A 43,020-nucleotide genomic window follows, 5' to 3' on the forward strand; every position below is an offset into this window, starting at 1 on the left:
CGGAGGTGATGGCGGAAGCCGAGAGATTGCTGGCGCTTAAATTACAAGGCGCTGCATAGGACCTTTTCAGAATTCGCTCTGGCGAGTCGAATAGCGTGGTTTTCGAGAACCGGAGCGGAGCGTATTTTAAAGTACGTGAGCACCGGAAGCGCAGAAAACCGCGCTAGTTGGCCGCCAGAGTAGAATTATCAAAAGGTCCTAGATGAACTGCACCTGGACGATCTCGTAGCCCCTGGCGCCGCCCGGTGCGTTGACCTCGATGGCGTCGCCGACTTCCTTGCCGATCAGGGCACGCGCGATCGGCGAGGAGATCGAGATGCGGCCGGACTTCACGTCCGCCTCCTGGTCGCCGACGATCTGGTAGGTCTTTTTCTCCTCGGTATCCTCGTCGACCAGCACCACGGTGGCGCCGAACTTGACCTTGTCGCCGCTGAGCTTGGTGACGTCGATCACCTCGGCCCGCGCGATCAGATCCTCGAGTTCGTTGACCCGGCCCTCATTGAGGCTCTGCGCCTCTTTTGCCGCGTGATATTCGGCATTTTCGGAGAGGTCGCCATGCGAGCGCGCTTCGGAGATCGCCTCGATGATACGCGGCCGCTCCTGTTGCTGGCGCCAGCGCAGTTCTTCCTTCAATGACGCGAACCCCTCGCCTGTCATCGGGACCTTGTTCATATGCCTGACCTTTCCTGCCGCCGCCCCCGCAATCGGGAGCGACCTTGTCGATGGTACAAAAAGAAAACGGTCCGGCAGCCTCGGGCTAACGGAACCGTCTCACCACAATTTCGCAAGATATAGCAATCTTCGCGGGTTTTTCACGTCCAAAAAGTCGGTTTTTGAAAAATCATCCACCAATTGCGCGGCTGACCCGACGTCAAGCGGGTTTCCAAGATCGCATCGTGTGTACCGTGATGCCAAATCCCGGTTGTGGCCAAACGTGCGCAGCACAGCAAAAAACCGGCTGCGATCGCTCACAGCCGGTTATGAGGAGCGTTCCGGAGGATCAGCTCCTCATGAAATGATCGATCTGCTCCGACAGCATGCCGTATTCGCGAGACCCCTTGCCCGTGCGCTTCTCGATTTCGCGGAGCTGTTCCTGGGCGCCGGCAAGATCGCCGATCTGCAGGTGCGCCTCGCCGAGATATTCGCGCACCAGCGTGTAATTCGGGTCGATGCGCAGCGCTTCCTCGTAATAGCCGAGGCCGACGGTGACACGGCCGGAATGGCGGTGCGAATAGCCAAGATAGTTGAGGATGCGCGGATCCTGCTTGTTGGCGGCGAGGCTGAGCACGGCGATCGCCTCGTCATAGCGTCCATCCATGGCCAGCGCGCGACCGGCATCATAGATGCTGTCGTCGTCCAGCATGCCTTGCTTCGGCGAGACACATTTCTTCTGCTTCTTGTCCCAAACCTCCCCCTTCTTGCACTGGCTCTGGCCGCCGCCGCCACCTCCCCCGCCTTCACCAGCCGAAAACGCCGGCGCCACAAACAGCGGTAGGGCGGCGATGGCCATGACCTGAATCAGCAGTCGTCTGCGCATTACACTCTCCTTTGAACCTGACAATGCAACACTAACGCCGGGCCGAAGCCGTTTCGTCCCCGGAAAATGCCATTCTATCTCAAAACCGCGATCTCTCCCAGGAAGGCCATCTTATCCCGGGAACAGAGGGCGTCGGAAATCATGGTTCACGATTAACGCCGACGCGCAAGAGAACGTGACGAGCGCTGCAAATCCGCTATCATCGGGCCGACCGAGCACGAAGCAGGGAGACGGCCGGTGCAGCAACGCGTTGAACGAGACTGGGAGCTTTCGATCGGTCCCGACACCGTGCGCCTGTTCATCCTGAAGGCGAAGGCGCTCAGCGCCGCCGTCAACGAAGACTATGCCGACGGCGCCGAGCACGAGGTAGAGCTCGACGGCAACGCGCACGACAACCACCATCACGACGGCCTTGCCGAGGAAAGCTCCGAAAATCTCACGGAGGAGGAACTGCGCGAACTGATCGACGACCTCAATGTCGACGAAGCGGCCGAACTGATTGCGTTGGCCTGGGTCGGTCGCGGCGACTATGACGCGACGGAATGGACGGACGCGCTGACCGCCGCCCGCGAGCGCGCCAACAAGCGCACGGCAAAGTACCTGCTCGGCATGCCGCTGCTGGCGGACTGGCTCGAGGAGGGCCTGGAAGCGATCGGCGCGTGACGGCGCGGTTACCGATTGTGATCGCCGGCCCGCCTCGCCCAAGGCAACTTCCCTGCATTCTGGCCGTTGCGAAGTAATGGCGGCGTTTGGCTTTTTCAGATTGGGTAGATTGCTGCTGGCCGTTACGGCTACGTCGCTGACGGGACCCGCTCTGGCCAAGGCGCCCGAACTGCCGCAAACTGCACCGGTTCCGCAGTTCAACCAGGAAGCCACGCCGCCGTCGCCAGCCGACATCCCGGTCCCCGAGCCGCGCCCGGCGGATGCCCCGGAGGCTGAGCCGCCCCAAAACGAGCAGCCGCAAAACGGGCAGCCCCAAAATGGCCAGCCCAAGACCCAGCAGCCGGAGCCGCCGGCGATTGCACCACAGCCTCCTGAAAAGCCGGCGCAGGCTGAGCCGCCGGCAAGCCCACCGGCCGCGCCACCAAACCCGGCCGAGGCAGACAAAAAGACGGAGCAAGAAATCCTTCCAGATCCTCGCTCGGCCGCCATTGCCGGGAAGGAAATGCCGGCCGAAGAATTGGCCTGCCGCAGGCGGCTGAAGTCGATGGGCGTCGATTTCGAGGAGCGCAAGCCCGAGCATGATACGGCGGTCGGTTGCTCGATCCCTTACCCGGTCGTGCTGAAAACGCTCGGCAAATCCATCGCCATCGGTCCCGAAACCGAGCTCAATTGCCAGATGGCGGAAGCGGCCGCCCGCTTTGCTGCTTCGGTCATCCAGCCTGCCGCAAAGGCCGAGTTCGGCACGGATATCAAATCGATCGGCCAGGCCTCCGCCTTCGTCTGCCGGCCGCGCCACGCCGGCGGCAAACTGTCGGAGCACGCCTTCGGCAACGCCCTCGACATCGCCAGCTTCACGCTTTCCGACGGGAAAGAGATCGATGTCGGTCCAACGCCGCCGCAGAAGCACGCGGAATTCCTGGATGCAGTGCGCAAGGCCGCCTGCGGGCCGTTCAAGACCGTGCTTGGCCCGGGCAGCGACGCCGATCATTCCCTGCATCTCCACTTCGACCTCGAACCGCGCCGCAATGGCGGCACGTTTTGCCAATGACGCCGGGCGCCGACAGTGGCGCCGCAATTTGGCCGCAGGCGTGAACGGCGCCGCTGATTTTTCCTTTACACTTCAGGTTTAGAGTCTGTGCCATCCAGGGACAGGGACCCTTCCGATGGCCGGGCTATTTGGCGCTGCGCTTGCCGCTGCGCGGCACACAGGACGCGCGCGCATGGCCGGCAGGCTTGCCGCCATGCTTGCCATTGCGGCGATCTCCGCCTGCAACACCGGCAGCGTATTGTCGCTGCAGCCGGCCGTCGATGTCGGCAGCCAGACCGCTGCCGTTCCGCCCAATTCCGACCCGCAAGATTCCGGCCCCCAAGATTCCGGCCCGGAATATTCCGGCATGCAGCGCCTCGTCCCGTCCAACCCCTATTTGACGGCCGCCTATCCGCGCTTGGACAACCCGATGTCGCCGGCCGAACAGATGCCGGCCGCAGAGATCGATTGCCGCAAGGAACTGAAGCGCCTCGGCGTCATCTACACCGACGTTGCGCCGATCCACGAAGGCCAGTGCGGCATCGACTATCCGGTCAAGGTCTCGGCCATCGGCAGCGTCGAGATGAAGCCGGCCGCGACGCTGACCTGCGACATGGCCGCCACCTTTGCCGGCTGGACCAGGAACGAACTCGTCCCGTCGGCCCGCTGGCGCTATTTTTCAGGCGTCAGGACCATCCACCAGGGCTCGAGCTATTCCTGCCGCAGGATTGCCGGCGAAGGTGTTTTGTCGGAACACGGCAAGGGCAATGCGCTCGACGTGATGAGCATCGAGCTCAACAATGGCGACGACATCGACGTCCGCAAGCCCGGCCTGTTCGCCTTCCGCACACGCGGCTTCCTCAACAATGTGCGCGCCGACGGCTGCCAGTACTTCACCACCGTGCTCGGCCCCGGCTACAATTACGATCACCGCAACCATTTCCATTTCGACATCAAGAACCGCAAGAACGGCTACCGCGCCTGCCGCTGACCGTTCCGGTTTTCAGATGAAATTGGAACAAGTATTTCGCGAGAGCGTCCGGATCAGCTGCGTTGCGTGCCGCCGGTGGAAGCCTTGATGTGCTGCGCGACCAGACCCTGGACGTGCCACAAGTTTCTGTCGCGGATTCCGCTTTCCTCGAGCATGCTGACGGTGCGGAACAGATACTGGGCGGACGAACCCCAATGTCCGGCTGCGCGCGCCAATGTCTGTGCCACCTGATCGAGCGGCAGCCGCCCGGCATAAGCCTTGCCGTCGGGCGCCGCGACGAATGCCAGGGCGCGTAGCGGACCATCGCTGGTCTCGACCCAGATCCAGCGCGGCACGTTGGTAGGCGGGTTGGCGTCGATCTCCCGTCGCATCAGCCGACCGAGTTGCCCGAAATGATCTTCTGCCGGAAGTCTGTAGACAACGCCTTTGCAGCTGCCGCCACGGTCCAAAGCCAGCATCAAGGCCGGAACATCACGGGTTCCCCGCCAGCGGGTCAGCTTCATGCAGAACGAGCGGTGCCACCCTGGCGCCGTGGCCGGGCGCTGCTCGACATAGTCGAATTCGGGATTCCAGATCAGCGAGCCGTAGGCAAAGACCCAGAGCATTTCGGGCCGGTATTTCAGCAGCAGTTGCTCGACAAGACCATCGAACTCCGCGTCGGTGTGCTCTGTCGTCCCGGGCTCGGGGCCGGGGTCGGGCTCGACACGTTCGACCAGCGCGACAAGGTCGGCGGTCAACGCCATGGCAGTGCCGCGCGCCGGTTTGCCCTTCATCACGCCCTCATTCGTGCTAGCCGGTTCTACGCCATTTCATGCTACGATAGACCGGCTGCGCGCCGCTTGCCAAGGATTTCGACGGCCTGACGGGCCTGCCAATTCGAGCGCCAATGCATGAGCCAACGAAGCCTTCGACGACGTGCAACGACCTGGCTGGTGGCATGCTGTGCCGCTTATCTTTCGCTCGCCTATTTCGCCGCGCCTGAGTTCTGGACGTTGCGGGACCGCAATTTTCGCAGCCGGCAATTCGAGATGGTGACGCACACGCCGCAAGGCATTCTGGGCGATCCGATCAATGTCGGCCTTGTCGGCACCAGGAAGGAGCTTGTCCATGCTTTTGCCGTCGCCGGCTGGGATACGGCAGACGCGATCACGCTGAAGACCGCGATCGAGATCGGCGAAAGCGTGCTGTTTAACCGCCCCTATCCCGATGCGCCGGTCAGCCGGCTGCTGTTCGAAGGCCGCGCCCAGGACCTCGCCTTCGAAAAACCGGTCGGCGCCAGCGCCGACCGGCGCCACCACGTCCGCTTCTGGCAGACCGATGCGACCGGCGACGACGGCCGGCCGCTTTGGCTGGGCTCGGCAAGCTTCGATCGCGGCGTTGGCCTCAGCCACGATACCGGCGCGATCACCCATCACATCGGCCCCGACATCGACGCCGAGCGCGACGAGTTGATGCGCGACCTCGCCGCTGCCGGCATACTGATCTCGACCAGCCAGATACCAGGCGTCGGCGCCACAAAGGCCGGGCGCAACGGCGAAGGCGATCCCTATTTCACGGACGGCAAGGCCATTGTCGGCGTGCTGCTGCAACTGCCGTAGGCGCCATCAGCCTTCCCGTCTGACAGCCATTTTCGTCGACGAGGTCAGGGCACGGCGATCACGATCTTGCCGAACGGTCCCGTCTCCAATCGCTCAAATGCCTGCGGCACCTCGTCGAAGCCAAACACCTTGTCGATCACCGGCTTGATCGCAAGCGTCTCGATCGCCTGGTTCATCCGCTCGAAAGCGCGGCGGTGGCCGATCGATATGCCCTGTACGACGATCCGGTTGCGCAGGAACGGAATGATCGGGAAACTAAGCTCCATGCTGCCGAGAAGGCCGATGAGCGACAGCCTGCCGTCGGCGCCCAGCGCATTGAGCGAGTGCCGCGCATTGTCGCCGCCGACCATTTCCAGCACATGCCTGACGCCGGCCCCGTTTGTCAGTTCGCGCGCCGCCTCGTCCCACGCCGGCTGGCTGCGATAGTTTATTCCTCGCCAGGCGCCGAGCGCCTTCGCCCGTTCGAGCTTCTCGTCGCTGCTCGAGGTGACGATGGCGCGCAGGCCGAAGGCGGTCGCGAACTGCAGCGCAAACAGCGACACGCCGCCGGTGCCCTGGATGAGAACGGTTTCGCCCGGGATCGGCTTGGCCGCCTCGACCAGCGCGAACCACGCCGTCAGCGCCGCGATCGGCAGCGTCGATGCCTCGACGTCGCTGAGCGACGGCGGCGCCGCCACGGCGGCATCCTCATGAAACAGCACATGCTCGGACAACGTGCCGGGCAGCGACGAACCCAACGTGTACTTGTGCAGTACGGGCGGGGCGTCGCCGTCCGGCCAGTCGGCGATCACTTGGCCGAGCACGCGCTGCCCGATGCCGAAGCGGCTGACTTTGCTGCCGGTAGCGACCACTTCGCCTACCGCATCCGACGTCGGCACGAACGGAAAGCTGAGGTCGGGTATCAGCACGCCATCGACGATCATCCTGTCCTTGTAATTCAGCGATACCGCTGTGACGCGCACCAGCAGGTCATGCGGCCCGGGTTCGGGCAGCTTTCCCTCAGCCGGCTTCAGCCTGGACAGGCCGAAACCGTTCATCTGCCAGGATTTGTTTTCGGTGCTCATTTGGTTCGCGCTCCGCGGTTGATGGCTGCGCGGACATTTACGGCGTTTCACTATGGAGAAAAGCGCTTCCATGTGGCATGTTTCGCAACAGATTAATGAGTGAAACTCTACAATAGGAGCGCTTCATTGGAATCGGCCAATCTGCAGGGCATCGTCGCATTCGTTCATACCGTGGAGGCCGGCAGCTTCACCGGCGCCGCTGTCCGGCTGCATGTCACGAAATCGGCGGTCGGCAAGTCGATCGCACAGCTGGAACAGCGATTGGGCGTTCGCCTGCTCAACCGTACCACCCGTAGCCTCAGCCCAACCAGCGAGGGCCTAAGCTACTATGAAGCCTGCGTCAGGGCGCTGGCCGAGATCGAAGCCGCCCAGTCACTGCTCGCTTCCCGCAAGCAGGTGCCTTCCGGGCGGCTGCGCGTCGACCTGCCTCTGGCTTTCGGCCGGCGATGCGTCGCCCCGGTGCTGTTCGACATTTCCAAAAAATTCCCGGATCTGACGATGGAAATCTCGTTCAACGACCGGCGCGTCGACCTGATCGAGGAAGGCATCGATCTAGCGGTGCGCATGGGCGATCTCGACGACAGCCTTTCGATCGCCGCGCGCCGCATCTATGCCCAGCGTTCGGGCATCGTCGCCGCCCCCGCCTATCTCGACGCCCATGGCAGGCCGCAATCGATCGAGGATCTCGCCAGGCACAGCCTCATCGGCTACGGCCGCGACGGCGCTGTCCATCCCTGGACCGTCAGGCATGCCGACGGCCCTCTCGAAAAATTCGCGCCCAAGGCGCGGCTGGTGCTCGGCCACGGCGAACCGATGCTCGATGCGGTACTGGCCGGCTGCGGCATCGTCTTTCTGCCGACATGGCTGACGGCCGACAGCATCAGGCGCGGTGAGCTCGAAATGGTTCTGTCGGACTGTCTTGTCGAAAATACCGTGGTGCATGCCATCTGGCCGGTAACACGCAACCTCGCGCCAAAGGTGCGCGTCGTCGTCGACACCCTGATCGAGCATTTTTCCGCGCCGCCCTGGGATGCCGCTTGATTGCTCCGCCGGCTAGTTGAAAAGACAAAGGGCCATTGCTTAAGGTTTGCGCTGCCAGGGCGGCGCCGACTTCGACAATTGATAACCTCCAAGACGAATTGGGCATTATCTTTTCTGCCTGAAGCGATTGCCCTGAAAAATCGCAACCGTCCTATTTTCGAAAACCGCGTGGCAATGCTATGGACCCGGCATGCTTTATGCTGAAATTGCCATCGTGGTCGTCCTCATCTGTGTGAACGGCCTTCTGTCGATGTCCGAGCTCGCCATCGTCTCGTCGCGGCCGGCGCGCCTCAAGGCGATGATCGACCGCAACGTCAAGGGCGCTGGCCGGGCTCTGGCGCTCGGCGCCAATCCGGGAAAATTCCTGTCCTCGGTGCAGATCGGCATCACTTTGGTCGGCGTCTTGTCCGGCGCCTTTTCCGGCGCCACGCTTGGCGAGCGGTTGGCCACCTTCCTGGCGTCGGCCGGTATCCGCGAAAGCCTCGCCGACCCGCTCGGCGTCGGCATCGTCGTCGCCCTAATCACCTATGGCTCGCTGATCATCGGCGAACTGGTGCCTAAGCAGATCGCCTTGCGCGACCCCGAACGGGTCGCCGTCAGGGTCGCTCCGGCAATGACCATCCTCGCCAGCTTCTCGGCGCCGCTGGTCTTCCTGCTCGACTTTTCCGGCCGTGCCCTCCTGTGGCTGCTTGGCCAGCGCGGCCAGAGCGAGGAGAAGGTCACCGACGAGGAGATCAAGATGCTGGTCGCCGAGGCCGAGCACCACGGCACCATCGAATCCGACGAACGCCGCATGATCGCGGGCGTCATGCGGCTCGGCGACCGTGCCGTGCGCGCGGTGATGACGCCGCGCACCGAGGTCGACTGGATCAATTTGCAAGCCGACGAGGCCGCCATCAGGAAGCTGCTGATGGATACCCAGCATTCGCGCCTGCCGGCCGGCGACGGCGGCGTCGACGCCATGATTGGTGTCGTCCAGACCCGCGACGTGCTGGCCGCGATGCTGGGCGGCCGCGCCCTGGACCCGCGCCGGCACGTGCGCACCGCCCCGATCGTGCATGACCAGGCCGACGCGCTGGATGTGCTTGCGACGCTGAAGGAATCCGACGTGCCCATGGCGCTGGTGCACGACGAATACGGCCATTTCGAAGGCATCGTCACCCCAGCCGACATACTGGAAGCGATCACCGGCGTCTTCCGCTCGGACCTCGATGCCGGCGACGAGGAAAACGCCGTCAAGCGCGAGGACGGCTCATGGCTGCTCGCCGGCTACATGCAGGCCGACGAGATGGCGGAGGTTCTCCGCATCGACCTGCCCGAGAACCGCGACTACGAAACCGTCGCCGGCTATGTGCTGTCGCATATGCACCATCTGCCGGCGACCGGCGAATGCGTCGACGCGCAAGGCTGGCGCTTCGAGGTCGTCGACCTCGACGGCCGCCGCATCGACAAGCTCATCGCCACCCGACTGCCCGGCGCCCACCGCGAGGTCGTGCGGTAACGATCGACGCGACTTATGGGCTATATGCTCGCGGCGCCACCGCTCGCACAATCAAAGTTGATTGGGAATACCGCCTATGGTCGACCACCTTTTCGCCGACCCATATCTCGCTGCCGTCTACGATGCCTGGCACCCGAGATCTGCGCGCGACGACTATGATTTCTACCTGCCCCGCATTCTAACAGCAGACGCGGTGCTTGATGTCGGATGTGGAACGGGCACCCTCCTTCACGAGGCACGCCTGGCCGGACATTCAGGGCGGCTCTGCGGCATCGACCCAGCACCCGGCGTGTTGAATCGCGCACGAACGCGCACGGATATCGAATGGGTCCTCGGCGATCTCCAATCGGCCGGCTGGACAGCCGAGTTTGATCTCATTGTGATGACGGGGCATGCATTCCAGGCCCTTGTCAGCGACGAAGACCTGCGGGATTTGATGGCGGCTGCGCGACAGGCCCTTGTGCCAGGCGGATGCTTCGCGTTCGAGACGCGGAACCCTTCTGTGCGGGCGTGGGAGCGCTGGACACCGAAAATGCGGTCGTCGTTGAGCTACCTGACGGGTCTCTGGTGCAGATCACAACAGAGGTGATCATGCCGTTCGATGGACAGACGGTGACATTCACCCACAGGTTCGGCGGAAAGCATCCGAGCCTTCCGCAAGTTAGTCGCAGCACCTTGCGATTCCTCGACACGGACGCCTTATCGAGCCTGCTGGGGAACGCGGGGCTACGGATCGAACAGCAATTCGGCGGCTTTGACGGCAGCCCACTTGGCCCTTCGAGCCCCGAGATCATCACGTTCGCGACGAGATGAAAAGGAGCATCCGCTCTCCAACCTGCAAGGAACGACAACTCGCGGACCCATTGCGGACGTGGAGCCGTATTTCGCGGCGACTGCCGCCGACCGTAGGTCAGAGCCAAGCTTGGCAATCGCAGGATTTAGCGATCAATCGATTGCCTCGATGCCTTGCGCCTTCAGCCGTTCGATATGGTCCTTCATCTCTTTCAGCCGCTCGGGGGAGTGGCCCTGCCACTCGGCGACCTCGCCCGTGATCCTGAGCGGCTCACGGGAGCGATAGGACTGCGTCGGATTGCCGGGAAATTTCTTGCCCGTAAGATTGGGGTCGTCCATGATCGGGCCGGTTGGCTCCACGATATAGACCCTTTCCCGTCCGTCACCAGCGGCCAGCTCTGCACCCCAGATGGCCGCATCCAGAGTGCCGGTCAGATAGACCCAGGCTGCCTGCTTTCTCGCGCCGTAATTGGAGCTGTAGCCGGCTTCTATCAGGTCTCCCGGTTTAAGGTCGACCCGGGTGCCGTGGTAGAATTGGCGTGCGTTGTCGGGGGCTGTCATCGGCTCGCTACCCATCCTCGCTGTCTCAGGCATCATGGTGCCGTGGTGCGCACTATTTCATGCACGTCACCAAATCAAGCATCTGGCCGTGCGGTTATCGGCTCCCGACACCCATTCCGGTTATGCCGCCCGATGCACGCTATCGGTCGGCTGCCGGTGCAGGTATTATCGGCGCCCTGTACGTTGCTAGGGTGGAAAAATGGATCTGCAAACCTTCAGGGATTCGATTGCGAAACCACAGCCGCCGGACGGTTTGAGCCCTGCCCTGCAGGCGCTGTGGTGGGATGCAAAGGGCGATTGGGCTAAGGCGCACGAGTGCGCGCAGCGGCGCGACGATACTGCGGGCATGCACGTGCATGCCTATCTCCACCGCAAGGAAGGCGACCAGTCGAATGCCGAATATTGGTATCGCCGCTGCAACGCCGCGCCATCGACCTTAAGTCTTGACGAGGAATGGGAAGAGTTGGCGCGTGCACTTTTAGGGCAAAGCTGACGCCTGCTCGGCCCCTCGCAAAATAGCCGGTCCTGCAACCACTTGCCGGGGCTTCAGCTGGCGCCCTGTGGCATGTCCCTGCCGTTCCATTCCGCAGTGCGCGCCCGCGCCTCTTCGGCGATCAGCTTGAACTCCCGCATCTTCGCAGCCTCGATGGCGAATGCGCTGCTTGGCAGGACGCCGGGGTCCTCCTGACTGTTCTGAAACTGAAAACGGGCCTCCAGCTCGGCCCATATTCGCTCGGGTGCCGTATCCTTGCTGGCAAGCAGTGCGACGACCAGCGCCAAAGTCTCGCGCTGGGCGTTCAGCCGCCCTTCGATCTCTTCATTCGGCAATTCGGACATGCGGGTCGCTTCCAGTTTCTGGCTCAACGGCAAAATCGCACCCTTGTTCCGGAATTCAGCGCCTGCGCGGTCGGGCTGAGCGGCAGATGCTCGCGATCGCTGTCGCGCTGATCTTTTCTCCTCCGTTCTATTGACTCCTCAATATATGACGTGTCATACGATGACATATCATCTAATGGAGAGGAAAAAATGAAAGTACATGCCATCCGGACCGGGTCGGTCCGCATCAAGACGGCCCAGATCGAAGGACGCGGCCATGGGCTTGCCAGCATCTTTGCCGACAGGAACTGGTCCGGCTGGTTGCCGACCTTCGCCTGGGCCATCGAGCATGACGAAGGCGTCATTGTTGTCGACACTGGACAGGCGGCGCATCTGCTGAACGGGCACGGACGCTCGCTGCATCCGTTCTTTCGCTGGGAAGTGCACTTTCGTATCGAGCCGGAAGAAGAGATCGGGCCGCAGCTGCGTGGCCTGGGCATCGGGCCGCGCGACGTCAAACGGGTGGTGCTCACGCATCTGCACATGGACCACGATGCGGGCTTGGTGCATTTTCCCCATAGCCAGATACTCGCCGCCCCCAGTGAGATCGACACGGCGTCGGGTTTCATGGGAATGCTCCGCGGCTACCTGCCGCAGCGCTGGCCCGACTGGTTCAACCCCATACGGCTCGAGCTCGACGATGGACCGTTCGGCCAATTTGCGGCGAGCAAGCGCTTGACCAAAGCGGGCGACGTCGTGGCGATCGCAACTCCTGGTCACACTGCCGGTCATCTTTCGGTGCTGGTGGAGGATGGCGACGCAACGCTCTTTCTCGCCGGCGACACGTCTTACAACCAGGCACTGATGCTTGCCGGCAAGGTGGACGGCGTGGGACCCGATACAAAAATTGCCGCCGCCACCCTGCGAGCCGTCCGGCACCTCGCCGAGCAGCAGCCGACGATCTATCTGCCGACCCATGATCCGGAGAGCGCCGTGCGGCTGGCGACGCGTCAGCTGGTGACCGCCCCGGTCGAACTGGGAGCGGCGGCATGAAACCAGAAGAGGAGCTCCGATTCCTCATTCTCGGCGCCCAGCGCGAAGGCAACAGGCTGCTTACCGACTTGCTCTCGCCGCTTGGCGTCACCCCTTCCCAGGCTGAAGTCATCAGCTGCCTGAAGGCCGGCGGACCAATGTCGCTCAATGCTGTTGGCAAGCTGCTGGTCTGCGAGACCGGCAGTCCCAGCCGGCTGGTAAGCACGCTGGTCGAGCGGGCGCTCGTCGTCAGGCGGGAAAACTCCGACGATCGCCGGCAGGTGGAGCTCGAACTGACACAGGAGGGGCACCGGCTCGCCGCCGAAATCCGGCAGGTCGAATCCCGGCTTTACGGATGGCTGGGCCAGCGGCTCACGCCGAACGAGGTCACAACCGCCGTCGGGCTGCTGCGAGTTCTGGTCGCCGGAACAGCCGCCGGCAACGCAATCGCCCGGCGCGATGGGCCATCATCCGATCTCCCGAAGGAATAAGTCACAAATGTTCGACATATCAATCGAGATCGACAGGCCTGCCCAGACCGTCTTCCGTCATATCGAGGATATTGAAGCGGCTCCGGCCTGGTACTCGGCTGTGCAGTCCGTAGCCAAGCTCACGGCCGGCCCGGTCGGGCGGGTCCTCGAAAACATCGTGGAGGTCACCGAGTTCGAAGTCGATGCACTGCTGACTTTGTCCAGCTTGAGCGGGCCGACGCCATTCACCTACCGCTTTCGGCTGGCGCCGACAGGCCACAGAACGCATCTCCACCTCGAGGGTTCGATTACCGGAAAAGGGCTTCCCGGGCCGATGGCGCTTCTCGCGCCGCTCGCGTCCAGCTTCTTCGAACGCGGCATGCGAATAAATCTTGAGAGCCTGAAGCGAATTGTCGAGACTGCTCGTCCAGCAGAGTGATCCCTGAAGTTCTGTTGCAACTCTGTGCCAGCGTCTGCACGCATCGCCATTTCGCTCCTCAAGCGACCTTGGGCAAGCCTTCCAAACAAAGCCATTTATGTTTCCTGTCAGGCCAGTGGAGCGTTGCCGGGGCCGGAAAATGCGGGTCCTCCAGACAGCCGACCGAGACCGACAGCGCATCCTTCAATCCTTCTGCCCGCATGAAAACGACCGATCCGCAAATGGTGCAGAATGTCTGCTCCAACCATTGTCCCGACGACCAGGTTCTGCGCCAGAATCTGGTCTCCCCTTTCTGTCCGACGAGGGCCGCGTCGGCGTAGATGGCCCGGTACGAAAACGCCGTCCCGGTGCATCGCTGACACTCCAGCCAACTGCACGCGATGCGCCTGCCGGCGGAGCTGCGTCGCGGTCACAGGAGCCGATGCAGGAGCGAGGCCGCTAGGGCAGCCGGCAATCATGAGCGAAACCCAGGCGCTGTTGGCAGCTGACCATCTCAAGCGGACGCTATGAAACCTTCTGATTTTTAAGCCGTTATCGCCGGATGCCCGAGGCTAGATTCAAGCCGAAATCGGTTGACGCCGCCCAATTGCGCGATGCCGAGAGGTCGCGCCACGAGAAACACTCGACTGTCGAAGCCGCGTCCGAGGTCGTCGGCGAGGCCGCGCCGCCGCCGGATTTCATCGAACCCGATCCGGAGCTGACACCCGAAGAGGCTGAGCAGGCGCGCAAGAGGTACCTGCTGAAGCGTTTCTGGATCAGCGCGCGCGGTTACTGGGGCAGCATTGGCGATAGGCTCGCTTGGCCATGCACGATCGGGCTGTTGGTCCTGATCGTCACCAATGTCGGCTTCCAGTATGGGATCAATGCCTGGAATCGCGCAATTTTCGACGCCATTGAGCAACGCAACGCCCATACCGTATATCGGCTGAGCGCCGTTTTCGTGCCGCTCGTGCTCGGAAGCACAAGCCTTGTGGTGGCACAAGTCTTCTTTCGTATGACGATACAGCGCCGCTGGCGCTCCTGGCTCACCACCGCAGTCATCGCGCGTTGGCTCGCAAGTGGCCGCTACTATCAGCTGAACCTCGTCGGCGGCGACCACAGCAATCCCGAAGCCCGCATCGCCGAGGATTTGCGGATTGCCACAGAATCGCCCGTCGATTTCATTGCCGGTGTCATCGTCGCATTTCTGTCGGCCTCGACCTTCATCGTGGTGCTGTGGACGATCGGCGGCGCCTTGACCCTGCCGATTGCAGGTTCGACCGTCACCATTCCCGGCTTCCTGGTCGTCACCGCGGTAATCTATGCCGCAATCACGTCCACCTCGATGGCGGTCATCGGCCGCCATTTCGTCCACCTCTCCGAGGAAAAAAACCAGGCGGAAGCTGAGTTCCGCTACACGCTGACGCGCGTGCGGGAAAACGGCGAGAGTATCGCATTGCTCGGCGGCGAGGAGGAGGAGCGCAGCGGCATGGACAAGACATTCGCCCATGTGCTCAGGCAGTGGGCGCTCCTTGCAGGCCAGCACATGCGCACAGCGCTGGTGTCGCAGGGGTCGAGCCTGTTTGCGCCGGTCGTGCCGGTTCTGCTTTGCGCTCCAAAGTTTCTCGAAGGCAGCATGACACTTGGACAGGTAATGCAGGCTGCCTCGGCCTTTGCCATCGTGCAGGGCGCGTTCGGATGGCTGGTCGACAACTACCCCCGTCTCGCTGATTGGAATGCCTGTGCACGGCGCATCGCCTCGCTGATGATGTCGCTCGACGGGCTCGAGCGGGCGGAACAGAGCAACACCCTTGGACGCATTAAGCGCGGCGAAACCGAAGGCGATGCGATGCTTGGGCTGAACAATCTCTCCGTGTCGCTCGACGACGGTACCGCCGTGGTCAAGGAAACCGAGGTCGTGATCAAACCAGCCGAGCGGGTGCTCGTTGCCGGCGAATCCGGCTCAGGCAAGAGCACGCTGGTGCGGGCCGTCGCAGGCCTGTGGCCGTGGGGTAGCGGCAGCGTCAACATCCACGCCGACAGACGGTTGTTCATGTTGCCGCAACGGCCTTACATCCCCACCGGGACGCTTCGCCGCGCAGTCGCCTATCCAGGCGCCGCCGACAACTGGACGCTGAAAAAGATCAAGGCGGCTCTCGACAAGGTGGGACTCGATTATCTCAACGCCAAGATCGAAGAGGACGCGCCATGGGACCAGACCTTGTCGGGTGGCGAAAAGCAGCGGCTCGCCTTCGCGCGTCTTCTGCTGCACAGCCCCGATATCATAGTGCTGGATGAAGCAACCTCAGCACTTGATGAGAAGAGCCAGGACAAGATGATGGAGATGATCATTCGCGAATTGCCGAAGGTCACCATCATCAGCGTAGCGCATCGCGCCGAGCTGGAAACCTTTCATAGCCGCAAGATCACGTTGGAGCGTCGCGAGGGCGGCGCAAAGCTTGTCAGCGATATCGATCTCGTCCCGCGCAAGGGCAGACGGAACTTGCTTGTGCGCCTCCTGAGGCACCGGGGCGCCCAACCGAAAGCCAGCACGCCCTTGAGCAAAGCGGCGCTGCCCCAAACAAAGCTGCCCCAGACAAAAAAGTGAAGGCCACCGGTCGGGACCCGGCGGACCATCGCCCGTTCGAGTCACTGCCCACATCTGGTCTTAAAAGTGCCAGCCGTGATACCTTGATGCCGTGCAGGTGTTGCTGTCGGAACGTCAGATGGCACGAGCGCATTCCATTTTCGTAGTGCAACGCCGAGGCTGGCTGTGCAAAAGCCCGGATTGACTTCAAGGCCCGGGTTGATTTCAAAAGCCCAGGTTGTTTCCAAAAGCCCAGGTTGATCAAAAGCCCAGGTTGATTCAAAAGCAAAGGGACCAGCAATGACAATCGCCAAGAACACGATCTGCCTTTGGTATGACAAGGACGCCGAGGCTGCGGCCCGCTTCTATGCCGAGACTTTCCCCGACAGCTTGGTGAAATCCGTCCACCGCGCTCCCAGCGACTACCCGTCCGGCAAGGCGGGCGACGTGCTGACGGTCGAGTTCACGGTCGCCGGCATCCCCTGCCTCGGCCTCAATGGCGGTCCCGCGTTCAAACACAACGAAGCCTTCTCCTTCCAGATCGCCACCGACGATCAGCAGGAGACCGACCGCTACTGGAACGCCATCGTCGGCAATGGCGGCCAGGAAAGTGCCTGCGGTTGGTGCAAGGACAAATGGGGCATCTCCTGGCAAATCACGCCGCGCGTTCTGACCGAGGCGATGGCTGCCGGCGGCGACGAAGCAAAGCGCGCATTCGAGGCGATGATGGAGATGAAGAAAATCGACGTTGCCGCGATCGAGGCAGCGCGGCGCGGCTGATAGTGCTGGGGTGACCCGAAGCAGAAGTCGGTGCATCACCCGGCTGAGGAGATCATTGACAAGATCAGAGCGGAGCGGCTGGGAATGCCGCCGTGCCCATCATGTCCAGGCAGGCGTGCGATGGTGTTGAACTGCGCCGAGTTTTACGACGCCGAGCTGCGACGGCACAACGAGGTCTTCAGGGCTGCCGTCAAGGCGGGAACGCGTGATCGCGTGCTCGATATCGGATGCGGCTCGGGACAATCTTCTCGCGATGCTGCCCGCGTCGCGGTGGAAGGCAGCGTGCTCGGGGTGGACGTATCGGCCGAGATGCTCGAGTTCGCCCGGAGGCGTAGCGCGGACGAGGGATTGCGAAACGTCGCCTTCGAGCGCGGCAATGCGCAATTGCTGGCGTTTCCGCCTGCCGGCTTCGATCTGTGCATCAGTCGCTTTGGCGTGATGTTCTTTGCCGATCCGGCGGCGGCGTTCGCCAATATCGGCCGGGCGATGCGACCAGGGGCACGTCTTGTGTGGATGGTATGGCAGGGCCAGGACCGCAACGAGTGGGCGACTGCCATTCAGCGGGCGATTGCGCCGGGGACCGCCATATCGGCAGCCGCCGCCACCCCGTTTTCGCTCGGTGACCCCGTCATCACCGCGGAGGTCTTGCGTGCGTCCGGTTTTGTTTCGGTCGACTTTGCCGAAGTGCATGAACCGGTTTTCTATGGCCTGGACGTCGACGCGGCTTATGACGCTTTGCTTGGCCTGCAACTGGTGAAGGATCCGCTGGCTAGCGCGGATGTGGATGTCGCTGCGGCGCTGCGGCGGTTGCGCGAACTGCTCGACGCGCGCTTGACCGCGGACGGCGTGCTTTTCGACTCGCGTGCCTGGATCATCACCGCAGTTCGGGCGAGCTGATAGTAGCGGTTTTTCGGACATTGATCTGTAGGCGAACTGTCCCCTCGGCTCGGCCTTCCCGTCACCCCATTTACGGCGTGACTTCCGAAAGCAGCCAATCCCGAAAAGCCTTGACTTTGCGCTGACGGATCGCCGCTGGCGGGTAGACGAGATAGAAGCTGGAGGGGGATTTCAGGGCGTGGCCGAAGGGCCGGACAAGTCGCCCGGCGGCAAGGTCGGCTGCAACGAGCATGGTCCGGCCCAGCACCACCCCTTCGCCTTGTGCTGCCGACTCCATGGCAAAGGTGGCAGAGTCGAAGGTAATCCCGCTCTGCGGGTCCACGCCCTCGACCCCGGCGCTTGCGAGCCAGGTCGCCCAGTCGATCGGAAAGCTGTCACGGATCAGCGTGTGATGTTTGAGATCCTGAGGCGTGCGGAGCGGATGTGCACCCTCAAGAAGCTTTGGGCTGCACACTGGAAACACCTCCTCGCCGGTCAAGAACTCTGACGTGAGCCCCGGATAATTTCCGCTGCCATAGCGGACCGCGACATCGATGCCGTCGCCGAGGAAATTGGTCAGCTTCCCGCTCGTCGAAACCCGCACATCGATGTCGCCATGCGCGCGGTGAAAGCGATAGAGGCGTGGCACCAGCCATCTCCCCGCGAAGCCATCGGAGGTACTGACGTTCAGTGTCGAGCTCGAATAGCGGGCCGTTGCTGCAGCGGTGGCGGCGGCCAACTGGTCGAGCACCTCGCGCACCGCCCGCGCATAGGGCTCGCCGACGGCGGTCAGGCTCACCGAACGCGTACCGCGCTCGAACAGCTGCACACCGAGCTGATCCTCAAGGTTCTTGATCGCCCGGCTGATGGCGCCGTGGGTGACATGAAGTTCCTCTGCCGCCTTGGAGAAACTCAACAGGCGCGCCGCGGCCTCGTAGCTCGGCAAGGTGGTGAGGGGAGGCAGCTTCCGGGGCATGATTCGATACCTGCATGTGTGAGCGTTGCTCACATACTGTCGCCGATAAGTCGTTTGTCGTCCAGACCGGAAGACGGCATGTTTGCTCACGTAATCAGTCATCCGCCGCCGCTGCAAGAGGCAAGTCTGATGTGACTGACACTCTCGCTGACGAAAGTCGCGGGGCAACCGCCCACATCCACGGAGAGCACCATGAGCGCCAAACGAGTTGAACCCATCGTCGACGTCCTGACCGGCATGGCCGGCCGCATCCTCGCCTCGAGCAGCCGGCGCCGGACCGAGCGGCTGATTGCACGCTTCTCGACCCGCCGGCTCGAAGACCTCGGGTTTGCCCGCGACTGGGACGGCTCGATCTATCGGCAGTCGGACCGCCGCTAGCCTGAACGAAAGTAACGGCGGACAGGTTCTTCGCGAAAGATCGCTGTCGCAAGGAATTAACGGAGAACGGACATGGCCACCATCCATCCATTCCTCTGGTTCAACACCGACGCCAAGGAGGCCCGCGATTTCTATCTCTCGGTCTTCAAGAACGGCAAAGTGCTCGAGACGATCGAATACACCGACTGGGTGTCCGGAACCAACAAGACGGTCCCGCATGCCACCTTCGATTTCGAGCTCGAGGGACTGCACCTTACAGCGCTCAACGCCGGGCCGCAGCCGCCCTTCAACGAGCGGCTCTCGCTCTACATCGAGACCAAGGACCAGGCCGAGACCGACTACTACTATGAGGCGCTCACCGCCGGCGGCGGCAGGGAACAACCCTGCGGCTGGCTCACTGACAAGTTCGGCGTCTATTGGCAGGTCATCCCGGAAATCCTGCCGCGGCTCAGTGCCGATCCGGATCGCGAAAAGGCCAACCGCGTCCGGCAGGCGATGTATGGGATGCGCAAGATCATCATCGCCGACCTCGAAGCCGCCTACGCCGGCAAGGCTTGACCCTCACCTACATCGCAAACGAATGGAGACCTCCCGTGACATCGCTCGTGGACAGGAAAGTCATCGTCGTCGGAGGCAGTTCCGGCATCGGTCTTGGCGTCGCGGAAGCTGCGCTCAACAGCGGAGCCAAGGTCGTGATCGTCGGGCGGTCGCACGAGAAACTGCAGGCCGCCGAACGGGCGCTCAATGCGGGTAATCGCGTGACAAGCTTGGTCGCCGACATGACCGACGAAGCGGGCGTCGCTCGCCTGTTCGACAAAGTCGGTGCGTTCGATCACCTCGTATCGACAGCCGGAACACTGCCGCCCGGCGACCCCATCGAGCGCGCCGACATGGAGGCGGTGCGGCGCTTCGTCGACAACAAGCTGATTGGCGCCGTCATGCTCGCCAAGCACGCGGTGCGCACCCTGAGGGCCGACGGCTCCATGACCTTCACGTCGGGTATCAACAAGGACAAGCCGCCGGTGCCGGGAGGCTCAGTCGTCGCGGCGATTGCCGGCTCATTCAGCTACTTCGCCCGCGCCCTGGCGCTCGAACTGGGCCCGACGCGCGTCAATGTCGTGTCGCCCGGATGGGTCGACACACCGATGTGGGACATCGTTGGAGAAGCCAAATCCGGCTTCTTTGCCGACATGGCTGCCCGGTTGCCATCGAGAAAAATTCCGACCGCTGCGGACGTCGCCGCCGCCTACCTCTACCTCATGGAAAGTGACTTCACGACCGGCGAGACAATCCGCATCGATGGCGGCCATAACCTGATCTAGCCGCCATTTGCACGGCGCCTGAATGGGTTGAGGCGGCATGACCGCTAGTCCGGCGCACTCCTGCCGAAGGTGGCGAGCGCCGGCGGCGTCATACCGGCGTAGCTCAATCGGGGTTTACATCGGCAGCCAGGCACCTAGTGTTAACGTTTCGCGCCGTGCACTTTGAGTGCGTGGATGATCGAGGACGGGACCGTGAGCTCTGGCCGGCCCCTCAAAACCTTCCAAAAGGATGACTACCATGACACAGGCCAAGAATGGCGACACCGTGCGCATCAATTACAATGGACGCCTGGCAGACGGCACCCAATTCGATTCTTCCGGCAGCGAACCGCTGCAATTCACGCTGGGTGAAGGACAAGTGATCCCCGGTCTTGAAACCCATGTCGAGGGCATGGAGGTGGGCGCGAAAAGCACCGTGACTGTTCCCGCCGAGGCCGCCTATGGCCCCCACCGCCCCGAAGCGGTGATGACCGTTGACCGCGCCCGCGTACCAGACAACATCAACGTCGATATCGGCACTCGATTGCAGGTCAGAACCCCAGAAGGGCGCCCCATGCCGGTAACAGTCGTCGGCGTGGACGACGCCAGCGTCAAGCTCGACGGCAATCATCCGTTGGCCGGGCGGGATCTGGTGTTCGACGTTGAACTGGTCGAGATCGTTCAGGCGGCGTAGGGCACGGTCAAGGCCGTGTTGGCTACGACCTGGGGTGACGCACTTGCGCCGGAGATTTCGGCGGTGCGTCACCTGTCGGAGGGAAAGACCGCGAGCAGCGCGGCGTTCGCGGTCGGTTACGAAAGCGTGTCACAATTCAACCGGGGGTACGGTCGTCTGTTCGGTCTCGCTTGACAGCGGACTTCTCGTGACCGCAAAATCTCGTGATGCGGGCGATTGGTTGGAATAGAATTGCGCGTGTCGGGGCAATCGTGCTGATGATCGGCACAAATGTTCCTGTGCCGGCACGTTCCGACTCGCTCCTTCTCACAAGCCCGTCCCAGCCAGCCAATGTCGGCGATGCGATGCTGGCGGCTGCCAATTATCATGATTCCGGCGACTATGATCGCGACCTTGCGGCAGTGGCGAAGCAGGCAGGCGATTGGGTCGTCAAGCGCGCAATGGAGGTGCCTCGCCCCGCGCTGGTGCTCGATATCGACGAGACGGCTTTGGCCAACTGGGAAGTGATCACACGTGACAACTTCGGCCGCCCGATCGGCGGCGCCTGCGACATCGCAATCGACGGTCCCTGTGGCTGGGCCGCCTGGGATCAGCTTGCGAAGGATCCGGCCATTGACCCGGTGCTGGAGGTCTTCCGGCAGGCGCGAACGGCGAAAGTCGCGGTGTTCTTCATCACCGGACGTCCGGAGGACCAGCGTCAGGCAACCGAACAGAACCTGCAGTCGGCGGGCTATGCCGGCTATGAGCACCTTTACATGGTCCAGCCTGGAGCCAAATATGGTTCCGCCGCAGATTTCAAGGCACTCATAAGAGCCGAAATCGAAAAGGCCGGCTACACGATAATTGCCAATGTCGGCGACCAGCCATCCGACTTGTTCGGGGGGCATGCCGAGAAGCTGTTCCTGTTGCCAAATCCGTTCTATCGGGTTCGCTGACGGCCGGAACGGCACAAGCCCGGATCCCCGGCTCCTTGCCGAGCACTACTAGGGTATCAAGACGACCTTGCCGGTCGCGCCGCGCTCCTCCAGCAGGCGATGCGCCTGACTGGCCTGGTCGAGCGGGAAGCGACCGCCGTTGGTCACTTTAAGCTCACCACTTGCCGCCAGATTGAAGAGCCCCGACAGGTCGTCACGGAGCACGTCTGGAGACAGCAGCGGCAGCAGTGCAAAACCCCTCAGCGACTGGTTGCGGCCGATCATCGCCTCCATCTCCGGGGCGCCGAGCGCGTATCTGCCAAGTGCGGCAAACGCCAGCTCTCCGCGAGGTGCCAGAGCCTCCAGCGCAACCGCCGTCAGCGGGCCGCCGACAATGTCGTAGACGATGTCGACGCCGGCGCCGCCTGTCGCTACCCGGATGCGCTCTGGCCAGTCCGTTTTGCTGTAGTCGACGGCAACGTCGGCCCCCAGCGACAAAGCAAGATCGAGCTTGGCCTTGCTGCCGGCAGCCGCGATGACATTGCTCGCCCCTGCCCGCTTCGCAAGCTGGACAAGCAACGAACCGACGCCGCCCGCGGCAGCGGCGACCAGCACCGATTTGCCGGCCGGCGGGCTTTGCCGCGACAGATGCAACGCCGTCAGTCCTTGCACCATCAATGCCGTCGAGGCTTCGAACGAGAGCGCATCCGGCAAGGGCACGGCCAGGCTTGCGTCAATCGTCACATAATCGGCATAGCCGCCTAACGGGCGGCTCGAGGCGAACAACGGCGCGGCGACGCGCGTGCCGAGCAAGGAAGCATCCACCCCATGCCCGAGCGCCTCCACGATCCCGGCGGCCTCGACGCCAAGGATCATCGGCAGTTGCGGCGTCACCGCGTAGCGATCTGCGCGCATCAGCACTTCGAAGAAATTCACCCCGGCCGCACGAACGCGGACCAGGACCTCGCCGGCTTGCGGCTCGGGCTTCGGCACCTCAACCATTTCGAGAACGTCAGGGTCGCCGAAACGGTTCAGTTGAATGGCTCTCATCACACGCACCGATCGTTATTGGCATCGGCCGCTGTTTGCCACTATCTGCCTGGCTTCGACCACACACCGATTTGTCCGCCGCTGACCGGGAGGTGACCATGGCCAAGCTGATCAAGAGACTGCCGATGCTGCCGGCCGAGCGCGCGCTGAAAGTGATTTCGGGCCGCTGGAAGGCGATCATCCTCTACCATCTCTTCGACGGGCCGCGGCGGCTGTCGGCGCTGCAAGGATTGATGCCCAATATCACGCAGAAAGTGCTGATCCAGCAGCTTCGCGACATGGAAGAGCACGGCCTCGTTCGCCGCGAGATCTTTGCCGAGATCCCCTCGCGCGTGGAATATTCGGCGACGCGGCTCGGCCTCAGCCTCGAGCCCATCCTGCTGGCACTTTGCCAGTGGGGTCAGCACCACGCCGACGAGTTGAATGAGATGGACCGCCTTGCCGATTGCATCATCAGGCCAAGGCAAGCGCAGGACGCGCATGCCGTCTGAAAAAAACGGGCGGCGCATGCGCCGCCCTGAATCCTTGGGAGAATTAATCCTTGGGAGGATTGTTCGAACCTGCGCTCAGGCCGCCTTGACTTCCTCGGCGACGGCATCGGCCTGACGCGCCGTCTTCAGTACCCTGGCCCACCATGCAATGTCGTTGACGAGCGCGGTTGCCGCCTGGTTGAGGTGCTCGAATTCATCGAGCTTCTTCTCACCTTGCTTGACCGCAAGGAACTCGGCCCAGGCGATGTGGACGGCGGACTTCACCGGCGCCATCTGCAACTCGATCGCATGCAGCCTCAGCTGCTCGACCGCACGCGCGCCACCAACGCTGCCATAGCCGACGAAGCCGGCCGCCTTCTTGTTCCACTCGTTGGCGGCGTAGTCGATGGCGTTCTTCAGCACGGCCGTCGGGCCATGATTGTATTCGGCGGCGGTGAAGATGAAGCCGTCGAATCCGGCGACCTTCTTTTGCCAGCGCTGCGCCACTTCGTTCTGCGACGGCGCCCAGGCGGAGGATGCGACCTCATCGAAGAACGGCAGCGGGAAATCGCGCAGGTCGACGACTTCGACATCGATGTCGGCATGCGACCTGGCGATCTTGGCAATCCATTGGGCCGGGACGTCGGCAAAGCGCGCGGCGCGGGTCGAACCAATGACGATGGCGATTTTGGGTTTTGACATAGAGGGGCTCTCCTTACAGGAATACTGGTATCGTTTAGATACCTGCGCTATATGAGTAACTGGCCGCTCAATGTGCAAGGAGGCACTTTTTTGTTACCAAGGCACCCGCACCGCACCGAGGACTGCCGCGCCATCTCGGAAATCCTGCAGCGCGTCGGCGACAAATGGACCGTGCTCGTCGTCGGCAAGCTCGGCGACGGGCCGCTGCGTTTCAACGAGCTGCGCAGCGCGGTCGGCGGCATTTCACAGAAGATGCTGACCACCACTTTGCGCGGGCTCGAGCGCGACGGCTTCGTCACGCGCACCGTGTTCCCGACCATCCCGCCGCGGGTCGACTACGAATTGACCGACCTTGGCTACGAGCTTCTGGTGCCGGTCGGTGCACTCGGCGAATGGGCGCGCAAGAACACCGAGCGTGTCAAGGTCGCGCGCGAAAAATTCGACGCCATGCACAGCTGAGCCCTTGCGCTGCAAGGGTTTGAACCTGACGGGGATCCTCCGGATGAGCCCTACTGCTGTAATTGCATCTTGCTCTTCGGCAGCTTCTCGATCCGGTTCCATTTCGGGTTGGGACTGACCACCTTGCCGCCAATCGTGCAGGTCGTGGTCGTCTCCTTCCGGCAATTGCTCACCGTCGTACCGCTGGTGTCGCATTTCGTCGCCGAGCAGATCTCGCACTTGGCCGCCTGCCCGTTGATGGTGCGGTTTTCCGACGTGCAGGTGGCGCCTGGATCGCCTTTTTTGACCTCGGCAAAAGCGCTTGCGGACGACAGGCAGAGCAAGGCTGCAAACGCACCGGCCAGGGCAGCGTTCAGCATGTGTTGACGCATTGTCTTTCCTCCCAAGATCCCGTCGCTCGCGCTGCAGGCGCGCATGCGGGAACCCGTTGGTCAAAGACCACGCCGCATCGCTGCCCGCATCCCCCGCGCGGGAGAGACGGCTGTTTAAATCCATCTTCTGGAATCAGGCCGGTCAGCCTTCCGCGGGAACCGCCTTCGGCTTGCCTTCGCCGTCCAGCGCCACCATGACGAAGTCGGCATGGGTGACCTTCTCCATCAGGTCGGAGAGATAGCGCTGCGCCCAGGCCTCGACCTTGAGCGTCATCGAGGTGCGGCCGACGCGTTCGACATGCGTGTAGATGCACAGCGTGTCGCCAATCTTCATCGGCTTGGCGAAGGACATTTCCTTCACCGCCGCCGTCACCACGCGGCCCTTGGCGCGCTCGGCGGCGCGGATGCCGCAGGCGAGATCCATCTGCGCCATCACCCAGCCGCCAAAAATATCGCCCGCCGCATTGGCGTCGGAAGGCATGGCCAGCGTCCGCAGAGTCAAATCGCCGATCGGCCGCCCGTCCGCGTAATGCACCATGCGGGAAATCCTTCGAGATCGATTGTCCCATCCCGTATCGGGGTGGCGACGATGCGTCAACGCACCGTCGGGAATGTCGCAGTTTGAAAATTCGGCTACGAGCTCAATGAGCCGTTGGGCGTACGTTGCCGTCGACCGCTCAGCGGGTGAAGCCGACCGCGGGAGGTGTCGGCGCTTTGTGGCGTCACCATGCATGGTCCCGCCGGATTCTCGCGACGCCGTACGCCAGGATGACTTTCGTTATCGTTTGAAAGGGTGAACGCTGGTTGTCGGGGAGCACCATCGGTGGTTACCCTGATGACGACGCGGGAGGACAGCTCACGCCCGGCAAGCGGGCGAAATGATGAGATTGGAGGAGACGATGCCAGGTGATGAAACCGCGATTAGGGAATTGCTGGACAGTCGATCGGCTGCCATGGGCGCCAAAGACATCGAGTGGCTTATGTCCCTTTACTCCGATGACATAGTCTATTTCGACCTCGTACCGCCGCTTCGGTATGTGGGATCGAACGCCCTTCGCGAGCGGTTCTTGGATTGGTTTCCTCGCTGGTCTGGTCCGATTGGCCAGCAGCTTGGCCAACTGGATGTCGCAGCCGGCGACGCGGTTGCCGCCGCATGGATGCTCATCCGAGCGCACGGCACCATGAAAACAGGCGCGAATGTCGACTACTGGGTGCGCGTGAGCAATGCGTTTCGTCGATCTGGAAACAGATGGACGATCACGCACGGCTCGATCGGCTATGGCAGCTCAAGCGCGTGGATGACAGGCCGGTCTGGTCCCTGTCCTGCCTCTACGTGCGAAAACAATACCGCCGGCGGGGCGTAACATCCCAGCTGATTGCACAGGCCCTGGAAGTCGCAAGGCGCGCAAACGCTCCTGCCCTCGAAGCCTATCCTTTCGACGCCGACGTATCGCCGAGCGCTTCCGGCAGCGGATATGCCTCCACCTTCGCGCGCGCCGGGTTCAGGGTCGTCGCCCGCAGGACGCCGGCCCGCCCGATCATGCGCTATGATTTCAGGCAGATTGCCGATCATCGCCTGTGATGCTCGGACAGGCTTGCCGACAAAGCACAGGCGAAGGCGTGACCAACGTCCTGAGCTCAGATGGCGGGGCTTGAATTCGAATTACGAATTACGGTGACAGTGCACTAATTGATCGCAACCCGTTGCGCAGAGTTCGCGCTCCAATTAGTGGCACTGTCACTGTAACGCACTGTAATGCTTAGGGCAGGACACTGAATGCAAACGAAGTGCCGGTCGCTTTTTTCACAGGCGATGCCGGAAGCTCCGTGATCGCGGCGGTCCGCGGCGTCTAGGCTGAGCGAAAATTCGGAGCCAGCCGCAGCCACCATGCAGACCTATGACTTCATCATCGTCGGTTCCGGTTCGGCCGGCTCGGTCCTGGCCGAAAGGTTGTCGGCTTCCGGCCGCTTCTCGGTGCTGGTGCTTGAGGCCGGCGGCAGCGACCTCCGCTTCTACGTCCAGATGCCGCTCGGCTATGGCAAGACCTTCTTCGACCCGGCGGTCAACTGGAACTACAAGGCCGAGCCTGACCCCGGCCTCGCCGGCAATGTCGACCACTGGCCGCGCGGCAAGCTGCTCGGCGGCTCGAGCTCAATCAACGCCATGGTCTGGATCAGGGGCGCGCGCGAGGATTTCGACGCCTGGCGGGATGCCGGCAACCCCGGCTGGGGCTTCGACGACCTGCTGCCCGCTTTCAAGGCGCTGGAGGACAACCAGGCCGGCGCCGACCAATGGCGCGGCGTCGGCGGGCCGCTACATGTCACCGACTGCTCGACCTCCGTCCATCCGCTCACCAAGCGCTATCTCGCCGCCGCCAGCCAGGCCGGCCTGCCGCTCAACCCGGATTTCAACGGCGCCACGCAGGAAGGCGTCGGCGTCTATCAGATCACCACCAGGAACGGCCGCCGCATGTCGGCGGCGCGCGCCTTCCTGCGCCCGGCGATGAAGCGCAAAAATGTCCGCGTCGAGATCAATGCGCTGGCGACAAAAATCCTGTTCGAAGGCAAGCGCGCCGTCGGTGTCGAGTATCTCCAAAATGGAGAGACGAAAACCGCCCGCTCCGGCCGCGAGATCATCCTGTCGGGCGGTTCGGTCAATTCGCCCCAATTGCTGCAGCTTTCAGGCATCGGCCCATCGGCGTTGCTTGGTGCGCTCGGCATTCCCGTCATTTGCGCCAACGAGAATGTCGGAGCAAACCTGCAGGACCATGTCGGCATCAACTACACCTTCAAGGGCAGGCTGCCGACGCTCAACCAGATCCTGCGCCCGTGGTGGGGCAAGCTGCTGGTCGGCATGCAATATATCCTGCTGCGCTCGGGCCCGTTGTCGCTGTCGATGAACAATGCCGGCGGCTTCTTCCGCACAGATCCGGCCGCGGCACGGCCCAACATGCAGCTCTATTTCCAGGCCTTCTCGACCGTCATTCCGAAGAGCGGCGAGCGACCGATCCTGACGCCAGATCCGTGGCCGGGTTTTTCCATCGGCCTGTCCAACTGCCGGCCGTCGAGCCGCGGCGAAATCATGATCCGCTCCGCCAATCCGCGCGATTACCCGAAGATCGTCGCCAACGCGTTTTCGACCGATGCGGACGTCGCCGAAATGCTGGCGGCGGTGAAATTCGTCAGGAAGATCGCCTCGATGCCGGCGATGGCCGAGATCATCGAGGAGGAGGTTTTGCCGGGTCCGTCGATCGCCTCCGATGCAGATCTCATTCAGGATTTCAGGGAGCGCTCGGGCACCGTCTATCACCCGGTCTCGACCTGCCGCATGGGGCCGGACCCGGCGCGCGCCGTCGTCGATCCGCGCCTGAAGGTGCATGGCCTGGAAGCCCTGCGCGTCATCGATGCCTCGATCTTTCCAGACAACATCACCGGCAACACCAACGCTGCCGCGATCATGACCGGATGGAAGGGCGCCGAACTGGTTCTGGAGGATCAAAAATGAAGATCACCGACGTCAAGACCTGGGTTGTCGGCAATCCGCCGCCCGGCATCGGCGGCAAGTATTTCATCTTCGTCAAGCTCACCACCGATGGCGGCGTCGTCGGCTATGGCGAGGCTTACAACGCCACCTTCTCGGCCCATGTCACCGCAAAAATGGTCGAGGATATGGCACAGCGCTATCTCGTCGGCCGCGATCCGCACGACGTCGAGACCTTCTTCCGCCGCGCCTATTCGTCCGGCTTCACCCAGCGCCCCGACGTGTCGGGCATGGGCTGTTTCTCGGCGCTCGAAATCGCCTGCTGGGACATTATCGGCAAGGAGGCCGGCAAGCCGGTCTACAAGCTGCTTGGCGGCCAGGTGCACGAAACGCTGCGTTCCTATACCTACCTTTATCCGCACAGCGGCAGCGTCCACTCCGAGGATGCGCGCGGCAAGAACGTCTACAACGATCCTGATCTGGCCGCCGCCTGCGCGCTCGAATATGTCGAGCAGGGTTTCAATGCGGTCAAGCTCGATCCGGCCGGCCCCTACACCGCCTTCGATGGGCACCAGCCGCGCCTCGTCGACATCGACCTCTCCGCCCGCATGGTCAAGGCGATCCGCGAGGCAGTCGGCACCAGAGCCGACATCCTGTTCGGCACGCACGGCCAGTTCACCGCTTCGGGTGCATTGCGCCTCGCCCGCGCCATCGAGCCCTATGATCCGCTGTGGTTCGAGGAGCCGGTGCCGCCCGACATGCCCGAGGTCATGGCTCAAGTGGCGCGCGGCACTTCGATCCCGATCGCGACAGGGGAAAGACTGACGACCAAGTTCGAATTTGCCCGGGTCATCGAGAACCGTGCCGCGACCATTCTTCAACCCGACCTTGGCCGCTCCGGCGGCATTCTCGAAACCAAGAAGATCGCCGCCATGGCCGAGGCCTATCACATCCAGGTCGCGCCGCATTGCTATTGCGGGCCGATCGTCGGCGCCGCCAACATCCAGCTTGCGGTGACGCTGCCCAACTTCCTCATTCTGGAATCACTGAAGCAGTGGGACGGTTTTCACGAGAAGCTGCTCAAGAAGAAGATCGAATGGCAGGACGGCAACGTCATCCCGTCTAAGGAGCCGGGCCTCGGCGTCGAGCTCGATGAGGCCGTCTGCGAGGCGCATCCCTGGACCGGCAAGGACCTGCATTTGCAGATGATGCAGACACCGTTGATGCCGTGAGTTGTCAAGCGAGACCGACCAACAATGTCACGCGATTTCAACGTGTTGAACCTAGGATCGGAATCACCGCCGAAACAACTTGAATCAATCCCTCAACGGCTTGATTCAATATCTCAGCGTCAATGCGCCGGGCAGGATCTCGAAGGTCGCCGGTATGCGACCCGGCGATTCGCCGTCTATGTCGATCAGCGCGGCGTTCTTTTGCACATCGCCGAGCGGCTCGACAACCACCTTCTTGCCGCGCAGGATGGTGATCGCCGGATGGTTGCGGTGCCGCCCGCCATAGAGCAGGCGGATGTCCCAGATCAGCTTCAGCTTGCCGGCGGCGCGCAGGATGACGATGTCGAACTCGCCGTCGCTAAGCTCGGCGTCGGGCGCGATCATCATGCCGCCGCCGAAGAATTTCCCGTTGGCCACCGCCACCAGCGCCATGCGCGCCTCGACCGGGGCACCGTCATCGACGGTGATCGCAACGTCCTGGAACCGGTAGCGAAGGAATTCCCAGACCGTGCGCCAGTAGAACAGCGCCTTGGCCGAAACCTTGCCCTTGCGCTTGTCGGCGTTGACGGCACGGTCGGTGGCGCCGGAAAGCCCGAGGCTGGCGATGTTGATGAAATGGCGGCTGGCCAGCGCGCCGTGGTCGTCGACATAGCTGATGCACCCGGCATCGACCTTGCGCCCCTTGGCCTCGGCAATCCGCTTCAGTGTCAGATCGACATTATTCGATAGGCCGAGCCCGCGGGCGAAGTCGATGCCGGTGCCGCACGGCAGCAGCCCAAGTTCGGCCGTCCGGCCGCTTTCCCGGAAAGCCTTCAGCAGCCCGTCGGCGACTTCGCTGGCGGTGCCGTCGCCGCCGGCCGCAATCACCAGCTCGAAGCCGATGGCGGCAAGGTCGAGCGCCAGCCGTTCGGCATCGCCCTCGGCCTGCGTTTCACGCAGCTCGAAATCGCCGAAATGTCTTTTCAGCGAAGCCGCAACCTCTGGCCAATGCCGCTTGAGCCTGCCGCCGCCGGCGATCGGATTGAGAACCACCGCGACCTTCAAGCCTGCCTCCCCAAGGCCATCGAACACGCCTTCCAATCATTTGCCGCCATTGAAGCCCGCGCCGGCCCGCGGGGCAAGATCGAATGTCCGACAATGCGGCCTCCGCATCGAGGCGGCAAATCCCGGCCGGCGTCGGCAGAGATCGGAAAGTCGCTATTTTGGCAGGGTCAGTCCCCGATAATCCCGCTATTCACAGGCTTGCGGCAGTTTCGCCAAACGCTTATCCGGCGTACATTAAACCCATCTCAGGCGGCTACCGATCGCCACGCCGAAAGGCAAAGCGGAACGGCGGATTTCCTGAGGCCCGTACGGCCCTGAACGAGAACAGGCTTGCTTGTTGGAGGGATGGAAGCCGAGACCTACGGGGCCGCGGAAAGCGTGCGAACGCCAACGGCGGACCGATGCTGCCATGAAGGACGGCAAAAACCTTCGATGGCGCGCTGGGCAAAGCTCGCAAGAGTGGAGACCGGCGTGGTCCGGAACGGACGCTGCCCTCGGGTGGCGACTGGCAGGACCGTCAAAATCAAGGCCGGCATGGCGCGACATCTTTCGGGAGTTGCCGCCGCGACCGTGTCCTGATCTGACAGGGAGGCGCTGGGAGAAATCCCGGCGCCGACTGTCTTTGTGGCTCTTCCTGACGATTTTGCCGGCGACGCTTCACCCTGCGCCAAAATCAGCTACTATCCATTAGCCGTCGGGGGCCGTTTGAGAAGGCTGACGGCAGGGGGATACTTCATGACGCTCATCCAGAAGCTTGCTGTTGCCTATGCTTTCCTGTTCTTCGGTGTTGTTGCGATCGGCTATGTGCCGGCCTTCAACGATGCCGGCGGCAATCTGTTCGGCCTGTTCTCGCTGCAATGGTATGACGATTTGCTGCACGCCTTCTCCGGCGTCTGGGCGCTGGCCGCCGCCTTCATCTCGCACCGCCAGGCGGTGTTCTATTTCAAGCTGTTCGGCTCGGTCTATCTGTTCGACGGCGTGCTCGGCCTGGTCACCGGTTCCGGCTGCCTCGATGGCGGCATTTTCATCAACGGCTTCCGCTCCTTGAACGACATCGAATTCCCGGCCCGCTTTTTCGCCAACCTGCCGCACATCGTCATCGGCGGCTTCGCCGTCTATGTCGGGTTCTGGCTGTCGAAACGCGTGTACGACCATTTCGCCACGGCCTGACCGGCCATGTTCCTGTTCCGCTTGCTGAAGCGCATCATCAAGGCGATCCTCTGGCTTGTCGTCATTGTTGTGTTGATCCCGATCGCCGGGCTGGCGTACGGCTTTCTCACAACGCCGTCGCTGGACACAACACCATTGCCGGGGATCGCCGAGGGTGCCCCGCCAAAGGCGCTGGCCGACAAGGTACGTGCCGAGATCCCCGGCTACCAGCGGCCGGAGGAATCGACCTTTCTGACCTATCCGGAATGGGCCATCGTCTACGCCGCCCGCGAATATGCCGGCTTCGTCGACAAGAACCAGCCGAGCGGTTTTCCCTATCTCTCCTATATCGGCCGCTTCTGGCAGGACTATGCGATGGTGGTCCGCGCCAGCTCCGCCTACAAGTTCAACCTCGACAACCACCAGATGCTGGTGATCATCGGCACCAGCCACACGATCGAGCACGCCATCCAATGGGCCTATGAAAATACGGTCGGCCGCATTACCGAAGCGACGGCCGGCAAGCGCACCGCCGTCGACATCTACCAGGCCAAGGTAGCGGCCGACTATGCTGGTTTTCTCGACCAGGTGCCGTGGTACCAGTTTCCCTATGCCGAAAAGCGTGCCGGCCTGTTTGCCGTCCAGCCGGCAGCGGACGACAGCGCCGTCCGCACCAGCGAACGCAAGCTCGCCTTCGGCCTCGCCTACACCATCAAGCAGGGTTACGCCGATCTGATCAAGTCGGCGCTCGCCGCCACCACCGACCCGGCCTTGCTCGACATCCACGTCTGGGCCAAGGGTCCGGTCAGCGAGGTGACCCGCAACGAGCCCGACACCTTGCTGGAGCGCGATCTCGGCGCCGACGGCACGGTCTTCGTCACCAGGCGCTATCAGGTGTTCACCGACATGATCCCGCGCCTGATCGGCAAGGGCGTCTCCTTCGTCGAGATCGGCGGCAATGACGAGATCATGGTCACCGTGCTTTCCAATGACGAGATCAATGTTCCCCAAGGCGCACGCACCTTGTTCAGCTACCCGCTTCCGGCGGAACCTTCGACGCGCCGCACCGGCCTGACCGTCGCCGTGCGCAAGCTGCACATCGTGCTGCCGGCGCTGATGACGGCAGGCGCCAGGCTCGAACACGTCTACGATTACTGAGGCCTTTCAGTCACAGCCGGCCTCGGCAAGACGCTGCGTGACGCTCCGCCACGCTCATTCCACAATCGCGGCCAAATCCCGCCTTGTTCCGCAACGATTGATGATGCCGTAGCACTTTGATCTTGCGCACATGCGCCGGGCAATTCGGAGGGACAAGACCGTGATCAAGACCGCCCTTGTCGCCATGACCATCGTCGGCTGCGACTGCGACGCCAGGCTTTGCGAATATATCGGCGAGACGCCCGCCAAGTGGTCGACCATCGCTGAATGCGAAGCGGCAATGAAAAGCCAGATGCTGCGCGAGCGCAATTTCGATTATCCGCTGGTCTCGGGCATCTGCCGGACACAGAACTCGTCTTCGTCATCGCAGCTCGCGGCGACCACTTCGGAGCCCGAATTGACGACGGCCAGCACGGCCGCGACAGACCCGCTGCCGCCGGAGCTGAGCCATCGGCCCAGTGCAGCGGTCGGAACGCAGGCGACGGCGACGGAAACAGAAGCCGTCCGGCCGGTCGCCTACGAAGCGGCGGTCGATGGCGGCAGCGCCCTGCTCTACCGCACGAAGACCGGGTGCGCCGTGGTCAAGACCGATCTCGGCCGCGCCGCATCGGCAACGATCGGCATCGCCAGGCGCTCGGCGAACTGGCTGGCGGCGAAGCTGCCTGACGGTCTGTAACCGGCACTTCAGGCCGTGCCGATCAGTGCCTTGATGGCGCGGTAAAAAGTCGAGGAAAACAGCTCCCCCGGATCGTATTGCCGCTTCTTCGCCAGGAAGGACGGCAGTTCCGGATAGGAGGCAAGCAGCTCCTTGCCCGTGTAGTGGAGTTGGTAGGGCAGGAAAAAACGCCCGCCATGCTTGATCGTCACGTCGATCAGCGCCCTTGTCAGTGCCCGCATCCTGGCATTGCCGTCGGCGTCGGTCGGCTGATTGATGTAGAGCACCAGCGAATAGGCCGGCTCCGGCGCATAATTCAGCGCCACATCCTCCTTGTGGACGATGCGTACCGACGCGTTGAGCACCGGCAGGCTCTGGTTGCGCAGGATCTCGCGCGCTTCCGCGATGAACGGGTTATAGGCCGCCCGCGGGATGAAATATTCGTGCAGTATGTCGGTCTCGTCGAGCAGGTCGTTGAACAGATAGGGCACTGAATCGTGCATCGGGTTGTTGCGCGTGACCAGGCAGGCCTCGCCCTCGGCCATTGCCGCCGTCCGCGCCACCGTGCAGCTCTCGAATTGCGGCTCCAGCGTCTTTTCGGTGAACCATTTCAGCTCCTGGAACAGGCTGCCCCATTTCGCCAGGTTGATGATCACCCGCTTGAGCCCAACCGAGCCCGGTTCACCGATTGCCGGCTGGTCGGCCGGCGGCTGGTCGGCGACCTTGTCATAGCGATAGACGATCATATCCTCGAGGAAATTGCCCGGCGCAGTCGACAGATGCCCATAAAACAGACCAATCGCCCTGTTTGGCTCCAGCACCTCGGCGAAGAACGTCGGGAAATCGTCCGATTTGATGATCTCGCGCGAGGTGCGGTAGACGGCGTTGTCGACGATGTCGAGTGTCGCCTCCAGCACCACGCCGAACAGGCCGTAGCCGCCGACGACGTGGCGGAACAGCTCGGTGTTTTCGGCCGGTGAGCAGGTCGTCACCGAACCGTCGGCCAGCATCACCCGCATCGAACGGATCGAGCCGGCGACCGAGCCGGCCTGATGGTCCATGCCATGCGCGTTGACCGACAGCGAGCCGCCGACCGAAAAGATGTCGGTCGACTGCATCGCCTTCACCGCGAAGCGCGGGTGCAAAAGGTTCTGGATGTCGTGCCAGCGCGCGCCCGGCTGCAAGGTCATCGCCTTCGCCGCCGCATCGACGCTGATCTTGTTGAATTTGCGCATGTCGAGGACCAGTGCGTTATCGTCGAAGGCGTGGCCGCCCATCGAGTGGCGCACCGCCGCGACCGAGACCTTCAGGCCATTGGTGCGGGCAAAGGCCAACGCGCTCGCAATGTGGTTTTCCTCGCTGACTTCGATAACGCCGTAGACCGGCGTCATCGAAACGCCGCTGGCATCGTTGATGTCGCCGCCCTTGGTCAGCCATGGCAGCGACGGATCGTAGGCTGGCGCGTTCTCCAGCGGCTTCAGCGCCAGGTCGATGCCGTCAATGTCGGCAATGCGCCCGGAATTCTTCTGCGCCGACGGGCCGCGGGCCAGCCGCGCCACGGTCGTGCCGCCCCAGACCATCGCGCCGCCGACCACCGCCGCACCAAGCAGCAGCCGCCGCGACAGGCGAAACCCCTTGCGTTCCTCGATCATAGCCCCACCCCACTGTCCCAGGAATAGCGCCTGATGGAGACAAAAACCAGTTGCCAATCAGACGTTCGGCGAATGATGATCCGGTTTGTCTGGCGGAAATGTCGAAAGCAGTCTCACCATGAAGCTTGCAGCCCGTACCGCGCTTGCCCTGTTGCTCGCGTTTGCTCCGGCATCAGCCGACGCGCAAACTCCTGGTCAGGGCGACGACAAGGTCGTCAGCGTAGCTGGCGACGATCCGGAGATGGCGGCCGCTATCGAGCAGGCGCGTGCCGGTCTCGACGACTTCCTGGCATTGGCCGACGCGCCTCCATCCGGAACCGCCGACTTCCAATTGAAAGTCATGGTCAGGGACGGGGACGCCACGGAACATTTCTGGGTCATTCCCTTCCACCGTACGGCGGCCGGATTTGCGGGAACCTTGGACAACGAGCCGCAGACCGTTCACAACGTCGTGGCAGGCCAGGAGATCGAATTCAGCCGGGACGATATTTCCGACTGGGGTTATATGAAGAACGGACGCCGGGTGGGAAGCTTCACTGTCTGCGTTCTCTTCAAAAAGATGTCGAAGGATGACGCCGACTATTATCGCCAGAACTATGGCTTCGGTTGTTGACGGCTGAATTCCAGTTCAACCGGCTTCTACATCGTTCACGCCGATCTTTCGCACCAGCGCCGCTGTCGCCAGGATCGCGCCCATGTCGGCGATCATCGGCGCGACATGCTTGGTGTAGTCGAGGCGCGTGGAGATATCCGGCAGCTCGAAGAAATTCCTTTCCTGCGGCAGCAGCAAGAAGCCGTCGCTGCCGCTGAGCGCAACGCGTGCCGGATCGTTCGGCCGGGTTTCGCCGAGCCATCGCAGCGCCTGCGCCAGCCGGCCGGTCACCAGCGGCTGCGCCGCCTCGATATTGTCGGTGCGGAACTCGTAGGCGGCATCGAGCTCCGGCACGCCGCTGGACAGTTCCTGCATCTTGCTGCCGAAGATGCCGCGGAAGAAGCCGACGACCTTGTTGGTCCGGCGCGCGGCGACCAATGTGCCGGGGAACGGCACGATCGTCTCGAAGGCGACGATGACGCCCTTGAACACTGCTGTCGTGCTCTTGCCCGTCCCTTCCCGGAGATCTGCTTCGTAAAGCTCGAACGGAAACCTTTCATAGCGGCCGGAAAAAACATCGTCGAAAGACTGCCGGCTGAACGGGCCAACCGTCTCACGCGGCAACCGGTCAAACGAATTCGGCTTGACGTTGTGCCGGTATTGCATGTTCTCGATGAAGCCGAAGACGATCGGCAGCAGAGTGCTGCGGAACGACTGCCGCAATTTGCCCGCCGGCTTGATCGCCTTGAAATAGAGCAGGATTGCCGCCAGGAAGCCGCCGATATAGAGGAACACATGCGGGGTCGAGAACCACTGCTCGTTCGGGTCGGCAACCCCGTTGAAAAGCCAGGCCACAAGCGCCACGAACACCAGCAGCAGTCCGATGAACATCGGCACCCGCCAGCGCGTCTGGCGATGGGCCGAAGCTCTTTCGGCCTCGTAGACCTCGATGTTCTTCCTGATGCCGGCGATCACCGCTTCGCTCGGCATGAAATCCGCTGTTTCCATCGCCCACCCGCCGCCACAAGCTTGCCTGCGTAGCGCATGATAGCCGGTTTTGTGGACCGCGTCAGCGCAGCCATCAGCGCCCGGCACCGAAGATTGCATCGAGGCGGGCCGAAACTCTTTGCCTGGATTTTCCCTTCAACGTTTCGACCGGGACCAGCCGCTCATGATCGCCGGTGCGCAGCCGCATGAAGGCATGCAGCCGGTAGGCGGCGATGGCCCCGCGCGTGCCGGGATCGGCGCTGATGTCGACGACGAGAATGGCGCCGATACGGCCCGGCCATGGCTGGCGCGCGAAGGCAGTGCCGAAGAAATCGCCGAGCCCGTAGGCAACGAGCGTCTTGCCGATCCGCTCGATCGGCTGCACGACGTGGGCATGATGCCCGGCGACCAAGCCGACGCCATGTTCGGCCAGAAGCCGCGCCAGTGCCCGCGTCTTCGCACGCGGAAAATGCCGGAACTCCCAATCCCAATGCGGCACCGCGCAGAGGAGATCGACACCCGATGCGGCACCGCGCGGCCATTGCGTCGGATCGCCTTGCATCGAGACTCGGCCCGCGAATTGAGCCGCGCCGGCGTTGCGCCACAGGGTAAAGCCGGCAAGGCCGATGGTCAGCGGCCCGACCGCAAACCGTTCGACTGGAGCCCCAGCACCGATGGTGCGGCTGCCGAGCCGCGCTATCGCGGCGACAGTCTCGTCGAAGCCGGCAATGCCCTGGTCGAGCACATGGTTGTTGGCCAGCGACAGCACCAGTCTTTCCAGCGAAATGCCGGCGGCGGCCAGCGCCTCGGCAAGAAACCGCTCGCTCATCGCATGGTGCGTGCCGAACCTCGTACCCAAAACAGAGCTCGGCCGTTCCACGACCGGGCTTTCGCAATTGCCGACCACGAGATCGGCCGAGGCGAGCAGCGCCGCGATCGCCGGATCGCAGTCCGGCACACGACGATTGGCCACCGCCGAGATGTCGCCGACGAATGCCAGCCGCACCGTCCGCGCCGGCGCCGGTTCGAGCAGGGCTGCCGCCATCGGAGCGAAGCCGCGAGCCGCGCCGCCGAGCGAAGGCCGGAGGAAACGGGGCAGCCAGGACAGTTTGTAGGAAAGCGGATAATTCGACACGCGACGCCCAATCGTTTGCCCTGTGTAGACCGTCCGCCGGATTGATTGAAGCGTCGACTGTTATCGGTGAACCACAGGGCTACAGGCGCGCGAACCAAATGCGTGTATGATCCACTGCGGAGCGACAAAAGGGGCGATCACGATGACGCGTTTTTCCAGGCTGATGGCAGGCGCCATCGTTCTTCTCCTGCCGCTGTCCTCGGCCAGAGCCGCGGCTCCCGAACCGACGGCCCTGTTCGAGGCAAAAACCGTGGCCGAGCGCGACAGCGCGCTAGCCGCGCTGGAAGCCGCCGCGCCCGGCAATCCGGCATCGGCCTATGCCGCCGGCGCCGGTGAATTCTTCACCGCGCTGGAGATCCTGGCGGGCGGTCTGCACCGCCACGGTTTCGACAGCCCGCAATCGTTCATGCTGCCGCTGATGCGGCTGCCGGTGCCGGACAATGTCGATCCCGAGCCGCTGACCTACGAACAATTCCGCGCCATTCTCGTTGCCTTTCGCGACCGGTTGGAGAAATCCGCAGCCACGCTGGGCTCGGTACCCGCCGACGCCGACATCGGCATGGTCATCGACCTGACCCGTGTCGGCATCGACCTCAACGAGGACGGCCAGATCGCACCGGATGAAAGCGCCGCCGCGATCATGGCCTCTCTGTCACGCGGCGGCGGTGCGCCAGACGCGGCCGCACCCGCCCTCACCTTCCGCTTCGACCGCGCCGATGGCTACTGGCTGCAGGGCTATTCCGAATTCTTGATGGCACAGGCCGATTTCTGGTTGGCGCATGACTTCAGCAACACCTTCGACGGTTCGTTCCATATGCTGTTCCCGCGCGCCAACCTGCCGCTGCAGGACACGCTCGTTCCGCCGGACGGCGGCATGAGCGGCGGCATGTTGTCGTCCGAATGGCGCATCGCCGACTTCATCTCGCTGGTCCATCTCGTCAACTGGCAAGTGGTCGAGCCGGAGCGCCGGCAAGCGGCGCGCCGCCATCTCATGGAAATGATCCGGCTGTCGCGCGAGGACTGGAAAGCCATCCGCGCCGAAACCGACAATGACCGTGAATGGCTGCCCGGGCCGCAGCAAAAAGGCGCCAGCCCGCTCACCGGCCTCGAGGTCGGCGAGCAGCAGGTGCAGGCCTGGCTCGCCGCGCTGGCCATGGCCGAGGATCTTCTGGAAGGCCGCACCTTGCTGCCGCATTTCCGCATCGCCGACAAAGGCATCAACATGAAGCGCTTCTTCGACGAGCCGAAGCCCTTCGACCTGGTGCTGTCGATCACCGGCCCGGCCATCGCGCCCTATCTCGAGCGCGGCAAGATTCTCACCAGCGAGGAGTTCAACCAGATCCAGCGCCAATTCGGCGGCGCCGGGTTTCTGACATTTGCGCTTTGGTTTAATTGAGCGGGAAACTTGGACGGTGCTCCTGACACCCTCCTGTCAGCAGCTGGATTGTGCCTCGCGCCCCTCGGCACTCCGCTCTTTCCATTTTGGCCGATACCTCCCATATTCGGGCCATGGCCAGACTCTCCGACAAGAAAACGCCGCCGCCGGCGAATGACGATCGCGCATCGCCGCCCAAGCGGCGCAGTCCGCTGACCGATTTCCTCGATGCCTCGGAGCCACTGCACGGCTTTGCCGAAGCGCCGCAGGCCGAGCTCACCGGCGCGCCGCTAACCGGCTCGATCGCCGACTGGGCCGAGCAGATCGAGCAGGAAGCCGAGAAGGAAGGGCGCGTTTCCGGCAAAGTCGGCGGCAAATTAGCGAAGCCGGCGAAAAAGATCCCCGAGCGCTCCTCTTCCCCCGGCCGTACGGCACGCGGTACCTCGATGGGCGGCGCGGCTTCGGCGCGGGAGCGCACTGCGGCCGGTCTCAACCCTGTCGCTGGCCTCGATGTCTCCCTGGAAGAGGCCGAGACCATGGCTTCGGGTGGCGTCACCGCCACCGTCGCGGCGCTGTCGGCGCTGATCGAATCCGGCAATCCGCTGCACAAGGACGGCGTACTGTGGACGCCGCACCGCCCTGCCCGGCCGGAAAAATCCGAAGGCGGCATCGCCATCAAGATGGTCTCGGATTTCGAGCCGGCCGGCGACCAGCCGACGGCGATCAAGGATCTGGTCGAGGGCGTCAACAGCAACGACCGCACCCAGGTGCTGCTCGGCGTCACCGGCTCGGGCAAGACCTTCACCATGGCTAAGGTGATCGAGGAGACGCAACGCCCCGCTCTGATCCTGGCGCCCAACAAGACGCTTGCCGCGCAGCTCTATTCCGAGTTCAAGAAATTCTTCCCGGAAAACGCCGTCGAGTATTTTGTCAGCTACTACGACTATTACCAGCCTGAGGCCTATGTGCCCCGGACCGACACCTACATCGAGAAGGAATCCTCGATCAACGAGCAGATCGATCGCATGCGCCACTCGGCGACGCGCTCGCTGCTCGAGCGTGACGACGTCATCATCGTCGCCTCGGTCTCCTGCATCTACGGTATCGGCTCGGTCGAGACCTATACGGCGATGACCTTCCAGATGCAGATCGGCGACCGCCTAGACCAGCGCGCGTTGCTCGCCGACCTCGTCGCCCAGCAATACAAGCGCCAGGACATAAACTTCGTCCGCGGCTCGTTCCGGGTGCGCGGCGACACGATCGAGATCTTCCCGGCTCACCTCGAGGACCGTGCCTGGCGCATCTCGTTGTTCGGCGACGAGATCGAGGCGATCACCGAATTCGATCCGCTGACGGGCCAAAAGACCGGCGAGCTGACGAGCGTCAAGATCTACGCCAATTCGCACTATGTGACGCCGCGCCCGACCTTGAACCAGGCCATCAAGTCGATCAAGGAAGAACTCAAGCATAGGCTGGTCGAACTCGAACGGGCCGGTCGGTTGCTGGAGGCGCAGCGGCTGGAGCAGCGCACCCGCTTCGACCTGGAGATGCTTGAGGCGACCGGCTCCTGCGCCGGCATCGAGAATTACTCGCGCTATCTGACCGGCCGCCAGCCGGGCGATCCGCCGCCGACCTTGTTCGAATACATCCCCGACAATGCGTTGGTCTTTGTCGACGAAAGCCACGTCACCGTACCGCAGATCGGCGGCATGTATCGCGGCGACTTTCGCCGCAAGGCGACGCTGGCCGAGTACGGGTTCCGCCTGCCGTCATGCATGGACAACCGGCCGCTGCGCTTCGAGGAGTGGGACGCCATGCGCCCGCTGTCCGTCGCGGTTTCGGCGACGCCCGGCGGCTGGGAGATGGAGCAGTCCGGCGGTGTTTTCGCCGAGCAGGTCATCCGCCCGACCGGCCTGATCGACCCGCCGGTCGAGGTGCGCCCGGCCAAGACGCAGGTCGACGATGTGGTGGGCGAAATCCGCGAGACCACCAAGGCCGGCTACCGCACGCTGGTCACCGTGCTGACCAAACGCATGGCCGAGGATTTGACCGAATATCTGCATGAGCAAGGCATTCGCGTGCGCTACATGCACTCCGACATCGACACGCTGGAGCGTATCGAGATCCTGCGCGACCTGCGCCTCGGCGCCTTCGACGTGCTCGTCGGCATCAATTTGCTGCGCGAAGGCCTCGACATTCCCGAATGCGGCTTCGTCGCCATTCTCGACGCCGACAAGGAGGGCTTCCTGCGCTCTGAGACATCGCTGATCCAGACCATCGGCCGCGCCGCGCGTAACGTCGATGGCAAGGTGATCCTCTATGCCGACCAAATCACCGGCTCGATGGAGCGGGCAATGGCGGAGACCAACCGTCGTCGCGAAAAGCAGATGGAGTGGAACGCGGCCAACGGCATCACCCCGGAATCGGTCAAGTCGCGCATTTCGGACATCCTGGACTCAGTCTACGAGAAGGACCATGTCCGCGCCGACATTTCGCAGTTCACCGACAGCGCCGGCGCGATGATGGGCAACAATCTGAAGGCGCATCTCGACGCCCTGGAAAAGCAGATGCGCGACGCCGCCGCCAACCTCGATTTCGAAAAGGCGGCCCGCATCCGCGACGAGATCAAGCGGCTGCGCGAGATGGAACTGTCCATCTCGGACGACCCGCTGACCAAATATGCCGACATGGAAAGCCCGGTTTCGGGCCGCGAAAAGGGCAAGCACAACAAGGGCGTGGCCAAACATCGTACAGCAGAGGAACAGGAGCGTTTCCGCAAGCTCGACGAGGCACGTGCCGCCGAAGAGGCAGCCAAGGCTGCACGGCCCAACCTCTTCCGCAAGCCGGAGCTCGACGAAATGGGCGCCGACGGTGCCGTGCCGGTCAAGAAGCCGCTCTTCGCCAAGCCCTCGCTCGACGCGATGGGACCCGGCACCGACATGCCGACGCCGGCCGGTGCCGTGCCGCGCTCGCTGTTCAAGAAACAGTCGGCCGAAGAAGCGCACGGCTCCGATTTCGGCATCCCCGGTGACTCGACAAAACCGCTGTTCAAGAAGAATTCGCTCGATGAGATGACGGTTCGGCGCACAGAAAAGCCGATCGAAGGAAAGGTGCCGGCAAAGCCACAGGCAATCTCCCCCCGTGTGGGGGAGATGCCAAATGGTGGCAAAGAGGGCAGGGCAGAGAGGGGCGCGAAGGATCACGACGATTCTGCCAAGCCAATCGTTCGCCAGCGTGCCGGCATCGGTTCTTACGAAGACCCCGCCGACGCCCGCCGCGAAAAGCGCCGGCCCGGCAAGACTGGTCGGCCAGGACGGTAGAGAGCTTCCCTTCTCCCCTTGTGGGCCTGTTGCGTAATTCGCTGATTGTGATTCTCTGAGGTGGACGGTCTGAGGGAATCGCGATGGCAGTGAAGCAGACGGGCCAGTTGAGCTTGGCGGAGGCTTTTCTAGGCACCAAGCTTGTGGGCGGCACTTCGCCGCTCGACCGAT

The 43,020-nt window shown here is 62.9% G+C and carries 49 protein-coding genes and 1 pseudogene (1 of these 50 running past the window's edge); 33 read left to right on the top strand and 17 right to left on the bottom strand.

The features are described from left to right. Window positions 1-59, top strand: the 3' portion of a protein-coding gene (waaC, locus tag NKJ09_RS18505) for a lipopolysaccharide heptosyltransferase I (RefSeq protein ID WP_352483138.1). 916 nt of this gene lie to the left of the window's left edge; the window shows 59 of its 975 coding nt (coding positions 917-975); the start codon falls outside the window, past its left edge; its stop codon occupies window positions 57-59. 139 nt (window positions 60-198) lie between these two features. On the opposite strand, the gene greA is transcribed toward waaC, so the two are convergent. Next, window positions 199-672: a transcription elongation factor GreA gene (gene greA, locus NKJ09_RS18510; RefSeq protein WP_023719113.1), complete on the bottom strand. Its 474-nt coding sequence runs from the start codon at window positions 670-672 to the stop codon at window positions 199-201. 328 nt (window positions 673-1,000) lie between these two features. After that, on the bottom strand, window positions 1,001-1,537 hold the full coding sequence (locus NKJ09_RS18515) for a tetratricopeptide repeat protein (RefSeq protein WP_352494917.1): 537 nt from the start codon (window positions 1,535-1,537) through the stop codon (window positions 1,001-1,003). A 237-nt stretch (window positions 1,538-1,774) separates the two neighbouring features. On the opposite strand from NKJ09_RS18515, the gene NKJ09_RS18520 reads away from it, so the two are divergent. From NKJ09_RS18520 to NKJ09_RS18530, 3 genes are all read left to right on the top strand, one after another. Then, window positions 1,775-2,200: a DUF3775 domain-containing protein gene (locus NKJ09_RS18520; RefSeq protein WP_023719115.1), complete on the top strand. Its 426-nt coding sequence runs from the start codon at window positions 1,775-1,777 to the stop codon at window positions 2,198-2,200. Window positions 2,201-2,276: 76 nt separating this feature from the next. Next, entirely contained in the window at window positions 2,277-3,248 is a 972-nt protein-coding gene (locus NKJ09_RS18525; protein ID WP_352494916.1) for an extensin-like domain-containing protein, read from the top strand. Between the two features lie 115 nt (window positions 3,249-3,363). Beyond that, complete coding sequence (locus tag NKJ09_RS18530) at window positions 3,364-4,218, top strand: extensin-like domain-containing protein (RefSeq protein WP_352483136.1); 855 nt, start codon at window positions 3,364-3,366, stop codon at window positions 4,216-4,218. 53 nt (window positions 4,219-4,271) lie between these two features. Here the strand turns inward: NKJ09_RS18530 and NKJ09_RS18535 are convergent, their stop codons facing one another. After that, complete coding sequence (locus tag NKJ09_RS18535; protein WP_352483135.1) at window positions 4,272-4,991, bottom strand: gamma-glutamylcyclotransferase; 720 nt, start codon at window positions 4,989-4,991, stop codon at window positions 4,272-4,274. A gap of 117 nt (window positions 4,992-5,108) precedes the next feature. Between NKJ09_RS18535 and NKJ09_RS18540 the strand changes: the two genes are divergently transcribed. Continuing rightward, a complete protein-coding gene (locus tag NKJ09_RS18540) occupies window positions 5,109-5,816 on the top strand; it encodes an LssY C-terminal domain-containing protein (RefSeq protein ID WP_352494915.1) in 708 nt (235 codons plus the stop codon). Between the two features lie 44 nt (window positions 5,817-5,860). Here NKJ09_RS18540 and NKJ09_RS18545 read toward each other — a convergent pair whose 3' ends face one another. Next, entirely contained in the window at window positions 5,861-6,880 is a 1,020-nt protein-coding gene (locus NKJ09_RS18545; protein ID WP_352494914.1) for a zinc-dependent alcohol dehydrogenase family protein, read from the bottom strand. Window positions 6,881-7,006: 126 nt separating this feature from the next. On the opposite strand from NKJ09_RS18545, the gene NKJ09_RS18550 reads away from it, so the two are divergent. The 3 genes from NKJ09_RS18550 (at window position 7,007) to NKJ09_RS18560 (ending at window position 10,011) form a co-directional block, all read left to right on the top strand. Further along, entirely contained in the window at window positions 7,007-7,921 is a 915-nt protein-coding gene (locus NKJ09_RS18550; RefSeq protein WP_352494913.1) for a LysR family transcriptional regulator, read from the top strand. A gap of 190 nt (window positions 7,922-8,111) precedes the next feature. Further along, on the top strand, window positions 8,112-9,422 hold the full coding sequence (locus NKJ09_RS18555; RefSeq protein WP_023719122.1) for a hemolysin family protein: 1,311 nt from the start codon (window positions 8,112-8,114) through the stop codon (window positions 9,420-9,422). Between the two features lie 76 nt (window positions 9,423-9,498). Next, a complete protein-coding gene (locus NKJ09_RS18560; protein ID WP_352494912.1) occupies window positions 9,499-10,011 on the top strand; it encodes a class I SAM-dependent DNA methyltransferase in 513 nt (170 codons plus the stop codon). A gap of 356 nt (window positions 10,012-10,367) precedes the next feature. On the opposite strand, the gene arr is transcribed toward NKJ09_RS18560, so the two are convergent. Next, entirely contained in the window at window positions 10,368-10,775 is a 408-nt protein-coding gene (arr, locus tag NKJ09_RS18565) for an NAD(+)--rifampin ADP-ribosyltransferase (protein WP_502895871.1), read from the bottom strand. Between the two features lie 199 nt (window positions 10,776-10,974). Here arr and NKJ09_RS18570 point away from each other — a divergent pair, with 199 nt between their 5' ends. Then, window positions 10,975-11,268 carry a hypothetical protein gene (locus NKJ09_RS18570; RefSeq protein WP_352494911.1) on the top strand — a complete coding sequence of 98 codons (294 nt, stop codon included), beginning with the start codon at window positions 10,975-10,977 and terminating at the stop codon, window positions 11,266-11,268. A gap of 53 nt (window positions 11,269-11,321) precedes the next feature. Here the strand turns inward: NKJ09_RS18570 and NKJ09_RS18575 are convergent, their stop codons facing one another. Further along, window positions 11,322-11,612 (bottom strand): hypothetical protein, encoded by a 291-nt coding sequence (locus tag NKJ09_RS18575; protein WP_352494910.1) that lies wholly within the window; start codon window positions 11,610-11,612, stop codon window positions 11,322-11,324. A gap of 189 nt (window positions 11,613-11,801) precedes the next feature. Between NKJ09_RS18575 and NKJ09_RS18580 the strand changes: the two genes are divergently transcribed. Genes NKJ09_RS18580 through NKJ09_RS18590 form a run of 3 tightly spaced genes read left to right on the top strand, consistent with a single transcriptional unit; the run spans window position 11,802 to window position 13,532 of the window. Continuing rightward, a complete protein-coding gene (locus NKJ09_RS18580; RefSeq protein ID WP_352494909.1) occupies window positions 11,802-12,644 on the top strand; it encodes an N-acyl homoserine lactonase family protein in 843 nt (280 codons plus the stop codon). Beyond that, the gene (locus NKJ09_RS18585; protein ID WP_023719127.1) at window positions 12,641-13,114 is read left to right on the top strand and encodes a MarR family winged helix-turn-helix transcriptional regulator; all 474 of its coding nucleotides are present in this window, start codon (window positions 12,641-12,643) and stop codon (window positions 13,112-13,114) included. The genes NKJ09_RS18580 and NKJ09_RS18585 overlap by 4 nt, the downstream gene beginning before the upstream one ends. Before the next feature lie 7 nt (window positions 13,115-13,121). Further along, window positions 13,122-13,532: an SRPBCC family protein gene (locus tag NKJ09_RS18590; protein WP_023719128.1), complete on the top strand. Its 411-nt coding sequence runs from the start codon at window positions 13,122-13,124 to the stop codon at window positions 13,530-13,532. A 58-nt stretch (window positions 13,533-13,590) separates the two neighbouring features. Here the strand turns inward: NKJ09_RS18590 and NKJ09_RS18595 are convergent, their stop codons facing one another. Next, entirely contained in the window at window positions 13,591-13,914 is a 324-nt protein-coding gene (locus tag NKJ09_RS18595) for a GFA family protein (RefSeq protein ID WP_084642673.1), read from the bottom strand. A gap of 159 nt (window positions 13,915-14,073) precedes the next feature. Here NKJ09_RS18595 and NKJ09_RS18600 point away from each other — a divergent pair, with 159 nt between their 5' ends. Continuing rightward, window positions 14,074-16,119, top strand: coding sequence for an ABC transporter ATP-binding protein/permease (locus NKJ09_RS18600; protein ID WP_352494908.1), 2,046 nt, complete (start codon window positions 14,074-14,076; stop codon window positions 16,117-16,119). Between the two features lie 41 nt (window positions 16,120-16,160). Here the strand turns inward: NKJ09_RS18600 and NKJ09_RS18605 are convergent, their stop codons facing one another. Further along, window positions 16,161-16,412 carry a hypothetical protein gene (locus tag NKJ09_RS18605; RefSeq protein ID WP_156948077.1) on the bottom strand — a complete coding sequence of 84 codons (252 nt, stop codon included), beginning with the start codon at window positions 16,410-16,412 and terminating at the stop codon, window positions 16,161-16,163. On the opposite strand from NKJ09_RS18605, the gene NKJ09_RS18610 reads away from it, so the two are divergent. Together NKJ09_RS18610 and NKJ09_RS18615 are read left to right on the top strand one after the other, a co-directional pair. Then, complete coding sequence (locus NKJ09_RS18610) at window positions 16,405-16,878, top strand: VOC family protein (RefSeq protein WP_352483215.1); 474 nt, start codon at window positions 16,405-16,407, stop codon at window positions 16,876-16,878. The two genes, NKJ09_RS18605 and NKJ09_RS18610, sit on opposite strands and share 8 nt — an antisense overlap. Window positions 16,879-16,998: 120 nt before the next feature. Next, complete coding sequence (locus NKJ09_RS18615) at window positions 16,999-17,775, top strand: class I SAM-dependent methyltransferase (RefSeq protein ID WP_023719131.1); 777 nt, start codon at window positions 16,999-17,001, stop codon at window positions 17,773-17,775. A gap of 70 nt (window positions 17,776-17,845) precedes the next feature. Here the strand turns inward: NKJ09_RS18615 and NKJ09_RS18620 are convergent, their stop codons facing one another. Next, the gene (locus NKJ09_RS18620; RefSeq protein WP_352494906.1) at window positions 17,846-18,730 is read right to left on the bottom strand and encodes a transcriptional regulator GcvA; all 885 of its coding nucleotides are present in this window, start codon (window positions 18,728-18,730) and stop codon (window positions 17,846-17,848) included. A gap of 192 nt (window positions 18,731-18,922) precedes the next feature. Between NKJ09_RS18620 and NKJ09_RS18625 the strand changes: the two genes are divergently transcribed. The 6 genes and pseudogenes from NKJ09_RS18625 to NKJ09_RS18645 all read left to right on the top strand — a co-directional run bounded on the left by NKJ09_RS18625 (window position 18,923) and on the right by NKJ09_RS18645 (window position 22,038). Continuing rightward, window positions 18,923-19,108, top strand: a complete 186-nt coding sequence (locus NKJ09_RS18625) for a DUF1127 domain-containing protein (RefSeq protein WP_352483125.1) — start codon at window positions 18,923-18,925, stop codon at window positions 19,106-19,108. 72 nt (window positions 19,109-19,180) lie between these two features. Beyond that, complete coding sequence (locus NKJ09_RS18630; RefSeq protein ID WP_352483124.1) at window positions 19,181-19,666, top strand: VOC family protein; 486 nt, start codon at window positions 19,181-19,183, stop codon at window positions 19,664-19,666. A 35-nt stretch (window positions 19,667-19,701) separates the two neighbouring features. Beyond that, window positions 19,702-20,430 carry an SDR family oxidoreductase gene (locus NKJ09_RS18635; protein WP_023719135.1) on the top strand — a complete coding sequence of 243 codons (729 nt, stop codon included), beginning with the start codon at window positions 19,702-19,704 and terminating at the stop codon, window positions 20,428-20,430. Window positions 20,431-20,668: 238 nt separating this feature from the next. Beyond that, window positions 20,669-21,103 carry an FKBP-type peptidyl-prolyl cis-trans isomerase gene (locus NKJ09_RS18640; RefSeq protein WP_352494904.1) on the top strand — a complete coding sequence of 145 codons (435 nt, stop codon included), beginning with the start codon at window positions 20,669-20,671 and terminating at the stop codon, window positions 21,101-21,103. Between the two features lie 72 nt (window positions 21,104-21,175). Continuing rightward, window positions 21,176-21,277: pseudogene (locus tag NKJ09_RS32515) on the top strand (AraC family transcriptional regulator); the annotation flags it as partial. A gap of 83 nt (window positions 21,278-21,360) precedes the next feature. After that, window positions 21,361-22,038 (top strand): HAD family acid phosphatase, encoded by a 678-nt coding sequence (locus NKJ09_RS18645; RefSeq protein ID WP_352494903.1) that lies wholly within the window; start codon window positions 21,361-21,363, stop codon window positions 22,036-22,038. A gap of 48 nt (window positions 22,039-22,086) precedes the next feature. Here NKJ09_RS18645 and NKJ09_RS18650 read toward each other — a convergent pair whose 3' ends face one another. Then, window positions 22,087-23,067, bottom strand: a complete 981-nt coding sequence (locus NKJ09_RS18650; protein WP_352494902.1) for a quinone oxidoreductase family protein — start codon at window positions 23,065-23,067, stop codon at window positions 22,087-22,089. A gap of 98 nt (window positions 23,068-23,165) precedes the next feature. On the opposite strand from NKJ09_RS18650, the gene NKJ09_RS18655 reads away from it, so the two are divergent. Next, on the top strand, window positions 23,166-23,558 hold the full coding sequence (locus NKJ09_RS18655) for a winged helix-turn-helix transcriptional regulator (RefSeq protein ID WP_352483120.1): 393 nt from the start codon (window positions 23,166-23,168) through the stop codon (window positions 23,556-23,558). A gap of 75 nt (window positions 23,559-23,633) precedes the next feature. Here the strand turns inward: NKJ09_RS18655 and NKJ09_RS18660 are convergent, their stop codons facing one another. Continuing rightward, entirely contained in the window at window positions 23,634-24,239 is a 606-nt protein-coding gene (locus NKJ09_RS18660) for an NADPH-dependent FMN reductase (RefSeq protein WP_352494901.1), read from the bottom strand. A gap of 90 nt (window positions 24,240-24,329) precedes the next feature. On the opposite strand from NKJ09_RS18660, the gene NKJ09_RS18665 reads away from it, so the two are divergent. Further along, window positions 24,330-24,698 (top strand): winged helix-turn-helix transcriptional regulator, encoded by a 369-nt coding sequence (locus NKJ09_RS18665; RefSeq protein WP_352494900.1) that lies wholly within the window; start codon window positions 24,330-24,332, stop codon window positions 24,696-24,698. Window positions 24,699-24,748: 50 nt separating this feature from the next. On the opposite strand, the gene NKJ09_RS18670 is transcribed toward NKJ09_RS18665, so the two are convergent. Together NKJ09_RS18670 and NKJ09_RS18675 are read right to left on the bottom strand one after the other, a co-directional pair. Continuing rightward, on the bottom strand, window positions 24,749-25,114 hold the full coding sequence (locus tag NKJ09_RS18670) for a hypothetical protein (RefSeq protein ID WP_245278591.1): 366 nt from the start codon (window positions 25,112-25,114) through the stop codon (window positions 24,749-24,751). 97 nt (window positions 25,115-25,211) lie between these two features. Then, on the bottom strand, window positions 25,212-25,607 hold the full coding sequence (locus tag NKJ09_RS18675; RefSeq protein WP_023678380.1) for an acyl-CoA thioesterase: 396 nt from the start codon (window positions 25,605-25,607) through the stop codon (window positions 25,212-25,214). A gap of 361 nt (window positions 25,608-25,968) precedes the next feature. On the opposite strand from NKJ09_RS18675, the gene NKJ09_RS18680 reads away from it, so the two are divergent. From NKJ09_RS18680 to NKJ09_RS18695, 4 genes are all read left to right on the top strand, one after another. Further along, window positions 25,969-26,433 (top strand): YybH family protein, encoded by a 465-nt coding sequence (locus NKJ09_RS18680; RefSeq protein WP_352494899.1) that lies wholly within the window; start codon window positions 25,969-25,971, stop codon window positions 26,431-26,433. Continuing rightward, window positions 26,319-26,651 carry a GNAT family N-acetyltransferase gene (locus NKJ09_RS18685; protein WP_352494898.1) on the top strand — a complete coding sequence of 111 codons (333 nt, stop codon included), beginning with the start codon at window positions 26,319-26,321 and terminating at the stop codon, window positions 26,649-26,651. Before NKJ09_RS18680 ends, NKJ09_RS18685 begins: the two co-directional genes overlap by 115 nt. Before the next feature lie 306 nt (window positions 26,652-26,957). Further along, window positions 26,958-28,574: a GMC family oxidoreductase gene (locus tag NKJ09_RS18690; protein ID WP_352516009.1), complete on the top strand. Its 1,617-nt coding sequence runs from the start codon at window positions 26,958-26,960 to the stop codon at window positions 28,572-28,574. Continuing rightward, window positions 28,571-29,782 carry a mandelate racemase/muconate lactonizing enzyme family protein gene (locus NKJ09_RS18695; protein WP_352494896.1) on the top strand — a complete coding sequence of 404 codons (1,212 nt, stop codon included), beginning with the start codon at window positions 28,571-28,573 and terminating at the stop codon, window positions 29,780-29,782. The genes NKJ09_RS18690 and NKJ09_RS18695 overlap by 4 nt, the downstream gene beginning before the upstream one ends. A 105-nt stretch (window positions 29,783-29,887) precedes the next feature. Here NKJ09_RS18695 and NKJ09_RS18700 read toward each other — a convergent pair whose 3' ends face one another. Beyond that, window positions 29,888-30,826 carry a diacylglycerol/lipid kinase family protein gene (locus tag NKJ09_RS18700; protein ID WP_352494895.1) on the bottom strand — a complete coding sequence of 313 codons (939 nt, stop codon included), beginning with the start codon at window positions 30,824-30,826 and terminating at the stop codon, window positions 29,888-29,890. Between the two features lie 735 nt (window positions 30,827-31,561). Here NKJ09_RS18700 and NKJ09_RS18705 point away from each other — a divergent pair. The 3 genes from NKJ09_RS18705 to NKJ09_RS18715 all read left to right on the top strand — a co-directional run bounded on the left by NKJ09_RS18705 (window position 31,562) and on the right by NKJ09_RS18715 (window position 33,809). Then, on the top strand, window positions 31,562-31,996 hold the full coding sequence (locus NKJ09_RS18705; RefSeq protein WP_023719157.1) for a DUF4383 domain-containing protein: 435 nt from the start codon (window positions 31,562-31,564) through the stop codon (window positions 31,994-31,996). A gap of 6 nt (window positions 31,997-32,002) precedes the next feature. After that, entirely contained in the window at window positions 32,003-33,133 is a 1,131-nt protein-coding gene (locus NKJ09_RS18710) for a hypothetical protein (protein ID WP_352494894.1), read from the top strand. Window positions 33,134-33,293: 160 nt separating this feature from the next. Then, a complete protein-coding gene (locus NKJ09_RS18715; RefSeq protein ID WP_352763259.1) occupies window positions 33,294-33,809 on the top strand; it encodes a hypothetical protein in 516 nt (171 codons plus the stop codon). A gap of 8 nt (window positions 33,810-33,817) precedes the next feature. Here the strand turns inward: NKJ09_RS18715 and NKJ09_RS18720 are convergent, their stop codons facing one another. Beyond that, complete coding sequence (locus tag NKJ09_RS18720) at window positions 33,818-35,440, bottom strand: FAD-binding oxidoreductase (RefSeq protein WP_352494892.1); 1,623 nt, start codon at window positions 35,438-35,440, stop codon at window positions 33,818-33,820. 118 nt (window positions 35,441-35,558) lie between these two features. Here NKJ09_RS18720 and NKJ09_RS18725 point away from each other — a divergent pair, with 118 nt between their 5' ends. Next, window positions 35,559-36,053: a YegJ family protein gene (locus tag NKJ09_RS18725; RefSeq protein WP_352494891.1), complete on the top strand. Its 495-nt coding sequence runs from the start codon at window positions 35,559-35,561 to the stop codon at window positions 36,051-36,053. 15 nt (window positions 36,054-36,068) lie between these two features. Here the strand turns inward: NKJ09_RS18725 and NKJ09_RS18730 are convergent, their stop codons facing one another. Continuing rightward, window positions 36,069-37,040, bottom strand: a complete 972-nt coding sequence (locus tag NKJ09_RS18730) for a hypothetical protein (protein WP_352494890.1) — start codon at window positions 37,038-37,040, stop codon at window positions 36,069-36,071. 73 nt (window positions 37,041-37,113) lie between these two features. Next, entirely contained in the window at window positions 37,114-38,154 is a 1,041-nt protein-coding gene (locus NKJ09_RS18735; RefSeq protein ID WP_352494889.1) for a CapA family protein, read from the bottom strand. A 142-nt stretch (window positions 38,155-38,296) separates the two neighbouring features. Between NKJ09_RS18735 and NKJ09_RS18740 the strand changes: the two genes are divergently transcribed. Continuing rightward, window positions 38,297-39,550 (top strand): hypothetical protein, encoded by a 1,254-nt coding sequence (locus tag NKJ09_RS18740; protein ID WP_352494888.1) that lies wholly within the window; start codon window positions 38,297-38,299, stop codon window positions 39,548-39,550. A 113-nt stretch (window positions 39,551-39,663) separates the two neighbouring features. Continuing rightward, window positions 39,664-42,849, top strand: coding sequence for an excinuclease ABC subunit UvrB (gene uvrB / locus NKJ09_RS18745; protein ID WP_352494887.1), 3,186 nt, complete (start codon window positions 39,664-39,666; stop codon window positions 42,847-42,849). Window positions 42,850-43,020: the final 171 nt, after the last annotated feature.

Origin of the sequence: Mesorhizobium sp. M0189, assembly GCF_040322135.1 — a bacterium.
Classification (GTDB): Bacteria; Pseudomonadota; Alphaproteobacteria; order Rhizobiales; family Rhizobiaceae; genus Mesorhizobium.

Bases quoted from the DNA above. Each gene is read 5' to 3' on its own strand.
- NKJ09_RS18720 (WP_352494892.1), bottom strand. From the start codon at position 35,440: ATGATCGAGGAACGCAAGGGGTTTCGCCTGTCGCGGCGGCTGCTGCTT.
- NKJ09_RS18575 (WP_352494910.1), bottom strand. From the start codon at position 11,612: ATGTCCGAATTGCCGAATGAAGAGATCGAAGGGCGGCTGAACGCCCAG.
- NKJ09_RS18685 (WP_352494898.1), top strand. From the start codon at position 26,319: ATGGACGATCACGCACGGCTCGATCGGCTATGGCAGCTCAAGCGCGTG.
- NKJ09_RS18545 (WP_352494914.1), bottom strand. From the start codon at position 6,880: ATGAGCACCGAAAACAAATCCTGGCAGATGAACGGTTTCGGCCTGTCC.
- NKJ09_RS18620 (WP_352494906.1), bottom strand. From the start codon at position 18,730: ATGCCCCGGAAGCTGCCTCCCCTCACCACCTTGCCGAGCTACGAGGCC.
- NKJ09_RS18645 (WP_352494903.1), top strand. From the start codon at position 21,361: ATGATCGGCACAAATGTTCCTGTGCCGGCACGTTCCGACTCGCTCCTT.
- NKJ09_RS18705 (WP_023719157.1), top strand. From the start codon at position 31,562: ATGACGCTCATCCAGAAGCTTGCTGTTGCCTATGCTTTCCTGTTCTTC.
- NKJ09_RS18650 (WP_352494902.1), bottom strand. From the start codon at position 23,067: ATGAGAGCCATTCAACTGAACCGTTTCGGCGACCCTGACGTTCTCGAA.
- NKJ09_RS18710 (WP_352494894.1), top strand. From the start codon at position 32,003: ATGTTCCTGTTCCGCTTGCTGAAGCGCATCATCAAGGCGATCCTCTGG.
- NKJ09_RS18525 (WP_352494916.1), top strand. From the start codon at position 2,277: ATGGCGGCGTTTGGCTTTTTCAGATTGGGTAGATTGCTGCTGGCCGTT.
- NKJ09_RS18660 (WP_352494901.1), bottom strand. From the start codon at position 24,239: ATGTCAAAACCCAAAATCGCCATCGTCATTGGTTCGACCCGCGCCGCG.
- NKJ09_RS18730 (WP_352494890.1), bottom strand. From the start codon at position 37,040: ATGGAAACAGCGGATTTCATGCCGAGCGAAGCGGTGATCGCCGGCATC.
- NKJ09_RS18515 (WP_352494917.1), bottom strand. From the start codon at position 1,537: ATGCGCAGACGACTGCTGATTCAGGTCATGGCCATCGCCGCCCTACCG.
- NKJ09_RS18580 (WP_352494909.1), top strand. From the start codon at position 11,802: ATGAAAGTACATGCCATCCGGACCGGGTCGGTCCGCATCAAGACGGCC.
- NKJ09_RS18530 (WP_352483136.1), top strand. From the start codon at position 3,364: ATGGCCGGGCTATTTGGCGCTGCGCTTGCCGCTGCGCGGCACACAGGA.
- arr (WP_502895871.1), bottom strand. From the start codon at position 10,775: ATGACAGCCCCCGACAACGCACGCCAATTCTACCACGGCACCCGGGTC.
- NKJ09_RS18600 (WP_352494908.1), top strand. From the start codon at position 14,074: ATGCCCGAGGCTAGATTCAAGCCGAAATCGGTTGACGCCGCCCAATTG.
- NKJ09_RS18560 (WP_352494912.1), top strand. From the start codon at position 9,499: ATGGTCGACCACCTTTTCGCCGACCCATATCTCGCTGCCGTCTACGAT.
- NKJ09_RS18540 (WP_352494915.1), top strand. From the start codon at position 5,109: ATGAGCCAACGAAGCCTTCGACGACGTGCAACGACCTGGCTGGTGGCA.
- NKJ09_RS18640 (WP_352494904.1), top strand. From the start codon at position 20,669: ATGACACAGGCCAAGAATGGCGACACCGTGCGCATCAATTACAATGGA.
- NKJ09_RS18675 (WP_023678380.1), bottom strand. From the start codon at position 25,607: ATGGTGCATTACGCGGACGGGCGGCCGATCGGCGATTTGACTCTGCGG.
- NKJ09_RS18670 (WP_245278591.1), bottom strand. From the start codon at position 25,114: ATGCGCGCCTGCAGCGCGAGCGACGGGATCTTGGGAGGAAAGACAATG.
- NKJ09_RS18655 (WP_352483120.1), top strand. From the start codon at position 23,166: ATGGCCAAGCTGATCAAGAGACTGCCGATGCTGCCGGCCGAGCGCGCG.
- NKJ09_RS18695 (WP_352494896.1), top strand. From the start codon at position 28,571: ATGAAGATCACCGACGTCAAGACCTGGGTTGTCGGCAATCCGCCGCCC.
- uvrB (WP_352494887.1), top strand. From the start codon at position 39,664: ATGGCCAGACTCTCCGACAAGAAAACGCCGCCGCCGGCGAATGACGAT.
- NKJ09_RS18555 (WP_023719122.1), top strand. From the start codon at position 8,112: ATGCTTTATGCTGAAATTGCCATCGTGGTCGTCCTCATCTGTGTGAAC.
- NKJ09_RS18535 (WP_352483135.1), bottom strand. From the start codon at position 4,991: ATGAAGGGCAAACCGGCGCGCGGCACTGCCATGGCGTTGACCGCCGAC.
- NKJ09_RS18570 (WP_352494911.1), top strand. From the start codon at position 10,975: ATGGATCTGCAAACCTTCAGGGATTCGATTGCGAAACCACAGCCGCCG.
- NKJ09_RS18740 (WP_352494888.1), top strand. From the start codon at position 38,297: ATGACGCGTTTTTCCAGGCTGATGGCAGGCGCCATCGTTCTTCTCCTG.
- NKJ09_RS18625 (WP_352483125.1), top strand. From the start codon at position 18,923: ATGAGCGCCAAACGAGTTGAACCCATCGTCGACGTCCTGACCGGCATG.
- NKJ09_RS18680 (WP_352494899.1), top strand. From the start codon at position 25,969: ATGCCAGGTGATGAAACCGCGATTAGGGAATTGCTGGACAGTCGATCG.
- NKJ09_RS18725 (WP_352494891.1), top strand. From the start codon at position 35,559: ATGAAGCTTGCAGCCCGTACCGCGCTTGCCCTGTTGCTCGCGTTTGCT.
- greA (WP_023719113.1), bottom strand. From the start codon at position 672: ATGAACAAGGTCCCGATGACAGGCGAGGGGTTCGCGTCATTGAAGGAA.
- NKJ09_RS18585 (WP_023719127.1), top strand. From the start codon at position 12,641: ATGAAACCAGAAGAGGAGCTCCGATTCCTCATTCTCGGCGCCCAGCGC.
- NKJ09_RS18590 (WP_023719128.1), top strand. From the start codon at position 13,122: ATGTTCGACATATCAATCGAGATCGACAGGCCTGCCCAGACCGTCTTC.
- NKJ09_RS18630 (WP_352483124.1), top strand. From the start codon at position 19,181: ATGGCCACCATCCATCCATTCCTCTGGTTCAACACCGACGCCAAGGAG.
- NKJ09_RS18615 (WP_023719131.1), top strand. From the start codon at position 16,999: ATGGTGTTGAACTGCGCCGAGTTTTACGACGCCGAGCTGCGACGGCAC.
- NKJ09_RS18690 (WP_352516009.1), top strand. From the start codon at position 26,958: ATGCAGACCTATGACTTCATCATCGTCGGTTCCGGTTCGGCCGGCTCG.